Origin of the sequence: Pseudomonas sp. FP198 (genome assembly GCF_030687895.1) — a bacterium.
GTDB lineage: Bacteria > Pseudomonadota > Gammaproteobacteria > Pseudomonadales > Pseudomonadaceae > Aquipseudomonas.
The window spans coordinates 637,501-693,835 of the sequence record NZ_CP117452.1 but is presented as its reverse complement, the minus strand read 5'-3'; the positions used below and the strand labels follow the sequence as shown (position 1 = coordinate 693,835).

Below are 56,335 nucleotides of genomic sequence, written 5' to 3'. Positions count from 1 at the left end.
CCCAGCGGGAGCAAGCTCCCTCGCCACGGGTCCACTTCTTCCCCGCCGCCGGGCATTCCACCGAAACTTTCCAGCCCGCGCGGCGGTCATCAAAAGACACAGGCGGTACGAGGTCATTGGCACGGGAGGGATACATGACGGCGATCCACATTGGTATTTCCGGTTGGCGCTACACGCCTTGGCGGGGGGACTTCTACCCCAAGGGGCTGGCTCAGAAGCGGGAACTGCAATTCGCCTCTCGCGCGGTCAACAGCATCGAAATCAATGGATCGTTCTACGCCCTGCAACGTCCCGAACGATATGCCCAGTGGTACGCCGAGACGCCGGACGACTTCGTCTTCAGCGTCAAGGCGCCAAGGTTCATCACCCATATCAAGCGCCTGCGGGACATCCACAAGCCGCTGGCGAACTTCTTCGCCTCCGGGGTGCTGGAGCTCAAGGAAAAACTCGGGGCCATCCTCTGGCAGTTTCCGCCGAGCTTCAAATTCGACCCTGAGCTGTTCGAAGACTTTCTAAAGCAATTGCCCCACGACACCGAAGCCGCCGCCGCGCTGGCGCGCGAGCACGAACCGCGCCTGGACGGCCACGCCAGCACAACGACCGACAAGAAGCGTGCGCTGCGCCATGCCGTCGAAATCCGTCATGAAAGCTTCATCGATCCCCTCTTCGTTGCCCTGCTCAAACGTTACGACGTCGCCCTGGTGGTGGCGGATACCGCTGGAAAATGGCCGTATCGCGAGGATGTCACCAGCGATTTCGTCTACCTGCGCCTGCACGGCGCCGAAGAGTTGTACGCCAGCGGCTATACCGACGAGGCGCTGAAGCGCTGGGGCGACCGGATCGAAGCCTGGAGCCACGGCACTCAGCCGAGTGACGCGCACCTGATCGATCCGAAAAAGAAACCCCGGGCGCGCAAGAGCCGGGAAGTGTTCTGTTATTTCGACAACGACATCAAAGTCCGCGCGCCGTATGACGCGCGCCACCTGCTGGAGCGCTTCGACCTGGACAAGCATCTCGCCACCGCTCCCGGTGTGCGCCCGGCCGAAGGGGTATTGCCATGACTACGCCAGAATCCAGCGAAGCCACCCGTGACCCGACCCAGCAATCGTTGCGGGATTTCGAACGGGTCAGCCGCTTCACCGTCCTGACGGTCAATACACACAAGGGGTTCACCGCCCTGAACCGGCGTTTCATCCTGCCGGAACTGCGCGAAGCCGTGCGCAGCGTTTCCGCCGATGTGGTGTTCCTGCAAGAAGTGCATGGCACCCACGAGCACCATCCCCAGCGCTACAGCAACTGGCCGAGCATCCCGCAATACGAATTTCTCGCCGACACCCTCTGGCCGCAGTTCGCCTACGGGCGCAACGCGGTGTACCCGGCGGGGGACCATGGCAATGCGTTGCTGTCGAAATTCCAGATCATTCGCCACGAGAACCTCGACGTCTCCATCAGCGGCCACGAGAGCCGCGGCATGCTCCACAGCGTGCTGCGCCTGCCGGGTGGCGAAGGCCAGGACGTGCATGCGATCTGTGTGCACCTGGGGTTGCGCGAAGGGCATCGCGTCGAGCAGCTGAAACTGCTTTGCCAGCGCCTGAGCGAGTTGCCGCCTGAAGCGCCAGTGATTGTCGCCGGTGACTTCAACGATTGGCGCGGCAAGGCCAATGACCTGCTCGCCCCCTGCGGCCTGCGGGAAGTGTTCGCCGAACAATGGGGCAAGCCGGCCCGCAGTTTTCCGGCACGCCTGCCGATCCTGCGCCTGGACCGCATCTACGTGCGCAACCTCAAGGCCCATCACGCCAAAGTATTGAATGTACGTCCCTGGTCGCACCTTTCCGACCACGCACCGCTGTCGGTGGAGATCGAATTATGAGCGCGACGATGAACAAGGCGACGGTGGAAAAGATCGAGGTCCCGCCGACCGAGAGCAACCCGGCGCTGAACGATATCGAATACGGCTGGCACGGCAACAACCGTGTCACGCTGCTGGAAAATGGCGAGGAATATTTCCCGCGGGTTTTCGAGGCGATTCGCCGTGCCCAGGAAGAAATTCTCCTGGAGACTTTCATTCTGTTCGAGGACAAGGTCGGCTTTGAACTGCGCGACCTGCTGGTGGATGCGGCCAAGCGTGGAGTGCGGATTACCGTCAACCTCGACGGTTTCGGTTGCGGCGAACTGACCACCGGGTTTCTCGCATCGTTGAGCGATGCCGGGGTGCGCCTGCAGATGTTCGACCCGGCCCCCAGGCACTTGGGCATCCGCACCAACTGGTTCCGCCGCCTGCACCGCAAGATCGTGGTGGTGGATGGTGTGATCGCGTTTATCGGCGGGATCAATTTCTCCGCCGACCACCTGGGCGATTTCGGTCCCGAGGCCAAGCAGGATTACTCCGTGGAGATCAAAGGCCCGGCGGTGGTGGACATCCACCATTTTGCGCTGCTCCAGACCGGCCGGCCAGCTCGGGCCAAATACTGGTGGCAACGCCGCCGCAGCCGTCGTACCGAATTGGCGTTCAATGATCATGACGGCCAGGTGCGCCTGGTCTATCGCGACAACCACGAGCACCAGACCGACATCGAGGAGGTCTACCTGCAAGTGCTGCGCAGCGCCCAGCGGCGGGTAGTGATCGCCAATGCCTATTTCTTCCCCGGCTACCGGTTGCTGCGCGAGATCCGCAACGCCGCCCGGCGTGGCGTGGAGGTGCGGCTGATCCTGCAGGGGCAACCGGACATGATGATCGCCAAGCTCGCCGCGCGGATGCTCTACAACTATTTGCTCAAGGCCGGCGTGACGATCTATGAATATTGCGAGCGGCCGCTGCACGGCAAGGTCGCCCTGGTGGATGAGGACTGGAGTACCGTCGGTTCGAGCAACCTCGACCCGTTGAGCCTGTCCCTGAACCTGGAAGCCAATGTGCTGATCCGCGACCGTGCATTCAACCGCGAGCTGTTCGAGCGCCTCGATCACTTGAGCCGCACCCATTGCACCATCATGCCCGAGAACCACGCCCCGCGCGGGCTGCTGTGGCGCATGACCATCGGTTTCATGGTGTTCCACTTTCTGCGTCACTTCCCGGCCTGGGCCGGGTGGCTGCCGGCCCATAAACCGCGTCTGAAACCTTTTTCACCGCCGACGGCGGTCCGGAGCGAACCCCATGAACCACTCTGAAGCGCATACCGCGCCGGGAGACGCCCATGCGCCGGAACAGGCCAAGCCGAAGTCGCGCTGGAGCCGCTGGAAACGCCCGCTGACGCTGGCTTTTTTCCTGCTGCTGATTGTGCTGTTCACCGCGTTGGCGCGGCGCATCGACTGGTCCGAAGTATTCGCCACCCTGGCGGATTTCAAGCTGCGCACGCTGCTGATCGCCGCCGCGCTGACGATCACCAGTTTCATTACCTACGCCTGCTTCGACTTGATCGGTCGCACGTACATCCGGCAGAAACTCGGCTGGCGGCAGATCCTGCCGGTGGGAGTGATCAGTTACGCCTTCAACCTGAATCTCAGTGCCTGGGTCGGCGGCATCGCGATGCGCTATCGGCTGTACTCGCGCCTCGGCGTCAGCACCGGCAACATCGCCAAGATCCTCGGCTTGAGCCTGGCCACCAACTGGTTCGGCTACATGACCCTGGCCGGCGTGGTGTTCAGCAGCGGCCTGGTGACCATGCCGCCGGGTTGGAAACTGAGCAGCAACGCGCTGCAAGGCGTCGGCGTGCTGCTGTTGCTGGCCAGTGCCGGTTACCTGGCGGCCTGCCGTTTCTCCAGGCGGCGGGCCTGGACGATTCGCGGTATGGAAATCAATCTGCCGTCCCTGCGCATGGCCATCCTGCAATTGGCGTTGGGCGCGCTGAACTGGTCGCTGATGGCGGGGGTGATCTTTACCTTGCTGCCGAGCAAACTGGACTATCCCGTGGTGCTGGGGGTGTTGTTGATCAGCAGCATCGCCGGGGTGATTACCCATATCCCCGCCGGGCTCGGCGTGCTGGAAGCGGTATTCGTCGCGCTGCTGCAGCATGAAGTGTCGCGAGGCAGCCTGATCGCGGGACTGATTGCCTACCGGGCGATCTACTTCATCCTGCCATTGCTGATTACGGTGGTGATGTATCTGGTGATCGAGGCGAAGGCCAAGGCGTTGCGGGTCAAGCCTGGGGTCAAGTGATGCGGTGCCTGGCCTGGCCCTTCGCGAGCAGGCTCGCTCCCACAAGGATTTGCAGAAAGTCAGAACCAGGGTTCACACATATTTCTTGTGGGAGCGAGCCTGCTCCGGGCGGCGTTCCGACGAAGAGGCCGCCTGGACAACTCATGTCTACCGCTCCTGGATGATGCTCAACCGCTCGCCTACCACCATCTCCGTGATCCAGCTCACCAGGATCGAGGTGTAGGCCTGTTGTGACACGGGGTCACTCAGGGAATGATCGGCGCCATCGATGATTCGATGAGTCAACGAGTGAGTCTGCTGGCAGGCGGCCCGGTAGCTCATGATCGTCGCGTGGGGCACATGGTCATCCGTTTCCGATTCCACCAGCAACACATCACCGGTGAATTGCGAGCAGGCGTGCAAGGCCCGGTTGGTGTCGGCGTGCACCAGGGTGCTGCGGTAATCGAGCAGGTCAGCCTTGTCCAGGTCGCGCTTGGGCGTGTGCCACTGCTCGTCGCGGTACAGCGCCGGCACCCGCAGGGCCAGCCAGCGCACCGGTCGCAATGAGGTAAGGATCGAGGCCAGGTAACCACCGTAGCTGGTGCCGACCACGGCGATCGCCGAGGTGTCCAGGGCCGGGTGGGCGAGCAGCCTGTCGTAGGCCGCCAGCAAGTCCCGCAGGTTGTCCTCGCGCGTGACCCGCGACAGTGGAATCCCGGCCCCACCGGTGTGGCCGCGCAAGTCGAAGGTCAGGCACACGCAGCCCAGGCCGGCGATGCCTTTGGCCCGCTCGAGATCTCGCTCCTGGCTACCGCCCCAACCGTGCACGAACAACACACCGGGAACCTTCGACTTGGGGCTGAGGAAGGTCCCGTTCATGTGTTCATCATCAATCGCAATCTGGATGGTTTCGCTTCTAGCCGTCATAGGATTGAACCGTTACGTATTTGAGTAGGAAATCACCATTTTCCGCAGCGCCGCGGTAAACCTCCGTGGCGCCGGGCGGCAGCGGTTGGTCGGTGTAGGTTTCGACTGAGGACACCCGAACCGCGCGGATCGACGGGTCCTCGACGAACACCTGCAAGGCAGCCAGTTCCGCGCTGCTGGCGCCGCCCATTCGCCAGGATTGCTCCAGCACGCCACCGCGAGGCTGGCCCCCGGTATCCGTCCCTTGGGCGATGTCGTAGTTGCGCCGCGAAGCAAAGAACGTGGGGAAAGCCTGGTTGGCGGCATCATCGAATACCTGCGCAAGCCGGACCGCTTCGCGCACATCGTCCGGCAGTTCCAGGCCGAGAAGCTCGATGTAGCCCCCTTGCGCCACCAGCAGGTCAGAGCCGCCGTAGACCTCTTCCCCTTCGTTGTCGCGGGTCAGGTGCTGCACGCCGCAGTAGCTCAAGACCTTGCCGTTGATGAAGCTTTGGCCGACGCTCTGGGTCTTGACCTCACTGAGATTCTGTTCCAGCACGATTCCCTCGCTGAACAATGCCTGGGCGTCCGGAGCCGCGACGATTTCATCGAATTGCCCGATGCTCCGGATGACTTGCTGGCCACGTCCAGCGCAAGCATGGATTGGCTTGAGGCGAATCGGCCCGGCGTAGAGCAAGTGCTCAGCGGCCTGGCGCGCATCCTTGAGCGAAAACACGCTGATGCCGTCGAGCACAACGCCCCGGGTCAGCTTGGCGAACAGCGGTGACCAGCCCTTCGGCGCGACCGCATCCTTGTTCAACAGACCATGGGCAATCGCCTTGGTGCAGATGAAATCGTGGTCGACGTAACCGCCCCAAAGATCGTCCGGTCCCTTGACGCCCAGGCGCAACGCAGCCTCGGGACCGATCAGGGTTTGCGTAGGCAACAGGTACAGATCCCGCCCGGCGTGGTGCCGGCTGTCATAGCTGCCGCCGAACTCCAGGCCAAGGATATTCGCCAGCCAGCGCGCCAGCGCCCGATTGGTCTCGACTTCATGCAGCGGTGCCTGGGGGTTGACCGAGTGGGCCACTACACATTTGTCACGATGGATCTGGGTCATGCTTTGTCCTTTCAACTGCGCTCAATAGCCGTAGCTATAAGGATTGCAGAGATCAGGCCAACGGCACGGCGGGGGACGAACGGTCAAGGAAACGGGGGGATAGGCGGAAGATGTGGCACCGGGCCTGTTTCATTCTGCACGACTGGAAGCGGATGTCCGGCAATTTGCACGAAGCCTGAAGCCACGGAGCGCTGTGTCAGCCTTTGGGAGCGCCCTGCGGATTCACCCCAAACCTCGCCCGGTAATCACTCGGCGCCAGCCCGGTGATTTTCTTGAACGTCGCTCGAAAGGCAGAAGGATCCTGATAACCGACGGTCCAGGCAATGTGGTCGATGGTCCCGTTGGTATATTCCAGCATTTCCCGGGCCTTGCCGACCCGCAGGTGCTGGCAGTATTCGGTGGGCTTGAGGCCGGTAGCCGCGCGAAACCTGCGCAGGAACGTGCGCTCCTCCAGCCCGGCCTGTTCGGCCATCGCGCCAAGGGAAACATCCACCGCGCCGCTGCGCTGCAACCAATGTTGCACTTTCAGAATCGCTCCATCGCCATGCCCGAGGATCGGCGCGAAATTACTGCCGCACTGGCTCGCGCTGTCGCTGTGCTCGATCACCAGAAACTGCGCGGTGCGTGTGGCGATGCCGGGGCCGAGCAAGCGGTCCACCAGCCGCAGCCCGAGCTCCGACCAGGCCATGAGCCCGGCGGTGGTGATCAGGTCGCCGTCGTCGACAATGGGTTTATCGGCGTTTAGCTTGATCTTCGGATAACGTGCCGCAAAGCTCTTGGCCGAGGTCCAGTGGGTCGTGGCACTACGCCCATCCAGCAAACCGCTTTCGGCCAGCAGGATCGAGCCGACGCAAACCCCGCCCAATACCGTGCCGCTAGCGTGTTGCGCCCGGAGCCAATCCATCAGCGTCTGTGTTGCGACAGTTTCATTGAAGCCGGCAATGGACGGTGGGATCAACAAGGCGACCAATGGCGCGTGCGGACCGGCATCACTGGCAAACACTCGCAACGGCATTGCTCCGCCCGCCGTTTGCCAGTGGCTCACGCGTAGCCGCGGCAGCTGCACACTGGCATGCTCCGCCGCAATGCCATCCGCCACGGCAAACAGATCGGTCAAACCATGCACCGCGGCCATTTGCGCGCCGGGGTAGATCAGCACGCCGAGTTCGACGAATGCCCTTTCCTGCGCCATGTCAGTTTTCCCAGTCTGTTTTTTCAACCCATCGTTGCAAATCCCGGCTGCGCACCAGAGTTCCATCGATCAGCTTTCAAAGCCCAAATGAAAGTGTAATGATAATACCTATCATTAACACCTTCCCGACGAGCCCGTCATGTCAGCAACTTCCAATGGCAACGCTCAACTGCATGAACTCTACCGCGATCATCACGGCTGGCTGCACGCCTGGTTGCGTCGCAAGCTGGGCAACCATGACCACGCGGCGGACATCGCGCAAGACACATTTCTGCGCCTGCTGGTTTCCGGACGTATTCCCGGGGTAGTGGAGGGCCGCAGTTACCTGACCCAGATCGCCCGCAACCTGGTGATCGATCAGTGGCGTCGACAGCGAATCGAACGGGCCTACCTGGAAAGTATCGCTCATTTGCCCGAACCCCAGACGCCTTGCCTGGAGACCCGAGCAATCATTCTCGAAACGCTTCAGAAAATCGACGCGATGCTCGACCGCATGCCCGGCAATGTGCGGACGGCCTTCCTGCTGTCGCAATTCGAAGGCCTGGGCTATGCGCAAATTGCCGAACGCCTGCAAGTCACCGTCAGCTCCGTACAAAAATACATGACCCGCGCCATCCTGGCCTGCTACCAGACGGTCTACGAAGAATGAATCGCCGCGCCGAGCTTCCGGTTTCCCCGGCCGTCGTCGAACAGGCGAGCGAGTGGCTGATGCTGCATTGGGGCGGCGAGATGACTGACGCTCAACAGCGGGCGTTTGTCCTGTGGCAGCGCGCCGATGCCGAACACGCCAGGGCCTGGCAGCGCTTGCAGGACTTGCAGCAGACCTTGGGTCGCGTCCCGCGCGACTGCGCTCAGGCCGTGCTCAAGGATGCGCCGCAGCGCTCGCGGCGAGACATGCTCAAGTTGCTTTCGCTGATACTGGTCACTGGCGCAACCGGTTATTCGCTGCACAGCCAGAAACCCTGGCGCGGCGCATTGGCCGATCAGCACACGGCGGTCGGCGAAATCCGTCGGCTGACGCTGGAGGACGGCACGCGCCTGGACCTGGATACCGACAGCGCCGTGGACGTGCTTTTTTCTGCCAGTCATCGACGCATTCGCCTGATCAAGGGGGCTATCCTGCTGGAGACCGGGCACAACCCCGAGTACCTCCAGCGGCCGTTGATCGTGCAGACCGGGGCAGGCGAGATACAGGCGCTGGGCACGCGCTTCTGCGTGGCCGAGGCCCAGCAAGGCATCCGGGTCGACCTTTACACGGGAATGCTGGAAGTACGGCCTATCGCCGCTGCGGCCCAAAGGCTGGTGGAAGGCCAGAGCCTCTGGTTCGACCAGGACCGACTCGGTGTCGTCACCGCCACTGACCCAAACGCCGGCGCCTGGAGCGAGGGCCACCTGATCGCCGAGCGCCAGCCGCTGGGTCAGTTTCTGTCGCAACTGAGCCGCTACCGGCCCGGCATCCTGCGCTGCGATCCGGCCGCCGCACCGTTGCTGATCACCGGTGTATTTCCTCTGGCCGACACCGACGCCATCCTGGCGGCGCTGGCCCGCTCGCTGCCCGTGCGTGTCCAGCAGGCAACACGTTATTGGGTCACGGTAAAGCGTCTCACGTGATTTTTTCGCCGGGCGTTGTCGGTTTTTCCTGTTGATACGGGATAGCTCTGAAACCCTTCAATTGCTATCGCCAGGGAGTATCGCAGTGCCCGTCCAAGCCCCTCTCCATTTCTTGCGCAACGGTTTGTTCCTCGGTGCCCTGGCTGCAACGCCAATGTTCTGCGCCACAGCCCAGGCTGAGCCCGCCAACATCGATGATGTTCGCCAGTACGATATCGCCGCGGGCCAGCTCGACCAGGCGTTGAACCAATTCGCCAGGACAGCCGGTGTGTTGCTGTCGGTGGACGCGCAACTGACCACCGGCAAGAGCACGCCGGGGCTCCACGGGCAGTTCAATATTCCTGGGGCGCTGCAGCGTCTGTTGGCAGGCTCGGGCTTGCAGGCCGTCAACAGCGGCAACGCCTGGTCTCTGCAACCCGCACCCGACAGCGCAACCTTGCAACTGGACGCCACACTGATCGGTGCCCGCAACGTTGGCGAAAACCCCTGGGGCCCCGTCGATGGCATCGTCGCCACGCGCAGCGCCACGGGCAGCAAGACCGACAGCGCCCTGGTGGAGGTGCCGCAAACCATCAACGTGGTCACGGCTGACGAGATCAAGGCCCGAGGCGCCCAGACCGTTACCCAAGCATTGCGCTACACACCAGGTATCACGGGCGGCGGCTTCTCCGACCGGGTGAAGATTTTCGACGAGCCGACATCCCGCGGCATAACCCCAGTGCCTTTGTATCTGGACGGCCTGCACTTGCCATACGGCGGAGGCAGCACCGGCGGCGCGCTGCAGATCGAACCGTACTCGCTGGAGCGCATTGAAGTGCTCAAAGGGCCGGCCTCGGTGCTGTACGGGCAGAACCAGCCTGGCGGCATCATCAATATGGTCAGCAAGCGGCCAACCCCCGAACCCGTCCATGAAGTGGTGTTGAAGGCGGGCAGCTACGACCAGATGGGTGTCGGCGTGGATATCGGCGGGCCCCTGGATGAACAAGGCACGCTGCTGTATCGCTTGACCGGGCTGGTCAACGACAGCAATTCGAGCATTGACTATGCCCAGCAGAAACGTCAGTTCCTCGCGCCGAGCCTGACCTGGCTACCCAACGAAGACACCAGCCTGACCCTGTTCGCCCAGTACCAACGCGACGACGCGGTTCCGGAAGCCCAAGGCTTGCCCGCCCTGGGGACGGTATTCAACAACCCCAACGGCAAGATTTCGCGGGACCTTTTCCTGGGCGAGCCCGGCGTGAATGACTACAAGCGCAACCAATATGCCCTGGGCTATGAGCTGAGCCATCGCCTGAACGATGTCTGGACGTTGAAGCAGAACGCTCGTTATGCCGTGGTGGACGACCATTACACCGCCCCGCTGCATGGCTATCGCTTCGTCAACAACCCCGTCACCGGCGCCGACGACAAACGCTACATGACCCGCTACGGCGTCGACTGGTCGCAGACCAACAAGGTCTTCGGCGTGGACAATATCGCCCAGGCCGAATTTGACAGCGGCCCCCTCAAACACACGCTGATCACCGGCCTGGACTACTACCGGTTCAACTCGAAGTTCAAAGGGCTGTACGACTACAACCCGCCGATCATCGATATCTTCAACCCGGTCCATGGCCAACCTCTCAACTTCGGCAACCTGTACCGATGGGACAACACCATCACCCAGACCGGCCTGTACATGCAGGACCAGATCAAGCTCGACCAATGGGTGCTGGTGCTAGGTGGCCGCTATGACTGGACCGAAGTGGACAACAAGGAACCGGTCAGCGGCGCCCACAGCAACGTCCGCGACAGTGCCTTCACCGGGCGCGCCGGCCTGGTATACCTGTTCGACAACGGCCTGGCTCCGCTCATCAGCTATGCCGAGTCATTCCAGCCGGTGAGCGGCCGTGATGTGTCCGGCAAACCGTTCGAGGCCACCACCGGCAAGCAGTATGAAATAGGCCTCAAGTTCCAGCCGCCGGGGCAGCAGAGCTTTGTACAGTTATCCGTTTATCAACTGGACCAGGAGAACATGCTGACCACCGACCTGGACAACCCGGGCTTCAACGGCCAGACCGGTGCCGTGCGCTCGACGGGTGTCGAACTGGAAGGCAAGGCCAGCCTGAACAAGTCTCTGGACATCATCGCTTCCGTATCGCGCAACGATATTGAATACACCAAGGACAACGATGGGCGTCAAGGCAACCACCTGGCCGGCAGCTCACCGCTGACTGCCTCCGCCTGGGTCAACTACACGTTCCTGGGCGATACCCCGCTGGCCGGATTCGGTGCCGGGCTTGGTGTCCGTTATGTGCGCAGCAGTCCCGGAACCGAGTACCCGGGCACCGCCACTGCGCCCTCCTTCGATGTTCCGTCCTTTACCGTTTACGACGCGCGCCTCTCCTACGACCTCGGTCAATCACCACTGGGCCTCAAGGACGTGAAGGTCGACATGAATGTGGAAAACCTCGATGACAAGAAATACGTTGCGAACTGCACCAGCAATTGGGACTGCTACTACGGCGACGGCCGGACCATGACGACCAGCCTGACGTACAACTGGTGAACCGAGCCTGACAATGCAGCGCCATCGCCGCATTGTCAGTTTTCCCCCGCTTATTGTCGTTGCGGCCAATCCTCGAAACCCGGACAAACGCCAATACTGGCGCCACATCCTGACTTAACGAGGAAGCCTCCATGTCCAAGCAAGCGCTCATCGTCGTAGATATCCAGAACGACTACTTCCCCCAGGGAAAATGGCCTTTGGCCGGTGCAGAGAGCGCCGCCGATAACGCCGCCAGGTTGATCGAGGCATTTCGCCAGGGCGGAAACCAGGTGGTGCACATCCGTCACGAATTCACCTCCGACGAAGCGCCATTTTTTACGCCCGGCTCTGAAGGTGCGCAGTTGCATCCCAAGGTACTCAACCGTGCCGATGAACCGGTCGTGCTCAAGCATTTCGTCAATTCGTTTCGCGAAACCGAACTGCAAGCGATCCTCGAACAGCACGGCATCGAACGGTTGGTCGTGGTCGGCAGCATGAGCCACATGTGCATCGACGGCGTTACCCGCGCTGCCGCTGACATGGGTTATGAGGTCACGGTGGTGCATGATGCCTGTGCCAGCCGCGACCTGGAATTCAACGGCCTCGTCGTCCCTGCGACCCATGTCCACGCTGCGTTCATGTCGGCGCTGGGGTTTGCCTATGCGAATGTGGTGAGTACCGAGCAATTCCTGAGCGGCAGCCAGGCGTAGGCGCAGGCATCGACAGCAAGCGGAAAATGACTAGGCGGGTGTGAGCGGTTACGACGAGAATGGCCAGATATTTTTCCGAAGAGCCAGCCGCATGAAACGCAGACGCCCGCCGCGCCTGGTCGAATCCCCCTTCCCGAGCGCTACCTCAGCGCCACGGCACCCGCCCACGTGGGATTGCTCAAGCGACGTATCCAGGCCGGGATTCCTCGGGACCATGATCTACGTCGCGGGAATCTTGCTGGCCTTGCCCGTTTACTGGCTGGCTGTGTTGACCATGACCCTGTTCAAGGTCGAGGGCCTGTCGCCGATTCACCAGCAGATCATCATGGAACCGCTGATTATCGCGCTCATGTTCATCAGTGCGTTCGCGGCCGTCTGTACGATCAACTGGCTCGTCTCCGGGCCCAAGGTGCTGGGCTTCTGCTTTGACGAACGCCAGCAATGCCTCACCCTCACCCAACGCCGTCCTGCCCGGGAAACCACCGAAGAATGCGTGCCCTACAGCGACATCCATTACATCAAGCCCTACACCCTGAGCACTTTCGCTAACGTGAACCACTTTGATGTCGGCTACACCGGGGCCGATGGCAAGCCGATTTCGCTTCGGTTCGGGGTGGACATAACGGTAGAGGAAATGGCGTTTCATGCAACGTGGCTGAGCCAGTCGATTGGCGAGAGGATGCTGGAGTTGCTGGATCTGGATTTATGATCCTGATTGCGTTGGCTCTTCAAGCCACAACTGGCCGCTGCCAGAAAAACAAAAGCCCCAAAAGCAAAGTGCGCTTGGGGCTTTTTTGAAATTACCGGCTGAACAGGCTCAACCAGTAATCAGAACGGAATATCGTCATCAAAGCTGTCGAAATCCGGAGCCGGTTGCGGTGCGGCCTGTTGCGGAGCCGGGCGCTCGCGCTGTGGCTGTGGCGCCGATTGCGGACGAGGCGCTTGCTGGCGTGGAGCCGACTGCTGGTAGTTGTTGCCACCCTGCTGCTGGTCGCCTTGCGGACGGCCACCGAGCAATTGCATGGTGCCTTGCATGTCGACCACGATTTCGGTGGTGTAACGCTTGATGCCGTCTTTTTCCCACTCGCGGGTCTGCAGCTTGCCTTCGATGTAGACCTGCGAACCCTTGCGCAGGTATTCGCCGGCAATCTCAGCCACTTTGCCGAACATCGACACGCGGTGCCATTCGGTCTTCTCGACCTTCTGGCCGGTCTGCTTGTCGGTCCATTGTTCGCTGGTCGCCAGGCTCAGGTTGGTCACGGCGTTGCCGTTAGGCAGGTAGCGAACTTCTGGATCCTGGCCGCAAGTACCGACCAATATGACTTTGTTAACCCCACGGGCCATAACGTTCTCCTAGGCTTCGCACGCTGCCGGGGCCGGGTTGTTCACCAGGCGCTCAAGCGTCGCACGATCCAATAATTCGGTGTCCAGTTTGATATATACGGCCGCCTCGTCGGCGACCACCACTGCATCGGTTACTCCAACGACGGCCCTGAGGCGCTCGGCCAGGCCTGCTTCGCGGATGGCTTCGGGCGACAACGGCAAGCGCAGGCTCGTCACATACGGAGGTTCGCGCATGGTAACAGCAAAAACCAGCCAAAGTGCAGCCAGCGCGGCACATCCCAGGAACACAACCGACAAACCGCCATGCTGGAACAGCCAGCCGCCGAGGATCCCGCCCAATGCCGAACCGAGGAACTGGCTGGTGGAATAAACCCCCATCGCCGTGCCCTTGCCGCCCGCCGGTGACACCTTGCTGATCAGCGACGGCAGCGATGCTTCCAGCAGGTTGAACGCGGTGAAGAACACCACCGTGCCAATCACCAGGGCGCGCAGGCTGTCGCCGAACTGCCAGAAGAATAGCTCAGTGAGCATGAGCGTCACGACGGCGCCGAGCAAAACTCGTTTCATTTTGCGTCGCTTCTCGCCATAGATAATGAACGGAATCATGGCGAAGAACGAAATGACCAGTGCCGTCAGATAGACCCACCAGTGCTGCTCCTTGGGCAGGCCGGCCTTTTCCACCAGCGCCAGCGGCAAGGCCACGAAGCTGGACATCAACATGGCATGCAGCACGAAGATGCCCAGGTCCAGGCGCAGCAGGTCAGGATGCTTGAGCGTCGGCACCAGCGCCTGGCGGGCCACCCCGGACTCGCGGTGCTGCAACGGCCCGGTGGAGCGCGGCACGATCAACGCGACGATGAGGATGCCCACCAGCGCCATGGCACCGGTCGCCAGGAACAGCCCCGACAACCCAAAGGCACGGGTCAACAACGGTCCTACAACCATGGCAACGGCGAACGACAGACCAATCGTCATGCCGATCATCGCCATGGCTTTCGTGCGATGTTGCTCGCGGGTCAGGTCCGACAGCAACGCCATGACGGCAGCGGAAATGGCACCCGCTCCTTGTAGGATCCGTCCGGCGATCACGCCCCAGATCGAATCGGCATTCGCCGCCAGCACACTGCCGAGGGCGAACACGATGAGCCCCAGGTAAATCACCGGGCGCCGGCCGATCCGGTCGGAAATGATCCCGAAAGGAATCTGGAAAATCGCCTGGGTCAGGCCGTAGGCGCCGATGGCCAACCCGATGAGGGCCGGGGTCGCGCCCGCCAGGTCCATGCCATAGGTCGCCAGTACCGGCAACACCATGAACATGCCCAGCATGCGGAAGGCGAACACCAGGGCCAGACCGCCTGCCGCGCGGGTCTCGCCGCTACTCATGCGTTCGCTGTGGGGATCTTGCATGGAAAAACCTCGTGTGAACCGGCGGGGATTCTACCAGTCCCATCGATTGAGGGGGTATATGGCGACCGTTTGCCGCGCAGTCTTCATGTATGACTTGCAATAGTGTGCATCCATCCAGTATTTGCCCGTATACTCCTACGTTTTCGACGCCCGCCGAGCGAGGCCACTTTGGACAAGATCCTGATTCGTGGGGCCCGTACCCACAACCTGAAGAACATCGACCTGACCCTGCCAAGGGACAAGCTGATCGTCATCACCGGCCTGTCCGGATCCGGCAAATCATCCCTGGCCTTCGATACCTTGTACGCCGAAGGCCAGCGCCGCTATGTCGAATCGCTGTCGGCCTACGCCCGGCAGTTCCTGTCGATGATGGAAAAACCCGACGTCGATACCATCGAAGGCCTGTCGCCAGCGATCTCCATCGAACAGAAGTCGACGTCCCATAACCCGCGGTCGACAGTCGGCACCATTACCGAGATCTACGACTACCTGCGCTTGCTGTATGCGCGAGTCGGTATCCCGCGCTGCCCCGATCACGACACCCCGTTGGAAGCCCAGACCGTCAGCCAGATGGTCGACCTGGTGCTCGCCCAGCCGGAAGGCAGCAAACTGATGCTGCTCGCACCGGTGATTCGCGAGCGCAAGGGCGAACACCTGATGGTCTTCGAAGAATTGCGCGCCCAGGGCTTCGTACGCGCCCGGGTCAACGGCAAGCTGTGCGAGCTCGACGAACTGCCGAAGCTGGATAAACAGAAAAAACACTCGATCGATGTGGTGGTAGACCGCTTCAAGGTCCGCGCCGACCTGCAACAGCGCCTGGCCGAGTCCTTCGAGACCGCGCTGAAGCTGGCCGACGGCATCGCCCTGGTGGCGCCGATGGACGACGAACCCGGTGAAGAGATCATCTTCTCGGCACGCTTCGCCTGCCCGATCTGCGGCCACGCCATCAGCGAGCTGGAACCCAAGCTGTTTTCCTTCAACAACCCGGCCGGCGCCTGCCCGACCTGCGACGGCCTGGGGGTCAAGCAGTTCTTCGACACCAAGCGCCTGGTCAACGGCGAGCTGACCCTGGCCGAAGGCGCGATTCGTGGCTGGGACAGGCGCAACGTCTATTACTTCCAGATGCTCGGGTCGCTGGCGGCCCATTACAAGTTCAGCCTGGATAAACCATTCAACGAATTGCCCGCGGACCAGCAGAAATTCATCCTGCACGGCAGCGGCACGCAGAGCGTCGATTTCAAATACCTGAACGACCGTGGCGATATCGTCAAGCGCTCCCACCCGTTCGAAGGCATCGTGCCCAACCTGGAACGGCGCTACCGCGAGACCGAATCAGCCAGCGTGCGCGAAGAACTCGCCAAGTTCCTCAGCACCCAGCCCTGCCCGGACTGTCGCGGCACCCGTTTGCGCCGGGAGGCGCGGCACGTGTGGGTGGGTGAGAAAACCCTGCCGGCGGTGACCAGCCTGCCGATCGGCGATGCCACTGACTATTTCGGTGGCCTGAAGCTCACCGGCCGTCGTGGCGAAATCGCCGACAAGATCCTCAAGGATATCCGCGAGCGCTTGCAGTTCCTGGTGAACGTCGGCCTGGACTACCTGACTCTCGACCGCAGTGCGGATACCCTGTCCGGCGGTGAGGCCCAGCGTATTCGCCTGGCCAGCCAGATCGGTGCCGGGCTCGTGGGCGTCATGTACATCCTCGACGAACCGTCCATTGGCTTGCACCAGCGGGACAACGACCGGTTGCTCGGAACGCTGAAACACCTGCGCGATATCGGCAATACGGTGATCGTGGTCGAACACGATGAAGACGCGATTCGCCTCGCCGACTACGTCGTGGATATCGGCCCCGGCGCGGGCGTGCACGGCGGACACATCGTCGCCCAGGGCACCGCCGCCGAAGTCATGGCGCACCCCGACTCGCTGACCGGCAAATACTTGTCGGGCCGGGTGAAGATCAAGGTGCCGGCCAAGCGTACCCCACGCAATAAAAAGCTGTCGTTGACCCTCAAGGGCGCACGCGGCAACAACCTGCGCAACGTCGACCTGGAAATCCCGATCGGCCTGCTGACCTGTGTTACCGGTGTTTCCGGCTCCGGCAAGTCGACGCTGATCAACAACACGCTGTTTCCCCTCAGTGCCACCGCGCTGAACGGTGCCACCACCCTGGAAGCCGCCGCGCACGACAGCATCAAGGGCCTGGAGCATCTGGATAAAGTTGTCGACATCGACCAGAGCCCGATCGGCCGGACGCCGCGCTCCAACCCGGCGACCTACACCGGGTTGTTCACGCCGATCCGCGAACTGTTCGCCGGCGTACCGGAATCACGCTCGCGGGGCTACGGCCCGGGCCGCTTCTCGTTCAACGTCAAGGGCGGGCGCTGCGAAGCCTGCCAGGGCGATGGCCTGATCAAGGTGGAGATGCATTTCCTGCCCGACATCTATGTGCCGTGCGACGTGTGCAAGAGCAAGCGCTATAACCGTGAAACGCTGGAGATCAAGTACAAGGGCAAGAACATCCACGAAACCCTCGAAATGACGATCGAGGAGGCCCGAGCGTTCTTCGACGCAGTACCGGCACTGGCGCGCAAGCTCCAGACACTGATGGATGTGGGGCTTTCGTACATCAAGCTCGGGCAGTCGGCGACGACCTTGTCCGGCGGCGAGGCGCAGCGGGTCAAGCTGTCCCGTGAACTGTCCAAGCGCGATACCGGCAAGACCCTGTATATCCTCGACGAGCCGACCACAGGCCTGCACTTCGCCGATATCCAGCAATTGCTCGATGTATTGCATCGCCTTCGCGACCACGGCAACACCGTAGTGGTCATCGAGCACAACCTGGATGTGATCAAGACGGCTGACTGGCTGGTAGACCTCGGGCCGGAAGGCGGCTCCAAGGGCGGCCAGATCATTGCCGTCGGTACGCCGGAGCAAGTGGCGGAGATGAAGCAGTCTCACACCGGCTATTACCTCAAGCCGTTGCTGGAGCGTGACCGGGACTGAAGCACCGGGCATGAAAAAGCCCCTGTCCATCTCATCGATGGCAGGGGCTTTTTATCGCTCAATAACTACATTAGAACTGCGATTGCAGGTAATTCTCCAGCCCGATCAACTTGATCAGACCCAGCTGCTTTTCAAGCCAGTAAGTGTGGTCTTCTTCAGTATCGTTGAGCTGCACCCGCAGGATTTCGCGAGTGACGTAGTCGTTGTGCTGTTCGCACAGCTCGATGCCTTTGCACAGCGCCGCGCGGACTTTGTATTCCAGGCGCAGGTCCGCAGCGAGCATGTCAGGCACGGTGGTACCGATGTCCAGGTCGTCCGGGCGCATGCGTGGCGTGCCTTCGAGCATCAGGATCCGGCGCATCAGTGCGTCAGCGTGCTGCGCTTCTTCTTCCATCTCGTGGTTGATACGTTCGTAGAGCTCGGTAAAACCCCAATCCTCGTACATCCGCGAGTGGATGAAATATTGATCACGGGCTGCCAGTTCGCCTGTCAGCAACGTGTTGAGGTAATCGATTACGTCTGGGTGACCTTGCATCGCCCTACATCTCCACAAGCTTTGAAAGGCCCTAGTTTGAACCAAGCTGACTGCAAGGTCACTCGCCTATCGCAATAAAAGTGAAGAAAATCCGAGAAAAGCAGGGTAAATAACGCAAAAACCGCCCAAATGAGGGCGGTTCTGCTTCTCGTTTAGACTTAGTTAAGCTGTACGCCCAGCGCTTTTGCGATCCCTTCTCCATAAGCAGCGTCTGCCCTGAAGAAATGCTGCAACTGGCGATCAACAACATCCGCCGAGACCCCCGCCATCGCGCCGGCGATATTGCTGATCAACAGCGCTCTCTGCTCATCGCTCATCAAGCGGAACAGCGCACCGGCATGGCTGTAGTAATCGGTATCTTCGCGATGATCATACCGATCCGCCGCGCCGCTGAGAGGGGCAGTGCCGGCTCCGCATAACGCGGCGCCTGCTTCGGCGCCTCCACGAAGCTGTTTGGCTCATAGTTCGGAGCCGCGCCGCCATTGCTGCCGAACGCCATGGCGCCGTCGCGCTGGTAGGTATTGACCGGGCTGCGCGGCGCGTTCACCGGCAACTGCTGATGGTTGGTGCCTACGCGGTAGCGGTGTGCATCGGCATAGGCAAACACACGCCCCTGCAGCATGCGATCAGGCGAGAGACCCACACCCGGCACCATGTTGCTAGGCCCGAATGCCGCTTGCTCGACTTCGGCGAAGTAGTTCAGCGGGTTGCGGTTGAGCTCCAGCTCGCCGACTTCGATCAGCGGAAACTCTTTCTGCGACCAGGTCTTGGTCACATCGAACGGGTTTTCGTAATGGGCCGCGGCCTGTGCCTCGGTCATGATCTGGATGCAGACACTCCATTTCGGGAAATCACCGCGCTCGATCGCGTTGAACAGGTCGCGCTGGGCATAATCCGGATCGGTGCCCGCCAGGCGTGCAGCTTCGGCCGGCGCGAGGTTCTTGATGCCTTGCTTGGTCTTGTAGTGCCATTTAACCCAGTGACGCTCACCCTGGGCATTGATCAGGCTGTAGGTGTGGCTGCCGAATCCGTGCATGTGACGGTAGCCGTCAGGAATACCGCGATCAGAGAACAGAATGGTGACCTGATGCAACGCTTCGGGCGAGTGCGACCAGAAGTCCCACATCATCTGGGCACTTTTGAGGTTGCTTTGTGGCAGGCGCTTCTGGGTGTGAATGAAGTCTGGAAACTTCAGTGGGTCGCGGATGAAAAACACCGGTGTGTTGTTGCCGACGATGTCCCAGTTGCCTTCTTCGGTGTAGAACTTCAAGGCGAAACCGCGCGGATCGCGCTCGGTATCGGCGGAGCCCCGTTCGCCACCCACGGTAGAGAAGCGCAGGAAAGTCGGCGTCTGCTTGCCGACCGACTCGAACAACTTGGCGCTGGTGTATTGAGTGATGTCGCGAGTTACGGTGAAGGTGCCGTAAGCGCCCGAACCCTTGGCGTGTACGCGACGCTCGGGGATGTTTTCGCGGTTGAAATGAGCAAGCTTCTCGATCAGGTGAAAATCGTCGAGCAGCAGCGGACCACGTGGGCCGGCGGAGCGAGAGTTCTGGTTATCGGCGACAGGAGCGCCACTGGCGGTCGTAAGCGTTTTGGTATGGCTCATGCTCAAATCTTCCTAGGTCGGTCTTCGGACTGCCGGCTAATCGGCTGGGAGGAGTATTGATCATGTTAGTGACAGTATCCAAATTCATTAAATCATGGGCTTCGATAGTCATTATCTAATAAGGAAGATTACCAATAGCCAAGCCAGACGAAACGGCCAGGACACTTTTCCATCACGCACAAAAAACCGGGCGCTAGGCCCGGTTCTTCGTTGCAGACTGTCGTCTTACTCGGCGCTTACAGCTTCGCCGGCAGTAGCACGATCAACCAACTCGACGTACGCCATAGGCGCGTTGTCGCCAGCGCGGAAACCGCACTTGAGGATGCGCAGGTAGCCACCCTCACGGGTAGCGTAACGCTTGCCCAGGTCGTTGAAGAGCTTACCAACGATAGCTTTCGAACGGGTACGGTCGAAAGCCAAGCGGCGGTTAGCCAGGCTGTCTGTCTTGGCCAGAGTGATCAGCGGCTCGGCAACGCGGCGCAGTTCTTTGGCTTTCGGCAGTGTAGTTTTGATCAGCTCGTGCTCGAACAGCGACACCGCCATGTTCTGAAACATGGCCTTGCGGTGCGAGCTGGTGCGGCTCAGGTGACGACCACTTTTACGATGACGCATGGTTCATTCCTTACCAAACACAACGTTCGGTGATTACGACGATCAGGCAGTCGCCTTGTCGTCCTTCTTAAGACTTGCAGGCGGCCAGTTGTCGAGGCGCATGCCGAGGGACAGACCGCGGGAGGCCAGAACGTCCTTGATTTCAGTCAAGGATTTCTTGCCAAGGTTCGGAGTCTTCAACAGCTCTACTTCGGTACGCTGAATCAGGTCACCGATGTAGTAGATGTTTTCCGCCTTAAGGCAGTTAGCCGAACGTACAGTCAGTTCCAGATCGTCAACCGGGCGAAGCAGGATCGGATCGATCTCGTCTTCCTGCTCGACAACCACTGGCTCACTGTCACCTTTGAGGTCGACGAACGCAGCCAACTGCTGTTGCAGGATGGTTGCAGCACGGCGGATAGCCTCTTCAGGATCCAGGGTACCGTTGGTTTCCAGATCAATAACCAGCTTGTCCAGGTTGGTACGCTGTTCGACACGGGCGTTTTCCACCACGTATGCGATACGGCGAACCGGGCTGAACGAAGAGTCAAGCTGCAAGCGACCGATGCTGCGGCTTTCGTCTTCATCGCTCTGACGCGAGTCTGCCGGTTCATAACCACGACCACGAGCTACGGTGAGCTTCATGTTCAGGGCGCCGTTAGACGCCAGGTTAGCGATTACGTGATCGGGGTTAACGATCTCGACATCATGATCCAGCTGAATATCGGCAGCGGTAACCACCCCCGAACCCTTCTTCGACAAGGTCAGCGTAACTTCGTCACGACCGTGCAGCTTGATAGCCAGACCTTTAAGGTTCAACAGGATTTCAATTACGTCTTCCTGTACACCTTCGATGGCGCTGTACTCGTGGAGCACACCGTCAATCTCGGCCTCGACTACTGCACAGCCGGGCATTGAGGACAACAGGATGCGGCGCAGCGCGTTGCCCAGGGTGTGGCCGAAACCACGCTCGAGAGGCTCGAGTGTGATCTTGGCGCGGGTTGGACTGACAACCTGCACATCAATATGGCGGGGTGTCAGGAACTCATTTACCGAAATCTGCATGGATGCACCTATTTTCTAGCCCTTACTTGGAGTAGAGCTCGACAATCAGGCTTTCGTTGATGTCGGCGGACAGATCACTGCGAGCAGGAACGTTCTTGAAAACGCCCGACTTCTTCTCAGTGTCTACTTCTACCCATTCTACGCGGCCACGTTGGGCACACAGATCGAGAGCTTGGACAATGCGAAGTTGGTTTTTTGCTTTCTCGCGAACAGCAACCACGTCACCAGCACGAACCTGGTAGGACGGAACGTTCACGGTCTGGCCGTTAACGCTGATCGACTTGTGCGATACCAGCTGACGGGATTCGGCACGAGTAGAACCGAAACCCATACGGTATACAACGTTGTCCAGACGGCATTCGAGCAGCTGCAACAGGTTTTCGCCGGTTGCGCCTTTCTTACCAGCAGCTTCTTTGTAGTAGCCGCTGAATTGACGCTCGAGAACGCCGTAGATACGACGGACCTTCTGCTTTTCACGCAGTTGGGTGCCGTAATCGGACTGGCGACCGCGGCGTTGGCCGTGGATACCAGGTGCTGCTTCAATGTTGCACTTCGATTCGATCGCGCGCACGCCGCTCTTCAGGAAGAGATCGGTGCCTTCGCGACGAGCGAGTTTGCATTTTGGACCAATGTAACGAGCCATTCTTTACAATCTCCTGGATTACACGCGGCGCTTCTTCGGCGGACGGCACCCGTTGTGCGGGATTGGCGTCACGTCGGTGATGCTGGCGATCTTGTAGCCACAGCCGTTCAAAGCGCGGACTGCGGATTCACGACCTGGACCTGGACCTTTGACGTTGACGTCGAGGTTTTTCAGGCCGTATTCCAGCGCAGCTTGACCAGCACGCTCAGCAGCTACTTGAGCAGCGAACGGGGTGGACTTGCGGGAACCGCGGAAACCCGAACCACCGGAGGTAGCCCAGGAAAGAGCGTTACCTTGACGGTCGGTAATGGTCACGATGGTGTTGTTAAAAGATGCATGGATGTGGGCGATGCCATCAACCACTGTCTTTTTAACTTTTTTACGAGGACGAGCAGCAGGTTTTGCCATGATTAAATTCCTGTCGATTCGCTGGGGCGATTACTTGCGGATCGGCTTACGCGGACCTTTACGGGTACGCGCGTTGGTCTTGGTACGCTGACCGCGTACTGGCAGACCACGACGATGACGCAGACCGCGATAGCAACCGAGGTCCATCAAGCGCTTGATTTTCATGTTGATTTCGCGACGCAGGTCACCTTCAGTGGTGAACTTCGCCACTTCGCCACGCAGCTGTTCAATTTGCTCGTCGCTCAGATCCTTGATCTTTGCCGCTGGGTTGACCCCAGTCTCTGCACAAATTTTCTGTGCAGTAGTGCGACCAACACCATAGATGTAGGTCAGCGAGATAACAGTATGCTTGTTATCTGGAATGTTGACGCCTGCAATACGGGCCATTCAGTGGGACTCCAATTGACAGCTACCTACGCCCCGGAAGCCAAGAAATAGGGCGCGAGATAATATCGCTGTAATAACAAATAATCAACCCGGCAGCGCACTAGCTGCCGGGCTTAAAGCACAATCACACTCAGCCTTGGCGCTGTTTGTGACGCGGTTCCGCGCTGCAAATTACCCGAACAACACCTTCGCGGCGAATAATCTTGCAGTTACGGCACAGCTTTTTCACCGATGCACGAACTTTCATCACCAACTCCTCGAACCTTATGGACGCTACTCAGCGCAACATGCCGCTGCCGTAGCCCTTCAGGTTGGCTTTCTTCATCAGGGATTCGTACTGGTGCGAAACGAGGTGCGATTGTACTTGGGACATGAAGTCCATCACAACCACGACCACGATCAGCAACGAGGTCCCGCCAAGGTAGAACGGAACGTTTGCCGCAACCACCAGGAACTGGGGGAGCAAGCACACGGCCGTCATGTAAAGAGCACCGAACAAGGTCAAACGCGTCAGAACGCCATCAATGTAGCGCGCCGACTGCTCGCCCGGACGGATACCCGGAATAAAGGCACCGGACTTCTTCAGGTTTTCCGCTACGTCTTTCGGATTGAACATCAACGCCGTATAGAAGAAGCAGAAGAAAATAATCCCTGCACTAAACAGCAGAATATTCAACGGCTGACCAGGAGCGATCGACTGCGAGATGTCCTGCAACCAGCCCATACCTTCAGACTGGCCGAACCAGGCACCCAACGAAGCCGGAAACAGCAAGATGCTGCTCGCGAAAATGGCCGGGATAACGCCGGCCATGTTCACCTTCAACGGCAAGTGGCTGGTCTGCGCAGCAAATACCTTGCGGCCCTGCTGACGCTTGGCGTAGTGAACAGCGATACGACGCTGGCCACGCTCAATGAACACCACGAAACCGATAATCGCTACTGCCAGCAAACCGATGGCAACCAGGGCAAAGATGTTGATATCACCCTGACGCGCAGACTCGAAAGACTGCCCGATCGCTCTCGGAAGACCGGCGACGATACCTGCGAAGATCAACATCGAGATACCGTTGCCAACACCACGCTCAGTAATCTGCTCACCCAGCCACATCATGAACATCGCACCCGCCACAAAAGTGGTTACCGCGACGAAATGGAAGCCAAAGTCACCAGTGAACGCTACGCCCTGCCCCGCCAGACCGATGGACATGCCAACAGCCTGGACGAGAGCGAGGACGACAGTGAGGTAGCGGGTGTACTGGCTGATCTTGCGACGGCCAGCTTCACCTTCCTTCTTCAACTGCTCCAGCTGCGGGCTCACAGCGGACATCAGCTGCATGATGATCGATGCCGAAATGTACGGCATGATCCCCAGCGCAAAGATGCTCATCCGCTCCAGCGCGCCGCCGGAAAACATGTTGAACAAGCTAAGAATGGTCCCCTCATTCTGTCGAAACAGGTCCGCGAGTCGGTCCGGGTTGATACCTGGAACCGGGATGTGTGCGCCTATTCGGTAGACGATAATCGCCAGGAACAGAAAACGCAGACGAGCCCAGAGTTCAGACATACCGCCTTTGCCGAGCGCAGAGAGAGCACCTTGCTTAGCCATTTATTCCTCGAACTTGCCGCCAGCTGCTTCGATAGCCGCACGCGCACCTTTGGTGGCGCCGATTCCCTTTCCGATGGTGACAGCACGAGCAACTTCGCCCGACAGCATGATTTTCACACGCTGTACGTTCTGGTTGATCACGTTGGCATCCTTCAGGGACTGCACGGTGACGATGTCGCCATCCACTTTGGCCAGCTCGGACAGACGCACTTCTGCGCGGTCCATGGCTTTCAGGGAAACGAAACCGAACTTCGGCAGACGACGATGCAGCGGCTGTTGACCGCCTTCAAAGCCTGGAGCAATGGTGCCACCGGAGCGGGAGGTCTGACCTTTGTGGCCACGGCCACCGGTCTTGCCCAAACCACTACCGATACCACGGCCCGGACGATGCTTTTCGCGACGGGAACCCGGCGCTGGACTCAGATCATTGAGTTTCATCGATTAACCCTCGACACGCAGCATGTAGTAAGCCTTGTTGATCATCCCGCGATTCTCGGGAGTATCCTGGACTTCTACAGTGTGACCGATGCGACGCAGACCCAGACCCTTAACGCACAGTTTGTGGTTAGGGATGCGGCCGGTCATGCTTTTGATCAGCGTAACTTTTACGGTAGCCATGATCAGAAGATCTCCTTGACGCTTTTGCCACGCTTGGCGGCAATGGATTCAGGAGATTGCATTGCTTTCAAACCCTTGAAGGTGGCGTGAACCACGTTTACCGGGTTAGTCGAGCCGTAGCACTTGGCCAGAACGTTCTGAACGCCAGCAACTTCGAGGACAGCACGCATAGCGCCGCCAGCGATGATACCGGTACCTTCAGAAGCAGGCTGCATGTACACCTTCGAAGCGCCATGGGCAGACTTCATTGCGTACTGCAGGGTGGTGCCGTTCAGATCAACCTGGATCATGTTGCGGCGAGCAGCTTCCATTGCCTTCTGGATCGCAGCAGGCACTTCACGCGACTTGCCACGGCCGAAGCCAACACGCCCTTTACCATCACCTACCACGGTCAACGCGGTGAAAGTGAAGATACGGCCGCCTTTAACGGTTTTGGCTACGCGGTTAACTTGAACCAGCTTCTCGATGTAGCCTTCGTCGCGCTTTTGGTCGTTATTTGACATAACTTAGAACTCCAGCCCAGCTTCACGAGCAGCATCAGCCAGCGCCTTGACGCGGCCATGGTACTTGAAGCCAGAGCGGTCGAAAGCCACCTGCGAGACGCCAGCGGCTTTAGCACGCGTAGCGACCAGCTGGCCAACCTTAGTGGCCGCGTCGATGTTGCCAGTGGCGCCATCACGCAGTTCTTTATCCAAAGTCGAGGCACTTGCCAGGACTTTGTTGCCGTCGGCCGAAATGACCTGGGCGTAGATGTGCTGCGACGAGCGGAACACGCAGAGACGCACGACTTCGAGTTCGTGCATTTTCAGGCGTGCTTTGCGAGCGCGACGCAGTCGAGTAACTTTTTTGTCGGTCATTTGCTATGCCCTACTTCTTCTTGGCTTCTTTACGACGGACGACTTCGTCCGCGTAGCGCACACCTTTGCCTTTGTACGGCTCTGGTGGACGGAAGTCGCGGATCTCGGCGGCCACTTGACCTACCAGCTGCTTGTCGATGCCCTTGATCAGGATATCGGTCTGGCTAGGAGTCTCAGCGGTGATGCCTTCCGGCAGTTCATAATCCACTGGGTGCGAGAAGCCAAGAGCCAGGTTCAGCACTGTGCCTTTTGCTTGCGCTTTGTAACCAACACCGACCAGCTGGAGCTTGCGCTCGAAGCCTTGGCTTACGCCTTGGACCATGTTGTTTACCAACGCACGAGTGGTACCAGCCATTGCGCGAGTCTGTTGATCGCCATTGCGAGCAGCGAAACGCAGCTCACCAGCTTCTTCAACGATCTCAACGGACGAATGGATGTTCAGTTGCAGAGTGCCCTTGGCACCCTTCACCGAAAGCTGTTGGCCTGCGAATTTGACTTCGACACCGGCTGGCAGCTTAACGGGGTTCTTAGCGACGCGTGACATGCTTATCCCCCCTTAGAACACAGTGCAAAGAACTTCGCCGCCGACACCGGCAGCGCGCGCAGCACGATCCGTCATCACACCTTTGTTGGTGGAGACGATAGACACACCGAGACCGCCACGAACTTTTGGCAGATCATCGACGGACTTGTACTGACGCAGGCCTGGACGGCTAACGCGCTTCACTTCCTCGATGACCGGACGGCCTTCGAAGTACTTAAGCTCGATGGACAGCAGAGGCTTGATTTCGCTGCTGATCTGATAACCCGCAATGTAACCTTCGTCCTTCAGGACTTTGGCAACAGCTACCTTCAACGTAGAAGATGGCATGCTTACGACGGACTTTTCAGCCATCTGGGCATTACGGATACGAGTTAGCATGTCCGCTAACGGGTCCTGCATACTCATGGGCTAGACGCTCCTAATACACAAAAAATTAGCCTTTCGGCTAGTACGTGTCGCCGAGCGCATCCGCGCAATAAAAACACGGGCTCAGGCGAGCCGGGTATTCTAGACACACCCCACAAATGAATCAAGCCCCAAAAGGGGCTTGATTCAAGTTCAAGGTCACCGGCGGTCAGGATCTTGCGATACCGACCGCCGCGACTTTGACAGTGCTTACCAGCTGGCTTTGACCAGACCTGGAACGTCACCACGCATTGCGGCTTGACGCAGCATGTTACGGCCGAGGCCGAACTTGCGGTACACGCCGTGCGGACGACCAGTCAGGCGGCAGCGGTTACGCATGCGCGAAGCGCTGGCGTCACGTGGCTGCTTCTGCAGTGCTACGGTAGCTTCCCAACGCGCTTCTGGACTTGCGTTCAGATCAACGATGATAGCTTTCAGCGCTGCACGCTTGGTGGCGTACTTGGCAACGGTGAGCTGACGCTTCAGCTCACGGTTCTTCATGCTCTTCTTGGCCATTGTCCTACTCCAATCAGTTGCGGAACGGGAATTTGAAAGCACGCAGCAGTGCGCGACCTTCTTCATCCGTCCGAGCAGTGGTGGTCAGGGTAATGTCCAGACCGCGGAGAGCGTCGATCTTGTCGTAATCGATTTCCGGGAAGATGATCTGCTCTTTCACGCCCATGCTGTAGTTGCCACGACCATCGAAGGACTTGGCATTCAGGCCGCGGAAGTCGCGAACCCGAGGCAGGGAGATCGACAGCAGACGATCCAGGAACTCGTACATACGCTCACGGCGCAGGGTCACTTTGACGCCGATCGGCCAACCTTCACGGACTTTGAAGCCAGCGATGGATTTCCGAGCGTAAGTCACAACGACTTTCTGACCGGTGATCTTTTCCAGGTCGGCTACAGCGTGCTCGATGACTTTTTTGTCGCCGATCGCTTCGCCCAGACCCATGTTCAGGGTGATTTTGGTAACGCGCGGAACTTCCATCACGTTCGAAAGCTTAAGTTCTTCCTTAAGTTTCGGTGCGATTTCCTTCCGGTAAATCTCTTTTAGTCGTGCCATGGTCTTCTACCTAGCAGTGTTCAAGCATCAACCGCTTTTTGGGTCGACTTGAAGACACGAATTTTCTTACCGTCTTCTACTTTGAAACCAACGCGGTCAGCCTTGTTGGTTTCGCCGTTGAAAATGGCGACGTTGGAAGCGTGCAGTGGCGCTTCTTTCTCGACGATACCGCCCTGTACGCCCGACATCGGGTTAGGCTTGGTATGACGCTTGACCAGGTTCAGACCACCAACAACCAGACGGTTGTCAGCAAGAACCTTCAGCACCTTACCGCGCTTACCCTTGTCTTTGCCGGCGATCACGATGATCTCGTCGTCACGACGAATCTTTTGCATGTCGGATCTCCTTACAGCACTTCTGGGGCGAGCGAGACGATCTTCATGAACTTCTCAGTACGAAGTTCACGGGTCACTGGCCCAAAGATACGGGTGCCGATTGGCTCTTGCTTGTTGTTCAACAGAACAGCAGCGTTGCCATCAAAGCGGATGATGGAGCCGTCAGCACGACGAACACCGTGGCGAGTGCGGACTACAACAGCAGTCATCACTTGGCCTTTCTTCACCTTACCGCGAGGAATTGCTTCCTTGACGGTAACTTTGATGATGTCACCGATACCAGCGTAACGACGATGGGAGCCACCCAGCACCTTGATGCACATAACACGGCGAGCGCCGCTGTTATCGGCCACATCGAGCATGGATTGAGTCTGAATCATATAATTTCTCCGACCCCTAGCCCTTAGACTTCCACAGCGCGTTCGAGAACATCAACCAGCGCCCAAGACTTGGTCTTGGCCATCGGACGAGTTTCACGAATAGTGACTTTGTCGCCGATGTGGCACTGATTGGTTTCGTCGTGCGCGTGCAGCTTAGTCGAACGCTTAACGTATTTACCGTAGATCGGGTGCTTAACGCGACGCTCGATCAGAACGGTGATGGTTTTGTCCATCTTGTCGCTGACAACACGGCCAGTCAGCGTACGGACAGTTTTTTCGGCTTCAGCCATGATTACTTACCTGCCTGCTGGTTGAGCACAGTTTTCACGCGAGCGATGTCACGCTTAACTTGCGAGAGCAGATGAGACTGCCCCAACTGGCCAGTTGCCTTCTGCATACGCAGATTGAACTGGTCGCGCAGCAGGCCGAGCAGTTGCTCGTTCAGCTGCTGTGCTGATTTTTCACGAAGTTCATTCGCTTTCATCACATCACCGTCCGTTTAACAAAGGAGGTGGCGAGCGGCAGCTTTGCAGCAGCCAGGGCGAAAGCCTCACGCGCCAGCTCTTCAGAAACACCCTCGATTTCATACAGGACTTTGCCTGGCTGAATCTGGGCAACCCAGTACTCCACGTTACCCTTACCTTTACCCATCCGAACTTCGAGTGGCTTCTTGGTGACAGGCTTGTCCGGGAATACACGGATCCAGATCTTGCCGCCACGTTTTACGTGACGGGTCAGAGCACGACGCGCTGACTCGATCTGACGAGCGGTGAGACGACCACGAGCAACAGACTTCAGCGCGAACTCGCCGAAGCTGACTTTGCTACCGCGCAATGCCAGGCCACGGTTGTGGCCGGTCATCTGCTTGCGGAACTTCGTACGCTTTGGTTGCAACATTTGGCGTACCCCTTACTTAGCAGCTTTTTTACGAGGCGCTGGTGCTTGTGGTTTCAGTTCTTCTTGGCGACCACCAATTACTTCGCCTTTGAAGATCCAAACCTTTACACCGATCACACCGTAAGTGGTGTGAGCTTCGTAGTTGGCATAGTCGATGTCGGCACGCAGGGTGTGCAGTGGCACACGACCTTCGCGATACCATTCAGTACGTGCGATTTCAGCACCGCCGAGACGACCGCTCACTTGGATTTTGATGCCTTTGGCACCAATGCGCATGGCGTTCTGTACAGCGCGCTTCATAGCGCGACGGAACATTACGCGACGCTCCAGCTGCTGAGCTACGCTCTGCGCAACCAGCATACCGTCGAGCTCCGGCTTGCGGATCTCTTCGATATTGATGTGCACAGGCACACCCATTTGCTTGGTCAGGTCCTGACGCAGTTTCTCAACATCTTCACCTTTCTTCCCGATAACGATACCTGGACGAGCGGTGTGGATGGTGATACGTGCAGTCTGAGCCGGACGATGGATATCGATACGGCTGACGGACGCGCTTTTTAGTTTGTCTTGGAGATACTCACGCACCTTCAGATCAGCGAACAAATAGTCCGCATAAGTCCGACCGTCTGCGTACCAGACGGAGGTGTGCTCCTTGACGATTCCCAGGCGAATGCCAATGGGATGTACTTTCTGACCCATCTCTTCGACTCCGTTACTTGTCAGCAACCTTGACAGTGATATGGCAAGACCGCTTGACGATGCGATCAGCACGGCCTTTGGCACGTGGCATGATGCGCTTCAGCGAACGCCCTTCGTTGACGAAAACGGTGCTGACCTTCAGGTCATCAACGTCTGCGCCTTCGTTATGCTCGGCGTTGGCTACGGCCGACTCCAGCACTTTTTTCATGATCTCGGCGGCTTTCTTACTGCTGAAAGCCAACAGGTTGAGCGCTTCGCCCACCTTCTTCCCGCGGATCTGGTCGGCGACCAAGCGGGCTTTCTGGGCGGAGATTCGAGCGCCCGACAACTTAGCGGCTACTTCCATTTCCTAACCCCTTAACGCTTGGCTTTCTTGTCTGCCACGTGCCCACGATAAGTGCGGGTACCGGCGAACTCGCCCAGTTTGTGGCCGACCATGTCTTCGTTAACGAGAACTGGGACGTGTTGACGACCGTTGTGTACTGCGATGGTCAGACCGACCATTTGTGGCAGGATCATCGAACGACGCGACCAGGTCTTAACTGGTTTGCGATCGTTCTTTTCCGCCGCCACTTCGATCTTCTTCAGTAGGTGAAGATCAATAAAAGGACCTTTTTTCAGAGAACGTGGCACTGTCGTATCCCTCTATTTACTTGCGACGACGGACGATCATTTTGTCGGTACGCTTATTACCACGAGTCTTCGCGCCCTTAGTCGGGAAGCCCCATGGCGATACCGGATGACGACCACCAGAGGTACGACCTTCACCACCACCATGTGGGTGGTCAACCGGGTTCATGGCAACACCACGAACGGTTGGGCGAACGCCACGCCAGCGCTTGGCACCAGCTTTACCCAACGAACGCAGGCTGTGCTCGGAGTTCGAGACTTCGCCCAGGGTCGCACGGCATTCAGCCAGGACTTTACGCATCTCACCAGAACGCAGACGCAGGGTCACGTAGACACCTTCACGAGCGATCAGCTGAGCCGAAGCACCAGCGGAACGAGCGATTTGCGCGCCTTTACCTGGCTTCAATTCGATGCCGTGTACGGTGCTACCAACTGGAATGTTGCGCAGTTGCAGAGCGTTGCCCGGCTTGATCGGCGCCAGAGCACCTGCGATCAGCTGGTCGCCAGCGCTCACGCCTTTAGGGGCGATGATGTAGCGACGCTCGCCATCTGCGTACAGCAGCAGAGCGATGTGAGCAGTACGGTTTGGATCGTATTCGATACGCTCGACGGTGGCAGCGATGCCATCCTTGTCGTTGCGACGGAAGTCGACCAGACGATAATGCTGCTTATGACCACCACCAATGTGACGAGTGGTAATACGGCCATTGTTGTTACGACCACCAGACTTCGATTTTTTCTCGAGCAGCGGTGCGTGAGGAGCGCCTTTATGCAGCTCCTGGTTGACCACCTTGACCACAAAACGGCGGCCAGGGGAAGTCGGTTTGCATTTAACGATTGCCATGATGCACCCCTTCCTTACTCAGCACTGCTGCTGAAATCGAGATCTTGGCCTGGCTGAAGGGAGATAACTGCCTTCTTCCAGTCATTACGCTTGCCCAGACCGCGAGCAGTGCGCTTGCTCTTACCCAGAACGTTCAGGGTAGTAACGCGCTCTACTTTCACGCTGAACAGGCTTTCGACGGCCTTCTTGATTTCCAGCTTGGTTGCATCGGTTGCAACCTTGAAAACGAACTGGCCTTTCTTGTCTGCCAGAACCGTAGCCTTCTCGGAAACGTGCGGGCCAAGCAGAACTTTAAATACGCGTTCCTGGTTCATCCCAGCAGCTCCTCGAATTTCTTCACGGCCGACACGGTGATCAACACCTTGTCGTATGCGATCAGACTGACCGGATCGGAACCCTGCACGTCACGAACATCGACGTGTGGCAGGTTGCGAGCAGCCAGGTACAGGTTCTGATCAACAGCGTCAGACACGATCAGGACGTCAGTCAGGCCCATGCCATTCAGCTTGTTCAGCAGATCTTTGGTTTTCGGTGCTTCAACAGCGAAGTCCTGAACCACGACCAGACGATCAGTACGCACCAGCTCAGCAAGGATGGAACGCATTGCTGCGCGATACATCTTCTTGTTCAGCTTCTGGGAGTGATCCTGAGGACGAGCTGCGAAAGTGGTACCGCCGCCACGCCAGATTGGGCTACGGATAGTACCGGCACGAGCACGGCCAGTACCTTTCTGACGCCATGGGCGCTTACCGCCACCAGAAACGTCGGAACGGGTCTTTTGCTGCTTGCTACCTTGACGGCCGCCGGCCATGTAGGCCACGACTGCTTGGTGAACCAGCGTCTCGTTGAATTCGCCGCCAAATGTCAGTTCGGAAACTTCGATCGCTTGAGCGTCATTTACATTTAATTGCATGTCAGCTTCCCCTTAACCGCGAGCCTTGGCTGCTGGACGTACAACCAAGTTGCCGCCAGTAGCGCCAGGAACAGCGCCCTTGACCAACAACAGATTGCGTTCAGCGTCCACGCGCACTACTTCGAGGGACTGCACGGTCACGCGCTCGGCGCCCATATGACCGGACATTTTTTTGCCCTTGAATACACGACCAGGAGTCTGGCACTGGCCGATAGAGCCTGGAACGCGGTGGGATACGGAGTTACCGTGGGTGTTATCTTGCCCGCGGAAGTTCCAACGCTTGATCGTACCCTGGAAGCCTTTACCCTTGGACTGACCGGTTACATCAACCAGTTGACCAGCAGCGAAGATTTCAGCGTTGATCAGATCGCCGGCCTGGTACTCGCCTTCTTCAAGGCGGAATTCCATTACGGTACGACCAGCGGCAACGTTCGCCTTGGCGAAGTGGCCAGCTTGAGCAGCTGTTACACGCGAAGCACGACGCTCGCCGACAGTGACTTGCACTGCACGATAGCCATCGGTCTCTTCAGTTTTGAACTGGGTGACGCGATTCGGCTCGATCTCAATGACCGTGACCGGAATGGAGACACCTTCTTCGGTGAAAATACGGGTCATACCGCATTTACGACCGACTACACCAATAGTCATGTTGTAAACCTCATGAGTGTACGGGGCTTTCACCCGCTATGGCCGCCCATTTCAGAGCGTTACACGACTAAGACCGAGTCTTAGCCGAGGCTGATCTGCACTTCCACACCGGCCGCAAGATCGAGCTTCATAAGAGCATCAACGGTTTTATCCGTTGGCTGGACGATGTCCAGAACGCGCTTATGAGTACGGATCTCGTACTGGTCACGCGCGTCTTTGTTGACGTGCGGGGAGACCAGAACGGTGAACCGCTCTTTACGGGTAGGCAGTGGAATTGGACCACGCACTTGAGCACCAGTACGTTTCGCGGTTTCCACGATTTCCTGGGTGGATTGGTCGATCAGGCGATGGTCAAAAGCCTTCAACCTGATACGGATTTGCTGATTTTGCATTGGATTTCAGACTCCGGCTGCTATTCCCACCGGGCGCAATACGCCCGTTAAAAGGAGGCGCAATTCTATAGACGCCCCCGATAGGTGTCAACCCAATAAAAAAGCCCCCGCTAAGCGGGGGCTTTTCAACTCACCGAGTCAACTCTACAAGAGAGTCTTACTCGATGATTTTGGCTACGACGCCAGCGCCGACGGTACGACCGCCTTCACGGATAGCGAAACGCAGACCGTCTTCCATTGCGATGGTCTTGATCAGGGTGACAACCATTTTGATGTTGTCGCCTGGCATTACCATTTCAACGCCTTCCGGCAGTTCGCAGTTACCGGTCACGTCAGTGGTCCGGAAGTAGAACTGTGGACGGTAGCCTTTGAAGAACGGAGTGTGGCGACCGCCTTCTTCTTTGCTCAGAACGTACACTTCAGCTTCGAACTTGGTGTGCGGCTTGACCGAACCCGGCTTAACCAGAACCTGGCCACGCTCGACGTCGTCACGCTTGGTACCACGCAGCAGAACACCGCAGTTCTCGCCAGCACGACCTTCGTCGAGCAGCTTACGGAACATTTCAACACCGGTGCAGGTGGTGACGGTGGTGTCACGCAGACCTACGATTTCCAGCGGATCCTGAACCTTGACGATACCGCGCTCGATACGACCAGTCACAACAGTACCGCGACCGGAGATCGAGAATACGTCTTCGATTGGCATCAGGAACGGCTTGTCGATAACACGAACCGGCTCTGGGATGTAGCTGTCCAGAGTTTCTACCAGACGCTTGACAGCGGTGGTACCCATTTCGTTGTCGTCCTGGCCGTTCAGAGCCATCAGAGCCGAACCAATGATGATTGGAGTGTCATCACCTGGGAAGTCGTAAGTGCTCAGCAGATCGCGCACTTCCATCTCAACCAGTTCCAGCAGCTCAGCGTCGTCAACCATGTCAGCCTTGTTCAGGAAGACAACGATGTACGGAACGCCTACCTGACGGGACAGCAGGATGTGCTCACGGGTTTGTGGCATCGGACCATCGGCGGCCGAGCAAACCAGGATCGCGCCGTCCATCTGGGCAGCACCGGTGATCATGTTCTTCACATAGTCAGCGTGACCTGGGCAGTCAACGTGAGCGTAGTGACGAATCGAAGAGTTGTACTCAACGTGCGCGGTGTTGATGGTGATACCACGAGCCTTTTCTTCCGGAGCGCTGTCGATTTTGTCGAAAGCAACAACGGCCGAACCGAAAACTTCGGAGCAGACGCGAGTCAGAGCAGCGGTCAGAGTGGTTTTACCGTGGTCAACGTGACCAATGGTGCCAACGTTGACGTGCGGTAGGGAACGATCAAATTTTTCTTTAGCCACGACAATTAACTCCTTGCCTAAAGGGCTGAATCAGCCTTGCTTTTTGGTAACAGTCTCGACGATATGCGACGGAGCTGTATTGTATTTTTTGAATTCCATAGAGTAGCTTGCGCGACCCTGAGACATGGAACGAACGTCGGTCGCGTAACCGAACATTTCACCCAACGGAACCTCGGCGCGGATAACCTTGCCGGAAACCGTATCTTCCATACCCAGAATCATGCCACGACGACGGTTAAGGTCGCCCATGACATCACCCATGTAGTCTTCAGGCGTAACGACTTCTACTGCCATGATCGGCTCGAGCAACTCACCACCGCCCTTCTGGGCCAGTTGCTTGGTTGCCATGGAAGCAGCCACCTTGAACGCCATCTCGTTGGAGTCGACGTCGTGGTAAGAACCATCAAACACTGTTGCCTTCAGGCCGATCAGCGGATAGCCGGCAACAACGCCGTTCTTCATCTGCTCTTCGATACCCTTCTGGATCGCCGGGATGTATTCCTTAGGAACCACACCACCTACGACTTCGTTCACGAATTGCAGACCTTCCTGACCTTCGTCAGCAGGAGCAAAACGGATCCAGCAGTGACCGAACTGGCCACGACCGCCGGATTGGCGAACGAACTTGCCTTCGATTTCACAGTTCTTCGTGATGCGCTCACGATAGGAAACCTGAGGCTTACCGATGTTGGCTTCGACGTTGAACTCACGGCGCATCCGGTCAACCAGGATGTCCAGGTGCAGCTCGCCCATGCCGGAGATGATCGTCTGACCAGTCTCTTCATCAGTCTTGACACGGAAAGACGGGTCTTCCTGAGCAAGTTTGCCCAGAGCGATACCCATTTTTTCCTGGTCATCCTTGGTCTTGGGCTCAACCGCTACCGAAATAACCGGCTCCGGGAAGTCCATGCGAACCAGGATGATTGGCTTGTCAGCGTTGCACAAGGTTTCGCCAGTGGTGACGTCCTTCATGCCGATCAAGGCCGCGATGTCACCAGCGCGTACTTCCTTGATTTCTTCACGGGCGTTTGCGTGCATCTGCACCATACGACCCACACGCTCTTTCTTGCCTTTTACCGAGTTGATCACGCCGTCGCCGGAGGCCAACACGCCCGAGTAAACCCGGACAAAGGTCAAAGTACCCACGAATGGGTCGGTAGCGATCTTGAATGCCAAGGCCGCGAACGGCTCGTCATCACTTGCGTGACGCTCCATTTCCTCTTCCTCGTTATCAGGGTTGGAACCCTTGATAGCAGGAATGTCGGTTGGAGCAGGCAGGAAGTCGATCACGGCGTCGAGAACCAGGGGAACACCCTTGTTCTTGAAGGAAGAACCACAAACAGCCAGAACGATCTCACCAGCGATAGTACGCTGACGCAGAGCGGCCTTGATTTCCTCGTTGGTGAGTTCTTCACCCTCGAGGTACTTGTTCATCAGTTCTTCGTTGGCTTCGGCCGCAGCCTCGACCATGTTGCCGCGCCACTTCTCGGCTTCTTCCAGCAATTCAGCAGGAATGTCCTTGCGAACGGGAACCATGCCCTTGTCGGAATCGTTCCAGTAGACAGCTTGCATGTTGATCAGGTCGATCTGGCCCTGGAAGTTGTCTTCCGAACCGATAGCGAGCTGGATAGGCACCGGAGTGTGGCCCAGACGCTGCTTGATCTGACCGATCACGCGCAGGAAGTTGGCACCAGCACGGTCCATCTTGTTTACGTAAACAAGACGTGGAACGCCGTATTTGTTGGCCTGACGCCATACGGTTTCCGACTGAGGCTCAACACCCGAAGTACCGCAGAACACAACGACCGCGCCGTCGAGTACACGCAGGGAACGCTCAACTTCAATGGTGAAGTCTACGTGGCCCGGGGTATCGATAACGTTGAAGCGATGCTCGTGCGGGTACTGCTTCTCGGAACCTTTCCAGAAGGCGGTGATAGCAGCAGAAGTAATGGTAATACCACGCTCCTGCTCCTGCACCATCCAGTCTGTGGTCGCGGCGCCGTCATGCACCTCGCCCATTTTGTGACTTTTGCCGGTGTAAAAAAGGACGCGCTCGGTGGTGGTGGTCTTACCAGCATCCACGTGAGCAACGATACCGATGTTACGGTAGCGATTAATCGGTGTAGTACGAGCCATAAAGCCCTCGCAAATTGAGTGACGCTAAAATTAGAAGCGGTAGTGCGAGAAAGCCTTGTTGGCTTCAGCCATACGGTGCACGTCTTCACGCTTCTTAACTGCAGCACCTTTACCTTCAGCAGCGTCCAACAGTTCACCAGCCAAACGCAGAGCCATGGACTTCTCGCCGCGCTTGCGGGCGAAGTCTACCAGCCAGCGCATTGCCAGGGCGTTACGACGGGAAGGACGAACTTCGACCGGAACCTGGTAAGTAGCACCGCCTACACGGCGCGACTTCACTTCGACCAGCGGAGCGATGGCGTCGAGAGCTTTCTCGAAGATTTCCAGGGGATCGCTGTTCTTGCGTTCCTTAACTTTGTCCAGTGCGCCATAAACAATACGCTCGGCAACGGCTTTCTTGCCGCTCTCCATAACGTGGTTCATGAACTTTGCGAGAATCTGGCTTCCGTATTTCGGATCGTCCAGAATCTCACGTTTGGCTGCTACGCGACGTCTTGGCATGATAAGCCCTCAAGCGGTCTTCAGGTTAGCCCGGGACAGCTCACGCTTGCCCGACCTTACTCTTATCGACTCAATAAAAATGAAAAACTGCAAAACGACCGATTACTTCGGACGCTTGGTACCGTACTTCGAACGACCCTGGTTACGACCCTTGACGCCGGAAGTATCCAAAGAACCGCGGACGGTGTGGTAACGAACACCTGGCAAGTCTTTTACACGACCGCCGCGGATCAGTACCACGCTGTGCTCTTGCAGGTTGTGGCCTTCACCGCCGATGTACGAGGAAACCTCGAAACCGTTGGTCAGACGCACACGGCATACTTTACGCAGTGCCGAGTTAGGTTTTTTCGGCGTGGTGGTATACACACGGGTGCATACGCCACGACGTTGCGGGCAGTTCTGCAGCGCAGGCACGTCGGATTTCTCGACGATACGCTTACGCGGCTGACGTACCAGCTGGTTGATAGTTGCCATCTACTAGCTCCACTGTTGTCTTGCGACGCTATTGTCTTACAAGAAAAGCAAAATGGCAGGAACGAATTCCCGCCAAATTTAGGGGATCAAGAGTCTAAAGAGGATCTTGTCCCCAGTCAAGGCAAGGCCCCGACCTCCCCACCCGCCGGATCTCGACAATTTGTCTCGATCCGCCGAACGGGGCGACCAGGGCCAGGCACTCAATCAGCGCAGAACTCAGTTACCGCTCGAGTTCAGTGCTTCGGTCAGTGCAGCTTCCACTTCACTGGCGCTTACGCGCAACGGCTTGTCTGCTTCACGGCGGCGCTTGCGCTCGCTGTGGTAGGCCAAACCGGTACCGGCCGGGATCAGACGACCCACGACCACGTTTTCTTTCAGGCCGCGCAGGTAGTCGCGCTTGCCGGTTACCGCCGCTTCGGTCAGTACCCGCGTGGTTTCCTGGAAGGAAGCCGCCGAGATGAACGATTCGGTGGACAACGACGCCTTGGTGATACCCAGCAGTACGCGAGTGAACTTGGCCAGGAACTTGTCCTCGTTTGCCAGGCGCTCGTTCTCCACCAGTACGTGAGTCAGTTCCATCTGGTCGCCCTTGATGAAGCTGGAATCGCCGGACTCGGAGATCTCAACTTTACGCAGCATCTGACGCAGGATGGTCTCGATGTGCTTGTCGTTGATCTTCACGCCTTGCAGACGATAAACGTCCTGGATCTCGTTCACGATGTACTTGGCCAGCGCACTCACACCCAGCAGACGCAGGATGTCGTGTGGATCGCTCGGACCGTCGGAGATAACTTCGCCGCGGTTTACCTGTTCGCCTTCAAAGACGTTCAGGTGACGCCACTTCGGAATCAGCTCTTCGTACGGATCGCTACCGTCGTTCGGGGTGATGACCAGACGACGCTTGCCCTTGGTCTCTTTACCGAACGCGATGGTGCCGCTGACTTCAGCCAGAATCGAGGCTTCTTTCGGACGACGGGCTTCGAACAGGTCGGCAACACGCGGCAGACCACCGGTGATGTCACGGGTTTTCGAAGTTTCTTGCGGGATACGAGCGATAACATCACCGATCGCGATCCGCGCGCCGTCCGCCACACCGACCAGGGCGTTGGCTGGCAGGAAGTACTGAGCGATTACGTCAGTGCCTGGCAGCAACAGATCCTTGCCGTTGTCGTCGACCATCTTCACGGCTGGACGGATGTCCTTGCCGGCAGCTGGACGATCTTTGGCGTCGAGTACTTCAATGTTGGTCATACCGGTCAATTCGTCAGTCTGACGCTTGATCGTGATGCCTTCTTCCATGCCCACGTAGGTCACGGTACCTTTCATTTCGGTAACGATCGGGTGAGTGTGCGGATCCCACTTGGCCACGATAGCGCCAGCGTCGACCTTGTCGCCTTCCTTCACCGAAATCACCGCACCGTACGGCAGCTTGTAGCGCTCGCGCTCACGACCGAAGTCGTCGGCAATCGCCAGCTCACCGGAACGCGACACAGCCACCAGGTGACCGTCGACACGCTCAACGTGCTTCAGGTTGTGGAGACGGACAGTACCGCCATTCTTCACCTGGACGCTGTCGGCCGCGGAGGTCCGGCTTGCCGCACCACCGATGTGGAACGTACGCATGGTCAGCTGGGTACCCGGCTCACCGATGGACTGGGCAGCGATAACGCCGACCGCTTCACCGATGTTCACCTGGTGACCACGAGCCAGATCGCGGCCGTAGCACTTGGCGCAGATGCCGTAGCGGGTTTCGCAGCTGATCGGCGAACGTACGATCACTTCGTCGATGCTGTTGAGCTCGATGAACTCGACCCACTTCTCGTCAACCAGGGTGCCCGCAGGAACGATGACGTCCTCGGTACCCGGCTTGAATACGTCACGGGCAATGACACGACCCAATACGCGCTCACCCAGCGGCTCGACAACGTCACCGCCTTCAATGTGCGGTGTCATGACCAGGCCGTGTTCGGTGCCGCAATCGATCTCGGTCACAACCAGATCCTGCGCCACGTCTACCAGACGACGGGTCAGGTAGCCGGAGTTCGCGGTTTTCAACGCGGTATCCGCAAGACCCTTACGAGCACCGTGAGTGGAGATAAAGTACTGAAGTACGCTCAAACCTTCACGGAAGTTCGCGGTAATCGGCGTCTCGATGATGGAGCCGTCCGGCTTGGCCATCAGGCCACGCATACCGGCGAGCTGACGGATCTGCGCAGCAGAACCCCGCGCACCCGAGTCGGCCATCATGTACATCGAGTTGAACGATTCCTGGTCGACTTCGTTGCCGTGGCGGTCGATGACTTTCTCTTTCGAGAGGTTGGCCATCATCGCCTTGGAAACTTCGTCGTTCGCCTTGGACCAGAGGTCGATCACCTTGTTGTACTTCTCGCCCTGGGTTACCAGGCCGGACGCGTACTGGCTCTCGATCTCTTTCACTTCCTCGGTGGCAGCACCGATGATGCGGGCTTTTTCATCAGGGATAACGAAGTCGTTAACACCGATGGAAACACCGGAGATGGTCGAATAGGCAAAACCGGTGTACATCAGCTGGTCGGCGAAGATCACGGTCTCTTTCAGACCAACCACGCGGTAGCACTGGTTGATCAGCTTGGAGATCGCCTTTTTCTTCATCGGCAGGTTGACCACGTCAAACGACAAGCCAGGTGGAACAACCTGGAACAACAGCGCACGACCGACAGTGGTGTCGACGATGCGAGTGTTCTTGACGCTGCCACCATCACGATCGTTAACGGTTTCGTTGATCCGCACCTTGACCTTGGCGTGCAGTGCGGCTTCGCCGGCACGGAACACACGGTCAACTTCCTGCAGATCCGCGAACACACGACCTTCGCCCTTGGCGTTGATCGCTTCACGAGTCATGTAGTACAGACCCAATACAACGTCCTGCGACGGAACGATGATTGGCTCACCGTTGGCTGGCGACAGGATGTTGTTGGTCGACATCATCAGCGCACGCGCTTCGAGCTGGGCTTCCAGCGTCAGCGGTACGTGCACGGCCATCTGGTCGCCGTCGAAGTCGGCGTTGTACGCAGCACAGACCAGAGGGTGCAGCTGGATAGCCTTGCCTTCGATCAGTACCGGTTCAAACGCCTGGATACCCAGACGGTGAAGGGTCGGTGCACGGTTGAGCAGCACCGGGTGTTCGCGAATCACTTCGGCAAGAACGTCCCAGACCTCTGGCAGCTCGCGCTCGACCATCTTCTTGGCAGCTTTGATGGTGGTAGCGAGACCACGCATTTCCAGCTTGCCGAAAATGAACGGCTTAAACAGTTCCAGTGCCATTTTCTTAGGCAGACCGCACTGGTGCAGACGCAGGGTCGGACCTACGGTAATTACCGAACGACCCGAGTAGTCAACACGCTTACCGAGCAAGTTCTGACGGAAACGACCTTGCTTACCCTTGATCATGTCAGCCAGGGATTTCAGAGGACGCTTGTTCGAACCGGTGATAGCGCGGCCACGGCGACCGTTGTCGAGCAGTGCGTCGACCGCTTCCTGCAACATCCGCTTTTCGTTGCGCACGATGATGTCCGGAGCGGACAGATCGAGCAGGCGCTTCAAGCGGTTGTTACGGTTGATCACCCGACGATACAGATCGTTGAGGTCGGAAGTCGCGAAACGACCGCCATCCAGTGGAACCAGTGGACGCAGGTCTGGCGGCAGAACCGGCAGAACGGTCAGCACCATCCACTCTGGCAGGTTGCCGGAACCCTGGAAGGCCTCCATCAACTTCAGACGCTTGGACAGCTTCTTGATCTTGGTTTCGGAGTTGGTTTGCGGAATCTCTTCGCGCAGACGGCCAATCTCGTGCTCCAGGTCGATAGCGTGCAGCAGCTCGCGGACAGCTTCGGCACCCATGCGGGCATCGAAATCGTCGCCGAACTCTTCCAGCGCTTCGAAGTATTGCTCGTCGTTGAGCAGCTGACCTTTTTCAAGGGTGGTCATGCCTGGATCGATAACGACATAGCTCTCGAAGTAGAGAACGCGCTCGATATCACGCAGGGTCATGTCCATCAGCAAGCCGATACGGGACGGCAGCGATTTCAGGAACCAGATGTGGGCAACCGGCGAAGCCAGCTCGATGTGCGCCATGCGCTCACGACGAACTTTTGCCAGCGCGACTTCAACGCCGCACTTCTCGCAGATCACGCCGCGATGCTTCAAGCGCTTGTACTTACCGCACAGGCACTCGTAATCCTTTACCGGGCCAAAGATCTTGGCGCAGAACAGGCCGTCACGTTCGGGTTTGAACGTACGGTAGTTGATGGTTTCCGGCTTTTTAACTTCACCGAACGACCACGAACGGATCATCTCAGGCGAGGCCAATCCAATACGGATGGCGTCGAACTCTTCGACTTGACCCTGGTTTTTCAGCAAATTCAGTAGGTCTTTCAAGGCCTTTCCTCCTGGCGGAGCAGAGAGCGGGCAAGACAGCCCCGCTCTCGATTCGCGTCACGTGTTATTCGGTTTCCAGATCGATATCGATGCCGAGGGAACGAATTTCCTTGATCAACACGTTGAAAGACTCGGGCATGCCCGGCTCCATACGGTGATCGCCGTCCACGATGTTCTTGTACATCTTGGTCCGGCCGTTCACATCGTCCGACTTCACTGTGAGCATTTCTTGCAGAGTGTAAGCAGCACCGTACGCTTCCAGTGCCCAGACCTCCATCTCCCCGAAACGCTGACCACCGAACTGCGCCTTACCACCCAGCGGCTGCTGGGTAACCAGGCTGTAAGAACCGGTAGAACGAGCGTGCATCTTGTCGTCTACCAAGTGGTTCAGCTTCAGCATGTACATGTAGCCAACGGTAACCGGACGCTCGAACTTGTTGCCGGTACGACCATCGAACAGCTGCATCTGGCCGCTTTCCGGCAGGTCTGCCAGTTTCAGCATGGCCTTGATTTCGCTTTCCTTGGCACCGTCGAACACCGGGGTAGCCATTGGAACGCCGCCGCGCAGGTTCTTCGCCAGGTCCAGGATTTCCTGGTCGGAGAAGGTGTCCAGCTCTTCGTTGCGCCCGCCGATCTCGTTGTAGATCTCGTGCAGGAACTTACGCAGGTCGGCGACCTTGCGCTGCTCTTCGATCATGCGGTTGATCTTCTCGCCCAGACCTTTGGCCGCGAGGCCCAGGTGGGTTTCGAGGATCTGACCGACGTTCATACGCGAAGGTACGCCCAGCGGGTTGAGGACCACATCGACCGGGGTGCCATTGGCATCGTGCGGCATGTCTTCAACCGGCATGATCACGGAGACCACACCTTTGTTACCGTGACGACCGGCCATCTTGTCGCCCGGCTGGATGCGACGACGGATTGCCAGGTAAACCTTGACGATCTTCAGCACGCCTGGAGCCAGGTCATCGCCCTGCTGCAGTTTGCGCTTCTTGTCTTCGAACTTGTCGTCCAGCAGACGGCGGCGATCAACGATGTAGGCCTGGGCCTTCTCGAGCTGCTCGTTCAGAGCATCTTCAGCCATGCGCAGCTTGAACCACTGACCATGCTCAAGACCGTCGAGAACTTCGTCGGTGATTTCCTGACCTTTCTTCAGGCCTGCGCCGCCTTCGGCCTTGTGGCCTACCAGAGCGGAACGCAGACGTTCGAAAGTTGCGCCCTCAACGATACGGAACTCTTCGTTCAGATCCTTGCGGATCTCGTCGAGCTGGGTCTTCTCGATGGACAATGCACGAGCATCACGCTCGACACCGTCACGGGTGAAGACCTGTACGTCGATGACGGTACCCTTGGTGCCGGTAGGCACACGCAGGGAGGTGTCTTTCACGTCGCTGGCTTTTTCACCGAAGATGGCACGCAGCAGTTTCTCTTCCGGAGTCAGTTGGGTCTCGCCTTTCGGAGTGACCTTGCCGACCAGGATGTCGCCTGCGCCTACTTCGGCACCTACGTAAACGATACCGGCTTCGTCCAGCTTGTTCAGTGCAGCCTCACCCACGTTCGGGATGTCTGCAGTGATTTCTTCCGGGCCAAGCTTGGTGTCACGGGCCACACAGGTCAGTTCCTGGATGTGGATCGTGGTGAAGCGGTCTTCCTGAACCACACGCTCGGACAGGCAGATGGAGTCTTCGAAGTTGAAGCCGTTCCATGCCATGAACGCGATGCGCATGTTCTGACCCAGTGCCAGTTCACCCATGTCGGTGGACGGGCCGTCGGCCATGATGTCGCTGCGCTGAACCCGATCACCCTTGCTCACCAGCGGACGCTGGTTGATGCAGGTGTTCTGGTTGGAGCGGGTGTACTTGGTCAGGTTGTAGATGTCGACACCGGCTTCGCCCGGTTCAACTTCGTCATCGGCAACACGTACCACGATACGGCTGGCATCGACGGAATCGATCACACCGCCACGACGAGCCACGACGCAAACGCCGGAGTCACGGGCAACGTTGCGCTCCATGCCGGTACCTACCAGCGGCTTGTCGGCACGCAGGGTCGGTACAGCTTGACGCTGCATGTTCGAACCCATCAACGCACGGTTGGCGTCGTCGTGCTCGAGGAACGGAATCAGCGACGCAGCAACCGAAACTACCTGCTTGGGCGATACGTCCATCAGGGTGACGTCTTCCGGCGCCTTGACGGTAAACTCGTTCAAGTGACGAACAGCTACCAGCTCGTCGGTCAGGACTTTCTTGTCGTTCATCGTGGCCGAAGCCTGGGCGATCACATGATCAGCTTCTTCGATGGCGGACAGGAAAACGATCTCGTCGGTAACCAGGGCGTCTTTCACCACACGGTACGGGCTCTCGAGGAAACCGTACTGGTTGGTGCGCGCATAGGCGGCCAGGGAGTTGATCAGACCGATGTTCGGACCTTCCGGCGTTTCGATCGGGCATACGCGACCGTAGTGAGTCGGGTGTACGTCACGAACTTCGAAGCCTGCACGCTCACGAGTCAGACCGCCTGGGCCGAGTGCGGAGACACGACGCTTGTGGGTGATCTCGGACAGCGGGTTGTTCTGGTCCATGAACTGCGACAGCTGGCTCGAACCGAAGAACTCCTTCACCGCCGCAGCCACTGGCTTGGCGTTGATCAGGTCTTGCGGCATCAGGCCTTCGCTTTCAGCCATCGACAGACGTTCCTTGACCGCGCGCTCGACACGCACCAGGCCAACACGGAACTGGTTCTCGGCCATCTCGCCTACGCAGCGGACACGACGGTTGCCCAGGTGGTCGATGTCATCGACGATGCCTTTGCCGTTACGGATATCGACCAGGGTCTTGAGCACCGCAACGATGTCGTCCTTGTTCAGCACGCCCGAACCTTCGATCTCGGTACGACCGATACGACGGTTGAACTTCATCCGGCCGACCGCAGACAGGTCATAGCGCTCAGGGCTGAAGAACAGGTTGTTGAACAGGGTCTCGGCAGCATCCTTGGTTGGCGGCTCGCCAGGACGCATCATGCGATAGATCTCTACCAGGGCCTCCAGCTGGTTGCCGGTGGAGTCGATCTTCAGCGTATCGGAGATGAACGGACCGCAGTCGATATCGTTGGTGTACAGAGTCTCGATGCGAACAACCTGAGCCTTGGCGATTTTCGCCAGGATCTCGGTGGTCAGCTCGGTGTTGCACTCGGCAATGATCTCGCCAGTGGCCGGATGCACGATGACCTTGGCGGTGGTGCGACCCAGGACGTAGTCCATCGGCACCTGCAGCTCTTTGATCCCGGCTTTTTCCAGCTGGTTGATGTGGCGAGCGGTGATACGACGACCTTGCTCGACAATAACCTTGCCCTTGTCATCCTGGATATCCAGGACGGCGATTTCACCGCGCAGGCGCTGAGGCACCAACTCCAGGCTCAGGTTTTCACCCTGCACATGGAAGACGTTGGTGGTGTAGAACGCGTCCAGCACTTCCTCGGTGGTATAGCCGAGCGCGCGCAGCAGTACCGATGCAGGCAGCTTGCGACGACGGTCGATACGCACGAATACGCAGTCTTTCGGGTCGAACTCGAAGTCCAGCCACGAACCGCGGTAAGGAATGATGCGCGCGGAGTAGAGCAGTTTGCCGGAGCTGTGCGTCTTGCCACGGTCGTGGTCGAAGAACACGCCCGGAGAACGGTGCAGCTGGGAAACGATTACACGCTCGGTACCGTTGATTACGAAGGTACCGTTTTCAGTCATCAGGGGGATTTCACCCATGTAGACTTCTTGCTCTTTGATGTCCTTGATCGCTTTGTTCGACGATTCTTTGTCGAAAATGATCAGGCGCACTTTTACCCGCAAAGGTACGGCGTAAGTCACACCGCGCAATACGCATTCTTTGACATCAAATGCCGGTTCGCCCAGGCGATAACCGACGTACTCCAGCGCAGCATTGCCGGAGTAGCTGATGATCGGGAAAACGGATTTGAAGGCCGCATGCAGGCCCACGTCGCGGAACTGATCTTTAGTCGCTCCCGCTTGCAAGAATTCACGATACGAATCCAGCTGGATGGCCAGGAGGTACGGCACATCCATGACGTCCGGCAACTTGCTAAAGTCCTTGCGGATACGTTTTTTCTCAGTATATGAGTAAGCCATCAGCGTTCCCCAGCTTGGTCACCTGCTTGTTTGGCCCCTCCCGACGGGAGCAGCCAGAAAATCGTGCAAACCCCTTGGTTTGCGCCACCACATCGGGTGGTTACAGCGCGTGATCAGCACCGACCCAGTCGGCTGCCAATAACGGAAAAAGGCCGGTGGCAAGAGCCACCAGCCATCAGCCTGTCGCTTAACGCTCGGGCTGGAGACGCAAAGTCGATGCTTACTTCAGCTCGACTTTAGCGCCTGCTTCTTCCAGTACTGCTTTGGCTTTGTCAGCTGCGTCTTTGGCAACAGCTTCCAGAACCATGGCAGGAGCGCCGTCAACTACAGCCTTGGCTTCTTTCAGGCCCAGACCGGTCAGTTCACGTACTGCCTTGATCACGTTAACTTTCTTCTCGCCAGCTTCGGTCAGCATGACGTTGAATTCGGTTTGCTCTTCAGCAACGGCAGCAGCAACAGCTGGACCAGCGGAAGCAGCAGCAGCGGTAACACCGAATTTTTCTTCGAAAGCTTTGATCAGCTCAACAACTTCCATTACGGACATGTTGCCAACGGCTTCGAGGATATCGTTTTGAGAGATAGACATGACTCTAAATTCCTGGATTGGGGGACGGCCTACGCGACCATCGAAATAAACAAAAAACGCGAAAAGGAGTGTCGAGCCTTAGGCTGCGGCAGCTTCTTTCTGGTCGCGCAGTGCCGCCAGAGTACGAGCCAATTTGCTGGTTGCGCCTTGAATCACGCTCATCAGCTGAGAAATTGCTTCGTCACGGGTCGGCAGAGTTGCCAGTACGTCGATCTGGTTAGCTGCGAGGAACTTGCCCTCGAACGCAGCTGCCTTAATCTCGAACTTGTCCTGACCTTTGGCGAATTCCTTGAACAAACGGGCAGCAGCGCCTGGATGTTGGGTGGAGAACGCGATCAAGGTCGGGCCGGTGAACACGTCGTTGAGAACACTGTATTCAGTGTCAGCAACAGCGCGCTTGAGCAGGGTGTTACGTACAACACGTACGTAAACGCCAGCTTCACGAGCCTCTTTACGGAGTCCGGTCATAGCGCCTACTGTTACGCCACGGGCATCAGCCACGACAGCGGACAGAGCAGCTTTGGCAGCCTCGTTGACTTCAGCGACGATGGCCTTCTTGTCTTCGAGTTTAATTGCCACGGGTTTAACTCCTGCTTGTTACCGTTTCATCCGATCGAAACCGAATGTCGTTTTGGTGTCTGATTCGGTAAGGAACCGGGAGCACCATCTGCGTAGGCTTGTGGTTTAAGACTTGCGTCGCCTACGGTCTTGGACAGCCCCCGCCAGGCAGGGACCCCAATATGTGATTGGCGCAATCGCTTGCGCCAACCTGAGTCTTACGCGTCGAGCGAGCTCTGATCGATGATCAGACCTGGGCCCATAGTGGTGCTCAGGGTAACGCGCTTGACGTAGATACCTTTCGAAGAAGCTGGCTTGATACGCTTCAGATCAGCGATCAGGGCTTCAACGTTTTCCTTCAGCTTGACGGCGTCGAAGCCGATCTTGCCAACGGAAGTGTGGATGATGCCGTTTTTGTCGGTGCGATAACGTACCTGACCAGCCTTAGCGTTTTTAACCGCGGTGGCTACGTCTGGAGTCACGGTACCAACCTTAGGGTTAGGCATCAGGCCACGTGGACCGAGGATCTGACCCAACTGGCCTACAACACGCATGGCATCCGGGGATGCGATCACGACGTCATAGTTCAGGTCGCCGCCTTTCATTTCGGCAGCCAGGTCGTCCATGCCTACGCGATCAGCACCAGCAGCCAGAGCAGCTTCAGCTGCCGGGCCCTGGGTGAACACGGCAACACGTACGGTCTTGCCAGTGCCGTGCGGCAGCACGGTAGCGCTACGAACGACCTGGTCGGATTTACGTGGGTCAACGCCCAGGTTTACAGCAACGTCAAACGACTCGCTGAACTTGACAGTCGACAGCTCGGCCAGCAGAGCGGCGGCGTCTACAAAGTTGTAGGCCTTGCCTGCTTCGATTTTGCCGGCGATAGCCTTTTGACGCTTGGTCAGCTTAGCCATTACACACCCTCCACGTTAAGGCCCATGCTACGAGCAGAACCGGCGATAGTACGCACGGCTGCATCCATATCAGCTGCAGTCAGATCCGCGTTTTTGGTTTTCGCGATTTCTTCCAGCTGAGCACGGGTAACGGTGCCAACCTTAACGGTGTTTGGACGAGCGGAACCGCTGGTCAAACCTGCAGCCTTCTTCAGCAGAACCGAAGCAGGGGTGCTTTTTGTTTCGAAAGTGAAGCTACGGTCGCTGTAGACAGTGATGATCACTGGAGTCGGCAGACCTGGCTCAAGACCCTGGGTACGGGCGTTGAAAGCCTTGCAGAATTCCATGATGTTCACGCCGTGTTGACCCAGTGCAGGACCAACGGGTGGGCTTGGGTTAGCCTGAGCGGCCTTCACTTGCAGCTTGATGTAAGCGGTAATCTTCTTGGCCATGAGGCACTCCAATTACGGGTTCGAACGCCTCGAAAGGCTCCCCGGTTGCTTGCGCGTTTATCCCAGTGACGACAAAACCCCACAGCCTTGGGCTGCGGGGTTGGGATGCCTGCTCAATCAGACCTTTTCGACCTGACTGAACTCCAACTCTACCGGAGTAGAGCGACCGAAAATGAGCACTGCCACTTGGATCCGGCTCTTTTCGTAGTTAACTTCTTCGACCGTACCATTGAAGTCGGCGAATGGACCATCAGTGACCCGTACAACTTCACCTGGTTCAAACAACGTCTTCGGCTTCGGCTTGTCGCTACCATCAGCGACGCGACGCAGAATTGCTTCTGCCTCTTTGTCAGTGATCGGCGCAGGCTTGTCGGCGGTTCCGCCGATGAAGCCCATCACCCGAGGGGTATCCTTGACCAAATGCCAAGTCCCTTCGTTCATATCCATCTGTACCAGCACATAGCCTGGGAAGAACTTGCGTTCACTTTTGCGCTTCTGGCCGTTACGCATCTCCACCACTTCTTCAGTGGGGACCAGAATCTCGCCAAAGCCATCTTCCATGCCAGCCAGCTTTACGCGCTCTACCAGCGAGCGCATGACATGCTTCTCGTAACCCGAGTAAGCATGCACAACGTACCAACGCTTAGCCACGGGACACCCTTAGCCAACAATCAAGGAAACAAGCCAGCCGAGCAGGGAATCAAGCCCCCACAACAGCAACGCCATTACCAGAACAACAGCCACAACGATCAACGTGGTCTGCGTGGTTTCTTGGCGAGTCGGCCATACGACTTTACGAATCTCGGTGCGAGCTTCCTTAGCGAGTACAAAGAAAGACTTGCCCTTGGCTGTTTGCAGGCCTACAAAGGCAGCAACAGCAGCAATAGCAAGCAATGCAAGTACGCGGTACAGGATCGGCGAAGCAGAAAAATACTGATTGCCAACAACGCCAACAACCACCAAAGCGACTACCACTAGCCACTTGAGCAGATCGAAGCGAGAGCCTTGAGCTTCAGCTTTAGGAGTCATCTATGAAGATCCTGTGAAAAGAAAGCCAGACACACCGAGTGAATCTGGCAGGTCAGGAGGGAATCGAACCCCCAACCTACGGTTTTGGAGACCGTCGCTCTGCCAATTGAGCTACTGACCTAAAACAAAATCAGGCCGACCATTATGCCGGCCCGAAAAAGACATTACAACTGTTTACTCGATGACTTTGGCTACGACGCCGGCGCCGACGGTACGACCGCCTTCACGGATAGCGAAACGCAGACCGTCTTCCATCGCGATGGTCTTGATCAGAGTGACAGTCATCTGGATGTTGTCACCTGGCATTACCATTTCAACGCCTTCTGGCAGCTCGCAGTTACCAGTCACGTCAGTTGTACGGAAGTAGAACTGTGGACGGTAGCCTTTGAAGAACGGAGTATGACGGCCGCCTTCTTCCTTGCTCAGAACATAAACTTCTGCGGTGAACTTGGTGTGCGGCTTGACGGTGCCTGGCTTGACCAGCACCTGGCCACGCTCAACATCGTCACGCTTGGTGCCACGCAGCAGCACGCCGCAGTTCTCGCCAGCACGACCTTCGTCGAGCAGCTTGCGGAACATTTCAACGCCGGTGCAGGTAGTTTTCTGAGTGTCGCGCAGACCGACGATCTCAACCTCTTCCTGGATACGGACGATGCCACGCTCAACACGACCAGTCACAACAGTACCGCGACCGGAGATCGAGAATACGTCTTCGATTGGCATCAGGAACGGCTTATCGATAGCGCGCTCAGGCTCTGGGATGTAGCTGTCCAGAGTCTCAACCAGCTTCTTCACCGCCGTGGTGCCCATTTCGTTGTCATCTTGGCCGTTCAGAGCCATCAGAGCCGAACCGATGATGATTGGAGTGTCATCACCTGGGAAGTCGTAAGTGCTCAGCAGGTCGCGCACTTCCATCTCAACCAGTTCCAGCAGCTCAGCGTCGTCAACCATGTCAGCCTTGTTCAGGAAGACAACGATGTACGGAACGCCTACCTGACGGGACAGCAGGATGTGCTCACGGGTTTGCGGCATCGGACCATCAGCAGCCGAGCAAACCAGGATCGCACCGTCCATCTGGGCAGCACCAGTAATCATGTTTTTTACGTAGTCGGCGTGACCTGGGCAGTCAACGTGTGCGTAGTGACGCACGGCCGAATCGTATTCAACGTGAGCGGTGTTGATGGTGATACCGCGAGCTTTTTCTTCCGGGGCGCTGTCGATCTTGTCGAAGTCAACCTTGGCCGAACCGAAAACTTCGGAGCAGACACGGGTCAGAGCAGCGGTCAGCGTGGTTTTACCGTGGTCGACGTGACCAATGGTACCGACGTTGACGTGCGGCTTATTACGTTCGAACTTTTCCTTAGCCATCGAAATCACCCCTAGGAGAAGAATTTAGCGAGTCACACAAGCCATTAAAACAAAGGCAGATATTTTCATATCTGCCTTGTAATATGGAGCTCTTGAGCGGATTTGAACCGCTGACCTCACCCTTACCAAGGGTGTGCTCTACCAACTGAGCTACAAGAGCAAAACCCTTTGCACAACCTGCAAACTTGGAGCGGGTAGCGGGAATCGAACCCGCATCATCAGCTTGGAAGGCTGAGGTTCTACCACTAAACTATACCCGCGGAGCTTGCAGCTCACGCTAAAAATGGTGGAGGGGGAAGGATTCGAACCTTCGAAGTCGTAGACGTCAGATTTACAGTCTGATCCCTTTGGCCGCTCGGGAACCCCTCCTAAGCGAGCCGGCATTCTATATCATGCCAGCCTTCTGTCAAGCATTTTCTCATAAAAAACCTGAGGTTAGCTGCGTTGACATCGCTTCGTACCGATGACCGTTAAAGGTCTTCACTGCGAAGCGGGCGCCATTCTATGCAAACTACCCAGCAGGCGCAACCCCTTCGCAAGGCATTATTTTATGTTTTAACTCATTGAATTCTTTGGAAAGGTTTTGAAGCAGCGCCTCATTCATCTTCGCCGCGCTATCCGGTGGAACCTGGACCCAGAATCCACCAGACTCGGGCGACGCTGGCGAGCTAAACGTAACGGTACGGCCCGCAACCCCCGAAGAAACCAGTCGCTGCTCCAGCTGCCTGGCCAGCTCCGGGCGAACGAAGCCACCCAGATAGTTGCAGTTCTTTTGTCCTTCACTCGATTTACCCGGCTCACGCCTGACTAGCGCATCCGCCGTCTCGCTCAGGAGATGGATGTCTTGCTGCGAACCCCGATAAAGACTCAGCGGAGTGACATCCTTGGCGCGAAGCGGGACCTCCTGCTGATGCCAGATGTAGTAGAAGCCATTTAAAACCAGCAACAACAAAAACAGCCACCGCATAAAAAACCTCAAGACAAAGGACAAGCCATGGCCAAACCAACAAAAACCAGATCAGGCACGACCTTGGCATCCGGAACAACCCCGGAAACCAGATTGGCATCCCCTCCCGTTAGAAACACCTCGAAATCCTCTCCCCAATATTGCCGCGCCAATTCGAGCTGAGTCAGCACGAAGCCTCTCAACATCAGCATACAACCACGCTCCACCGCCTCGACCGTTGCCCTGCCAGGAGCAAGACTCTCGTGAGCCCGTTCTGCAGCAGTATCGTCATAGCGGATTCGCCGGGTATGGGTACGCAGCTGGTTACGCATCAAAGGCATACCCGGACATATGAACCCTCCCAAGTGCTGCCCGTCAGGAGCTACGAAATCTGCTGTGATTGCCGTGCCAAAATCCAGAACCAGGCATGCGCCCGAAGCCAGGTGATACCCACCGAGCAAAGCCAGCCATCGATCAAGCCCCAAGCGCTCATAGTCTTCATAGCCGTTTTTCACGCCCGCCATCTCTTGGGTAGGAGTTGCGCGAGCCACGGAGACGCCAAATGTCTCTACCAGGGAGGCGACCAACAAATCGGTCTCCTCAGGAGTCCTGACACTGACAAGACGGCATTTCTTCAGCTGAAATTTATCTGAGCCTGTCAGGCTCGCAAGCAAATCGCTATCCGAGCCGACTACACCACCGCCAACCGGGGTGACGCCATCTGCACGAACAACACGCCACTTGATAAAGCTATTGCCGCAATCGAGCTCAAGAATCATCACGCAACCTCAAGCTGAGCTCGCCACCACTGAATATCTTTTCCACACCATCCACCTTCAAACGCAGCGCACCTTGGCGATCAATACCCATCACCACGCCGTCGATACGATTGATACCGGCAATCAGCGACACAGCCCGCCCCTGCCACAAATGGTACTGCTCCCACTCCGACTGGATCGCTGCAAATCCCGACGCATGATGCAGCTTCAGATACCCCTGAAGCTTTCCACTCATTCGCGCCACGAGCTCGTTCCGGTCAAAATCACGACCCGCTTCAAGGCTCATGGACGTCCACTGCTGATCAACTTCATCAGTCGATTGCATATTCACGTTTACCCCGACACCCAGGACAACGTGACAAACATCCGCAGGGTCCCCTACCAACTCAAGCAGTATGCCGGCGATTTTCTTTTCACCTACCAACACATCGTTAGGCCACTTCAACCCCGCCTCAACGACTCCCATGTCACGCAACGAATGCATGACAGCGAGCCCGACGACAAGACTGAGCCCCTCAATCTGCCGCATGCCACCTTCAATGCGCAGCACCAGGCTGTAATAGAGGTTTTCGGCGAATGGACTGACCCATTTGCGGCCGCGACGCCCCCGACCGGCTATTTGCCGTTCGGCCAGGACAAGGAATGGCGCTTCCACGCCACGCCCGATGGACCGCAGCGCTTCGGCATTAGTTGAATCAATGGAATCTAATAGGTGAACAGGCCACTCACAGCCTTCTGCCGCGCGGATTTCGGCCGCATCCAAAAGCAACAGCGGCTTCGCCAGGCGATACCCCTTGCCCCGGACCTTATGCACAGACAAGCCTAATTCCGCCTCCAGATGCTGCAATTGTTTCCATACCGCACTACGACTGATACCTAACCCAGCACCCAGCGCCTGGCCCGAATGGAAACGGCCGTCCTTCAGAAGTTTTAGCAACGTGAGCATACGAACTGCGCCTGATAACGAGGCCCGCATGATAGCCATGCACAAGACGGTTGCATAGAAACACCCAAGCGCTTTCCTGCGGGCAAAACAAAACCCCTACCTGCGTCAGCAGATAGGGGTTTCGGAATTTAATCTTGACGATGACCTACTCTCACATGGGGAAACCCCACACTACCATCGGCGATGCATCGTTTCACTTCTGAGTTCGGGATGGGATCAGGTGGTTCCAATGCTCTATGGTCGTCAAGAAATTCGGTAGCCAGCGCGTGCCTTGCGGTCACGTTCCAGCGAATGGGTATGCGATAGTTTGTGGGTTTTGACTCGAACTTTCGGTTCATTTCGTCTTCACACACCGCAATCTGGCCTCTTTCGAGTCTACAGATTGCTTGGGTGTTATATGGTCAAGCCTCACGGGCAATTAGTACAGGTTAGCTCAACGCCTCACAGCGCTTACACACCCTGCCTATCAACGTCGTAGTCTTCGACTTCAGGGGACTCAAGGTCCCAGTGAGATCTCATCTTGAGGCAAGTTTCCCGCTTAGATGCTTTCAGCGGTTATCTTTTCCGAACATAGCTACCCGGCAATGCCACTGGCGTGACAACCGGAACACCAGAGGTTCGTCCACTCCGGTCCTCTCGTACTAGGAGCAGCCCCTCTCAAATCTCAAACGTCCACGGCAGATAGGGACCGAACTGTCTCACGACGTTCTAAACCCAGCTCGCGTACCACTTTAAATGGCGAACAGCCATACCCTTGGGACCGGCTTCAGCCCCAGGATGTGATGAGCCGACATCGAGGTGCCAAACACCGCCGTCGATATGAACTCTTGGGCGGTATCAGCCTGTTATCCCCGGAGTACCTTTTATCCGTTGAGCGATGGCCCTTCCATACAGAACCACCGGATCACTAAGACCTACTTTCGTACCTGCTCGACGTGTCTGTCTCGCAGTCAAGCGCGCTTTTGCCTTTATACTCTACGACCGATTTCCGACCGGTCTGAGCGCACCTTCGTACTCCTCCGTTACTCTTTAGGAGGAGACCGCCCCAGTCAAACTACCCACCATACACTGTCCTCGATCCGGATAACGGACCTGAGTTAGAACCTCAAAGTTGCCAGGGTGGTATTTCAAGGATGGCTCCACGCAGACTGGCGTCCACGCTTCAAAGCCTCCCACCTATCCTACACAAGCAAATTCAAAGTCCAGTGCAAAGCTATAGTAAAGGTTCACGGGGTCTTTCCGTCTAGCCGCGGATACACTGCATCTTCACAGCGATTTCAATTTCACTGAGTCTCGGGTGGAGACAGCGCCGCCATCGTTACGCCATTCGTGCAGGTCGGAACTTACCCGACAAGGAATTTCGCTACCTTAGGACCGTTATAGTTACGGCCGCCGTTTACCGGGGCTTCGATCAAGAGCTTCGCGTTAGCTAACCCCATCAATTAACCTTCCGGCACCGGGCAGGCGTCACACCCTATACGTCCACTTTCGTGTTTGCAGAGTGCTGTGTTTTTAATAAACAGTCGCAGCGGCCTGGTATCTTCGACCGGCGTGGGCTTACGCAGCAAGTGCTTCACCCTCACCGGCGCACCTTCTCCCGAAGTTACGGTGCCATTTTGCCTAGTTCCTTCACCCGAGTTCTCTCAAGCGCCTTGGTATTCTCTACCCAACCACCTGTGTCGGTTTGGGGTACGGTTCCTGGTTACCTGAAGCTTAGAAGCTTTTCTTGGAAGCA

60 protein-coding genes, 4 tRNA genes, 2 rRNA genes and 1 pseudogene (1 of these 67 cut by a window edge) are annotated in these 56,335 nt (G+C 57.6%); 10 read left to right on the top strand and 57 right to left on the bottom strand.

Features of this window, described 5'->3' with window-relative positions:
* Positions 1-134: 134 nt before the first annotated feature.
* Genes PSH78_RS03300 through PSH78_RS03285 form a run of 4 tightly spaced genes read left to right on the top strand, consistent with a single transcriptional unit; the run spans position 135 to position 4,153 of the window.
* Positions 135-1,061, top strand: a complete 927-nt coding sequence (locus PSH78_RS03300) for a DUF72 domain-containing protein (protein WP_305498462.1) — start codon at positions 135-137, stop codon at positions 1,059-1,061.
* A complete protein-coding gene (locus PSH78_RS03295) occupies positions 1,058-1,870 on the top strand; it encodes an endonuclease/exonuclease/phosphatase family protein (RefSeq protein WP_305498461.1) in 813 nt (270 codons plus the stop codon). The genes PSH78_RS03300 and PSH78_RS03295 overlap by 4 nt, the downstream gene beginning before the upstream one ends.
* Positions 1,867-3,165 (top strand): cardiolipin synthase ClsB, encoded by a 1,299-nt coding sequence (gene clsB, locus PSH78_RS03290; RefSeq protein ID WP_305498460.1) that lies wholly within the window; start codon positions 1,867-1,869, stop codon positions 3,163-3,165. Before PSH78_RS03295 ends, clsB begins: the two co-directional genes overlap by 4 nt.
* Entirely contained in the window at positions 3,152-4,153 is a 1,002-nt protein-coding gene (locus PSH78_RS03285; protein WP_305498459.1) for a lysylphosphatidylglycerol synthase domain-containing protein, read from the top strand. Before clsB ends, PSH78_RS03285 begins: the two co-directional genes overlap by 14 nt.
* A 147-nt stretch (positions 4,154-4,300) precedes the next feature.
* On the opposite strand, the gene PSH78_RS03280 is transcribed toward PSH78_RS03285, so the two are convergent.
* The 3 genes from PSH78_RS03280 to PSH78_RS03270 form a co-directional block, all read right to left on the bottom strand.
* On the bottom strand, positions 4,301-5,059 hold the full coding sequence (locus PSH78_RS03280) for a S9 family peptidase (protein ID WP_305498458.1): 759 nt from the start codon (positions 5,057-5,059) through the stop codon (positions 4,301-4,303).
* A complete protein-coding gene (locus PSH78_RS03275; RefSeq protein WP_305498457.1) occupies positions 5,049-6,158 on the bottom strand; it encodes a DUF3182 family protein in 1,110 nt (369 codons plus the stop codon). The genes PSH78_RS03280 and PSH78_RS03275 overlap by 11 nt, the downstream gene beginning before the upstream one ends.
* A gap of 196 nt (positions 6,159-6,354) precedes the next feature.
* Positions 6,355-7,350, bottom strand: coding sequence for a GlxA family transcriptional regulator (locus PSH78_RS03270; RefSeq protein ID WP_305498456.1), 996 nt, complete (start codon positions 7,348-7,350; stop codon positions 6,355-6,357).
* A 139-nt stretch (positions 7,351-7,489) separates the two neighbouring features.
* Between PSH78_RS03270 and PSH78_RS03265 the strand changes: the two genes are divergently transcribed.
* From PSH78_RS03265 to PSH78_RS03245, 5 genes are all read left to right on the top strand, one after another.
* The gene (locus PSH78_RS03265) at positions 7,490-7,999 is read left to right on the top strand and encodes a sigma-70 family RNA polymerase sigma factor (protein ID WP_305498455.1); all 510 of its coding nucleotides are present in this window, start codon (positions 7,490-7,492) and stop codon (positions 7,997-7,999) included.
* Entirely contained in the window at positions 7,996-8,961 is a 966-nt protein-coding gene (locus tag PSH78_RS03260; RefSeq protein ID WP_305498454.1) for a FecR domain-containing protein, read from the top strand. Before PSH78_RS03265 ends, PSH78_RS03260 begins: the two co-directional genes overlap by 4 nt.
* Positions 8,962-9,115: 154 nt before the next feature.
* The gene (locus PSH78_RS03255; protein ID WP_305501170.1) at positions 9,116-11,509 is read left to right on the top strand and encodes a TonB-dependent siderophore receptor; all 2,394 of its coding nucleotides are present in this window, start codon (positions 9,116-9,118) and stop codon (positions 11,507-11,509) included.
* 131 nt (positions 11,510-11,640) lie between these two features.
* Positions 11,641-12,198: a cysteine hydrolase family protein gene (locus tag PSH78_RS03250; protein WP_305498453.1), complete on the top strand. Its 558-nt coding sequence runs from the start codon at positions 11,641-11,643 to the stop codon at positions 12,196-12,198.
* A gap of 214 nt (positions 12,199-12,412) precedes the next feature.
* Positions 12,413-12,907 (top strand): hypothetical protein, encoded by a 495-nt coding sequence (locus tag PSH78_RS03245; RefSeq protein ID WP_305498451.1) that lies wholly within the window; start codon positions 12,413-12,415, stop codon positions 12,905-12,907.
* Between the two features lie 119 nt (positions 12,908-13,026).
* On the opposite strand, the gene PSH78_RS03240 is transcribed toward PSH78_RS03245, so the two are convergent.
* Both PSH78_RS03240 and PSH78_RS03235 read right to left on the bottom strand, forming a co-directional pair.
* Positions 13,027-13,542, bottom strand: coding sequence for a single-stranded DNA-binding protein (locus tag PSH78_RS03240; protein ID WP_024778338.1), 516 nt, complete (start codon positions 13,540-13,542; stop codon positions 13,027-13,029).
* 9 nt (positions 13,543-13,551) lie between these two features.
* Positions 13,552-14,949: an MFS transporter gene (locus PSH78_RS03235; RefSeq protein WP_305498449.1), complete on the bottom strand. Its 1,398-nt coding sequence runs from the start codon at positions 14,947-14,949 to the stop codon at positions 13,552-13,554.
* A 168-nt stretch (positions 14,950-15,117) separates the two neighbouring features.
* On the opposite strand from PSH78_RS03235, the gene uvrA reads away from it, so the two are divergent.
* Complete coding sequence (uvrA, locus tag PSH78_RS03230) at positions 15,118-17,952, top strand: excinuclease ABC subunit UvrA (protein ID WP_305498448.1); 2,835 nt, start codon at positions 15,118-15,120, stop codon at positions 17,950-17,952.
* Between the two features lie 70 nt (positions 17,953-18,022).
* On the opposite strand, the gene bfr is transcribed toward uvrA, so the two are convergent.
* The 52 genes and pseudogenes from bfr to PSH78_RS02970 form a co-directional block, all read right to left on the bottom strand.
* On the bottom strand, positions 18,023-18,487 hold the full coding sequence (gene bfr / locus PSH78_RS03225) for a bacterioferritin (RefSeq protein WP_024778335.1): 465 nt from the start codon (positions 18,485-18,487) through the stop codon (positions 18,023-18,025).
* 158 nt (positions 18,488-18,645) lie between these two features.
* A pseudogene (locus PSH78_RS03220) lies at positions 18,646-20,096 on the bottom strand (catalase).
* 225 nt (positions 20,097-20,321) lie between these two features.
* Positions 20,322-20,708 (bottom strand): 50S ribosomal protein L17, encoded by a 387-nt coding sequence (rplQ, locus tag PSH78_RS03215; protein WP_003176402.1) that lies wholly within the window; start codon positions 20,706-20,708, stop codon positions 20,322-20,324.
* Between the two features lie 42 nt (positions 20,709-20,750).
* Positions 20,751-21,752: a DNA-directed RNA polymerase subunit alpha gene (gene rpoA / locus PSH78_RS03210; protein WP_003186012.1), complete on the bottom strand. Its 1,002-nt coding sequence runs from the start codon at positions 21,750-21,752 to the stop codon at positions 20,751-20,753.
* A 22-nt stretch (positions 21,753-21,774) separates the two neighbouring features.
* Complete coding sequence (gene rpsD / locus PSH78_RS03205) at positions 21,775-22,395, bottom strand: 30S ribosomal protein S4 (RefSeq protein ID WP_003176404.1); 621 nt, start codon at positions 22,393-22,395, stop codon at positions 21,775-21,777.
* 18 nt (positions 22,396-22,413) lie between these two features.
* On the bottom strand, positions 22,414-22,803 hold the full coding sequence (gene rpsK / locus PSH78_RS03200) for a 30S ribosomal protein S11 (RefSeq protein ID WP_002555466.1): 390 nt from the start codon (positions 22,801-22,803) through the stop codon (positions 22,414-22,416).
* Between the two features lie 30 nt (positions 22,804-22,833).
* The gene (rpsM, locus tag PSH78_RS03195) at positions 22,834-23,190 is read right to left on the bottom strand and encodes a 30S ribosomal protein S13 (protein WP_009045849.1); all 357 of its coding nucleotides are present in this window, start codon (positions 23,188-23,190) and stop codon (positions 22,834-22,836) included.
* A 130-nt stretch (positions 23,191-23,320) separates the two neighbouring features.
* Positions 23,321-23,437, bottom strand: coding sequence for a 50S ribosomal protein L36 (rpmJ, locus tag PSH78_RS03190; protein WP_002555468.1), 117 nt, complete (start codon positions 23,435-23,437; stop codon positions 23,321-23,323).
* Between the two features lie 30 nt (positions 23,438-23,467).
* On the bottom strand, positions 23,468-24,796 hold the full coding sequence (secY, locus tag PSH78_RS03185; protein WP_018612224.1) for a preprotein translocase subunit SecY: 1,329 nt from the start codon (positions 24,794-24,796) through the stop codon (positions 23,468-23,470).
* Complete coding sequence (gene rplO / locus PSH78_RS03180; protein ID WP_003186032.1) at positions 24,797-25,234, bottom strand: 50S ribosomal protein L15; 438 nt, start codon at positions 25,232-25,234, stop codon at positions 24,797-24,799.
* Between the two features lie 3 nt (positions 25,235-25,237).
* On the bottom strand, positions 25,238-25,414 hold the full coding sequence (rpmD, locus tag PSH78_RS03175; RefSeq protein WP_003176408.1) for a 50S ribosomal protein L30: 177 nt from the start codon (positions 25,412-25,414) through the stop codon (positions 25,238-25,240).
* Positions 25,415-25,416: 2 nt separating this feature from the next.
* On the bottom strand, positions 25,417-25,917 hold the full coding sequence (gene rpsE, locus PSH78_RS03170; protein ID WP_003186035.1) for a 30S ribosomal protein S5: 501 nt from the start codon (positions 25,915-25,917) through the stop codon (positions 25,417-25,419).
* 3 nt (positions 25,918-25,920) lie between these two features.
* A complete protein-coding gene (gene rplR / locus PSH78_RS03165) occupies positions 25,921-26,271 on the bottom strand; it encodes a 50S ribosomal protein L18 (RefSeq protein ID WP_003186037.1) in 351 nt (116 codons plus the stop codon).
* Between the two features lie 10 nt (positions 26,272-26,281).
* Complete coding sequence (gene rplF, locus PSH78_RS03160; RefSeq protein WP_003186039.1) at positions 26,282-26,815, bottom strand: 50S ribosomal protein L6; 534 nt, start codon at positions 26,813-26,815, stop codon at positions 26,282-26,284.
* 12 nt (positions 26,816-26,827) lie between these two features.
* Positions 26,828-27,220: a 30S ribosomal protein S8 gene (gene rpsH, locus PSH78_RS03155; protein ID WP_003186040.1), complete on the bottom strand. Its 393-nt coding sequence runs from the start codon at positions 27,218-27,220 to the stop codon at positions 26,828-26,830.
* Positions 27,221-27,430: 210 nt separating this feature from the next.
* A complete protein-coding gene (rpsN, locus tag PSH78_RS03150; RefSeq protein ID WP_003186042.1) occupies positions 27,431-27,736 on the bottom strand; it encodes a 30S ribosomal protein S14 in 306 nt (101 codons plus the stop codon).
* Between the two features lie 13 nt (positions 27,737-27,749).
* Positions 27,750-28,289, bottom strand: coding sequence for a 50S ribosomal protein L5 (gene rplE / locus PSH78_RS03145; RefSeq protein ID WP_030140492.1), 540 nt, complete (start codon positions 28,287-28,289; stop codon positions 27,750-27,752).
* Positions 28,290-28,309: 20 nt separating this feature from the next.
* Positions 28,310-28,624, bottom strand: a complete 315-nt coding sequence (gene rplX / locus PSH78_RS03140) for a 50S ribosomal protein L24 (protein ID WP_003186046.1) — start codon at positions 28,622-28,624, stop codon at positions 28,310-28,312.
* An 11-nt stretch (positions 28,625-28,635) separates the two neighbouring features.
* The gene (rplN, locus tag PSH78_RS03135; protein ID WP_002555479.1) at positions 28,636-29,004 is read right to left on the bottom strand and encodes a 50S ribosomal protein L14; all 369 of its coding nucleotides are present in this window, start codon (positions 29,002-29,004) and stop codon (positions 28,636-28,638) included.
* A 23-nt stretch (positions 29,005-29,027) separates the two neighbouring features.
* Entirely contained in the window at positions 29,028-29,294 is a 267-nt protein-coding gene (gene rpsQ, locus PSH78_RS03130) for a 30S ribosomal protein S17 (protein WP_003194644.1), read from the bottom strand.
* Between the two features lie 2 nt (positions 29,295-29,296).
* Positions 29,297-29,488 (bottom strand): 50S ribosomal protein L29, encoded by a 192-nt coding sequence (gene rpmC / locus PSH78_RS03125; RefSeq protein WP_002555481.1) that lies wholly within the window; start codon positions 29,486-29,488, stop codon positions 29,297-29,299.
* On the bottom strand, positions 29,488-29,901 hold the full coding sequence (gene rplP, locus PSH78_RS03120; RefSeq protein WP_003186052.1) for a 50S ribosomal protein L16: 414 nt from the start codon (positions 29,899-29,901) through the stop codon (positions 29,488-29,490). The genes rpmC and rplP overlap by 1 nt, the downstream gene beginning before the upstream one ends.
* A gap of 12 nt (positions 29,902-29,913) precedes the next feature.
* The gene (gene rpsC, locus PSH78_RS03115) at positions 29,914-30,600 is read right to left on the bottom strand and encodes a 30S ribosomal protein S3 (RefSeq protein ID WP_003176422.1); all 687 of its coding nucleotides are present in this window, start codon (positions 30,598-30,600) and stop codon (positions 29,914-29,916) included.
* Positions 30,601-30,613: 13 nt separating this feature from the next.
* Entirely contained in the window at positions 30,614-30,946 is a 333-nt protein-coding gene (rplV, locus tag PSH78_RS03110; protein WP_003103908.1) for a 50S ribosomal protein L22, read from the bottom strand.
* Between the two features lie 11 nt (positions 30,947-30,957).
* The gene (gene rpsS / locus PSH78_RS03105) at positions 30,958-31,233 is read right to left on the bottom strand and encodes a 30S ribosomal protein S19 (RefSeq protein WP_002555486.1); all 276 of its coding nucleotides are present in this window, start codon (positions 31,231-31,233) and stop codon (positions 30,958-30,960) included.
* A 16-nt stretch (positions 31,234-31,249) separates the two neighbouring features.
* Positions 31,250-32,074 (bottom strand): 50S ribosomal protein L2, encoded by an 825-nt coding sequence (rplB, locus tag PSH78_RS03100; RefSeq protein WP_003186055.1) that lies wholly within the window; start codon positions 32,072-32,074, stop codon positions 31,250-31,252.
* 14 nt (positions 32,075-32,088) lie between these two features.
* Positions 32,089-32,388, bottom strand: a complete 300-nt coding sequence (gene rplW / locus PSH78_RS03095) for a 50S ribosomal protein L23 (protein ID WP_002555488.1) — start codon at positions 32,386-32,388, stop codon at positions 32,089-32,091.
* Positions 32,385-32,987 carry a 50S ribosomal protein L4 gene (gene rplD / locus PSH78_RS03090; RefSeq protein WP_003186057.1) on the bottom strand — a complete coding sequence of 201 codons (603 nt, stop codon included), beginning with the start codon at positions 32,985-32,987 and terminating at the stop codon, positions 32,385-32,387. Before rplD ends, rplW begins: the two co-directional genes overlap by 4 nt.
* 12 nt (positions 32,988-32,999) lie before the next feature.
* Positions 33,000-33,635, bottom strand: a complete 636-nt coding sequence (gene rplC / locus PSH78_RS03085; RefSeq protein ID WP_003186059.1) for a 50S ribosomal protein L3 — start codon at positions 33,633-33,635, stop codon at positions 33,000-33,002.
* Between the two features lie 80 nt (positions 33,636-33,715).
* Positions 33,716-34,027, bottom strand: a complete 312-nt coding sequence (rpsJ, locus tag PSH78_RS03080) for a 30S ribosomal protein S10 (protein WP_003186070.1) — start codon at positions 34,025-34,027, stop codon at positions 33,716-33,718.
* A gap of 157 nt (positions 34,028-34,184) precedes the next feature.
* Positions 34,185-35,378 carry an elongation factor Tu gene (tuf, locus tag PSH78_RS03075; RefSeq protein ID WP_003186071.1) on the bottom strand — a complete coding sequence of 398 codons (1,194 nt, stop codon included), beginning with the start codon at positions 35,376-35,378 and terminating at the stop codon, positions 34,185-34,187.
* A 30-nt stretch (positions 35,379-35,408) separates the two neighbouring features.
* Positions 35,409-37,514, bottom strand: coding sequence for an elongation factor G (gene fusA, locus PSH78_RS03070; RefSeq protein ID WP_305498444.1), 2,106 nt, complete (start codon positions 37,512-37,514; stop codon positions 35,409-35,411).
* Positions 37,515-37,544: 30 nt separating this feature from the next.
* Positions 37,545-38,015: a 30S ribosomal protein S7 gene (rpsG, locus tag PSH78_RS03065; protein WP_003186074.1), complete on the bottom strand. Its 471-nt coding sequence runs from the start codon at positions 38,013-38,015 to the stop codon at positions 37,545-37,547.
* A gap of 102 nt (positions 38,016-38,117) precedes the next feature.
* Positions 38,118-38,489: a 30S ribosomal protein S12 gene (gene rpsL / locus PSH78_RS03060; protein WP_003186084.1), complete on the bottom strand. Its 372-nt coding sequence runs from the start codon at positions 38,487-38,489 to the stop codon at positions 38,118-38,120.
* 216 nt (positions 38,490-38,705) lie between these two features.
* Positions 38,706-42,905, bottom strand: a complete 4,200-nt coding sequence (gene rpoC, locus PSH78_RS03055; RefSeq protein WP_305498443.1) for a DNA-directed RNA polymerase subunit beta' — start codon at positions 42,903-42,905, stop codon at positions 38,706-38,708.
* 64 nt (positions 42,906-42,969) lie between these two features.
* Positions 42,970-47,043: a DNA-directed RNA polymerase subunit beta gene (gene rpoB, locus PSH78_RS03050; RefSeq protein WP_305498442.1), complete on the bottom strand. Its 4,074-nt coding sequence runs from the start codon at positions 47,041-47,043 to the stop codon at positions 42,970-42,972.
* A 220-nt stretch (positions 47,044-47,263) separates the two neighbouring features.
* Positions 47,264-47,629 (bottom strand): 50S ribosomal protein L7/L12, encoded by a 366-nt coding sequence (rplL, locus tag PSH78_RS03045; RefSeq protein WP_003206098.1) that lies wholly within the window; start codon positions 47,627-47,629, stop codon positions 47,264-47,266.
* Between the two features lie 78 nt (positions 47,630-47,707).
* Entirely contained in the window at positions 47,708-48,208 is a 501-nt protein-coding gene (rplJ, locus tag PSH78_RS03040; RefSeq protein WP_003206099.1) for a 50S ribosomal protein L10, read from the bottom strand.
* Positions 48,209-48,405: 197 nt separating this feature from the next.
* Positions 48,406-49,101: a 50S ribosomal protein L1 gene (gene rplA / locus PSH78_RS03035; protein ID WP_030138521.1), complete on the bottom strand. Its 696-nt coding sequence runs from the start codon at positions 49,099-49,101 to the stop codon at positions 48,406-48,408.
* A complete protein-coding gene (rplK, locus tag PSH78_RS03030; RefSeq protein WP_003176435.1) occupies positions 49,101-49,532 on the bottom strand; it encodes a 50S ribosomal protein L11 in 432 nt (143 codons plus the stop codon). Before rplK ends, rplA begins: the two co-directional genes overlap by 1 nt.
* A 117-nt stretch (positions 49,533-49,649) precedes the next feature.
* On the bottom strand, positions 49,650-50,183 hold the full coding sequence (gene nusG / locus PSH78_RS03025; RefSeq protein ID WP_003186097.1) for a transcription termination/antitermination protein NusG: 534 nt from the start codon (positions 50,181-50,183) through the stop codon (positions 49,650-49,652).
* A gap of 9 nt (positions 50,184-50,192) precedes the next feature.
* The gene (gene secE / locus PSH78_RS03020) at positions 50,193-50,561 is read right to left on the bottom strand and encodes a preprotein translocase subunit SecE (RefSeq protein WP_024776457.1); all 369 of its coding nucleotides are present in this window, start codon (positions 50,559-50,561) and stop codon (positions 50,193-50,195) included.
* A gap of 45 nt (positions 50,562-50,606) precedes the next feature.
* Positions 50,607-50,682 (bottom strand) — tRNA-Trp (locus tag PSH78_RS03015).
* Positions 50,683-50,735: 53 nt separating this feature from the next.
* The gene (tuf, locus tag PSH78_RS03010; RefSeq protein ID WP_003186103.1) at positions 50,736-51,929 is read right to left on the bottom strand and encodes an elongation factor Tu; all 1,194 of its coding nucleotides are present in this window, start codon (positions 51,927-51,929) and stop codon (positions 50,736-50,738) included.
* Between the two features lie 84 nt (positions 51,930-52,013).
* Positions 52,014-52,089 (bottom strand) — tRNA-Thr (locus PSH78_RS03005).
* A 26-nt stretch (positions 52,090-52,115) separates the two neighbouring features.
* Positions 52,116-52,189 (bottom strand) — tRNA-Gly (locus PSH78_RS03000).
* Between the two features lie 24 nt (positions 52,190-52,213).
* Positions 52,214-52,298 (bottom strand) — tRNA-Tyr (locus PSH78_RS02995).
* Between the two features lie 142 nt (positions 52,299-52,440).
* Complete coding sequence (locus PSH78_RS02990) at positions 52,441-52,896, bottom strand: hypothetical protein (protein WP_305498441.1); 456 nt, start codon at positions 52,894-52,896, stop codon at positions 52,441-52,443.
* A gap of 8 nt (positions 52,897-52,904) precedes the next feature.
* Positions 52,905-53,654, bottom strand: coding sequence for a pantothenate kinase (locus PSH78_RS02985; RefSeq protein WP_305498440.1), 750 nt, complete (start codon positions 53,652-53,654; stop codon positions 52,905-52,907).
* A complete protein-coding gene (gene birA / locus PSH78_RS02980) occupies positions 53,644-54,600 on the bottom strand; it encodes a bifunctional biotin--[acetyl-CoA-carboxylase] ligase/biotin operon repressor BirA (protein WP_305498439.1) in 957 nt (318 codons plus the stop codon). Before birA ends, PSH78_RS02985 begins: the two co-directional genes overlap by 11 nt.
* A 132-nt stretch (positions 54,601-54,732) precedes the next feature.
* Positions 54,733-54,848, bottom strand: a 5S ribosomal RNA gene (rrf, locus tag PSH78_RS02975).
* Positions 54,849-54,997: 149 nt separating this feature from the next.
* A 23S ribosomal RNA gene (locus PSH78_RS02970) occupies positions 54,998-56,335 on the bottom strand (it continues 1,548 nt past the right edge of the window).

Coding starts and splice junctions, on each gene's coding strand:
- PSH78_RS03300 (WP_305498462.1), top strand. CDS start 135: ATGACGGCGATCCACATTGGTATTTCCGGTTGGCGCTACACGCCTTGG.
- PSH78_RS03295 (WP_305498461.1), top strand. CDS start 1,058: ATGACTACGCCAGAATCCAGCGAAGCCACCCGTGACCCGACCCAGCAA.
- clsB (WP_305498460.1), top strand. CDS start 1,867: ATGAGCGCGACGATGAACAAGGCGACGGTGGAAAAGATCGAGGTCCCG.
- PSH78_RS03285 (WP_305498459.1), top strand. CDS start 3,152: ATGAACCACTCTGAAGCGCATACCGCGCCGGGAGACGCCCATGCGCCG.
- PSH78_RS03280 (WP_305498458.1), bottom strand. CDS start 5,059: ATGACGGCTAGAAGCGAAACCATCCAGATTGCGATTGATGATGAACAC.
- PSH78_RS03275 (WP_305498457.1), bottom strand. CDS start 6,158: ATGACCCAGATCCATCGTGACAAATGTGTAGTGGCCCACTCGGTCAAC.
- PSH78_RS03270 (WP_305498456.1), bottom strand. CDS start 7,350: ATGGCGCAGGAAAGGGCATTCGTCGAACTCGGCGTGCTGATCTACCCC.
- PSH78_RS03265 (WP_305498455.1), top strand. CDS start 7,490: ATGTCAGCAACTTCCAATGGCAACGCTCAACTGCATGAACTCTACCGC.
- PSH78_RS03260 (WP_305498454.1), top strand. CDS start 7,996: ATGAATCGCCGCGCCGAGCTTCCGGTTTCCCCGGCCGTCGTCGAACAG.
- PSH78_RS03255 (WP_305501170.1), top strand. CDS start 9,116: ATGTTCTGCGCCACAGCCCAGGCTGAGCCCGCCAACATCGATGATGTT.
- PSH78_RS03250 (WP_305498453.1), top strand. CDS start 11,641: ATGTCCAAGCAAGCGCTCATCGTCGTAGATATCCAGAACGACTACTTC.
- PSH78_RS03245 (WP_305498451.1), top strand. CDS start 12,413: ATGATCTACGTCGCGGGAATCTTGCTGGCCTTGCCCGTTTACTGGCTG.
- PSH78_RS03240 (WP_024778338.1), bottom strand. CDS start 13,542: ATGGCCCGTGGGGTTAACAAAGTCATATTGGTCGGTACTTGCGGCCAG.
- PSH78_RS03235 (WP_305498449.1), bottom strand. CDS start 14,949: ATGCAAGATCCCCACAGCGAACGCATGAGTAGCGGCGAGACCCGCGCG.
- bfr (WP_024778335.1), bottom strand. CDS start 18,487: ATGCAAGGTCACCCAGACGTAATCGATTACCTCAACACGTTGCTGACA.
- rplQ (WP_003176402.1), bottom strand. CDS start 20,708: ATGCGTCATCGTAAAAGTGGTCGTCACCTGAGCCGCACCAGCTCGCAC.
- rpoA (WP_003186012.1), bottom strand. CDS start 21,752: ATGCAGATTTCGGTAAATGAGTTCCTGACACCCCGCCATATTGATGTG.
- rpsD (WP_003176404.1), bottom strand. CDS start 22,395: ATGGCTCGTTACATTGGTCCAAAATGCAAACTCGCTCGTCGCGAAGGC.
- rpsK (WP_002555466.1), bottom strand. CDS start 22,803: ATGGCAAAACCTGCTGCTCGTCCTCGTAAAAAAGTTAAAAAGACAGTG.
- rpsM (WP_009045849.1), bottom strand. CDS start 23,190: ATGGCCCGTATTGCAGGCGTCAACATTCCAGATAACAAGCATACTGTT.
- rpmJ (WP_002555468.1), bottom strand. CDS start 23,437: ATGAAAGTTCGTGCATCGGTGAAAAAGCTGTGCCGTAACTGCAAGATT.
- secY (WP_018612224.1), bottom strand. CDS start 24,796: ATGGCTAAGCAAGGTGCTCTCTCTGCGCTCGGCAAAGGCGGTATGTCT.
- rplO (WP_003186032.1), bottom strand. CDS start 25,234: ATGAAACTCAATGATCTGAGTCCAGCGCCGGGTTCCCGTCGCGAAAAG.
- rpmD (WP_003176408.1), bottom strand. CDS start 25,414: ATGGCTACCGTAAAAGTTACGCTGATCAAAAGCATGACCGGCCGCATC.
- rpsE (WP_003186035.1), bottom strand. CDS start 25,917: ATGTCAAATAACGACCAAAAGCGCGACGAAGGCTACATCGAGAAGCTG.
- rplR (WP_003186037.1), bottom strand. CDS start 26,271: ATGACCGACAAAAAAGTTACTCGACTGCGTCGCGCTCGCAAAGCACGC.
- rplF (WP_003186039.1), bottom strand. CDS start 26,815: ATGTCACGCGTCGCTAAGAACCCCGTTAAGCTGCCAGCCGGTGTCGAA.
- rpsH (WP_003186040.1), bottom strand. CDS start 27,220: ATGAGTATGCAGGACCCGTTAGCGGACATGCTAACTCGTATCCGTAAT.
- rpsN (WP_003186042.1), bottom strand. CDS start 27,736: ATGGCCAAGAAGAGCATGAAGAACCGTGAGCTGAAGCGTCAGCTCACC.
- rplE (WP_030140492.1), bottom strand. CDS start 28,289: ATGGCACGACTAAAAGAGATTTACCGGAAGGAAATCGCACCGAAACTT.
- rplX (WP_003186046.1), bottom strand. CDS start 28,624: ATGCAAAAGATTCGTCGTGACGACGAGATCATCGTGATCGCCGGCAAA.
- rplN (WP_002555479.1), bottom strand. CDS start 29,004: ATGATTCAGACTCAATCCATGCTCGATGTGGCCGATAACAGCGGCGCT.
- rpsQ (WP_003194644.1), bottom strand. CDS start 29,294: ATGGCTGAAGCCGAAAAAACTGTCCGTACGCTGACTGGCCGTGTTGTC.
- rpmC (WP_002555481.1), bottom strand. CDS start 29,488: ATGAAAGCGAATGAACTTCGTGAAAAATCAGCACAGCAGCTGAACGAG.
- rplP (WP_003186052.1), bottom strand. CDS start 29,901: ATGTTGCAACCAAAGCGTACGAAGTTCCGCAAGCAGATGACCGGCCAC.
- rpsC (WP_003176422.1), bottom strand. CDS start 30,600: ATGGGTCAGAAAGTACATCCCATTGGCATTCGCCTGGGAATCGTCAAG.
- rplV (WP_003103908.1), bottom strand. CDS start 30,946: ATGGAAGTAGCCGCTAAGTTGTCGGGCGCTCGAATCTCCGCCCAGAAA.
- rplB (WP_003186055.1), bottom strand. CDS start 32,074: ATGGCAATCGTTAAATGCAAACCGACTTCCCCTGGCCGCCGTTTTGTG.
- rplW (WP_002555488.1), bottom strand. CDS start 32,388: ATGAACCAGGAACGCGTATTTAAAGTTCTGCTTGGCCCGCACGTTTCC.
- rplD (WP_003186057.1), bottom strand. CDS start 32,987: ATGCAATTAAATGTAAATGACGCTCAAGCGATCGAAGTTTCCGAACTG.
- rplC (WP_003186059.1), bottom strand. CDS start 33,635: ATGACTATTGGTGTAGTCGGTCGTAAATGCGGTATGACCCGTATTTTC.
- rpsJ (WP_003186070.1), bottom strand. CDS start 34,027: ATGCAAAATCAGCAAATCCGTATCAGGTTGAAGGCTTTTGACCATCGC.
- fusA (WP_305498444.1), bottom strand. CDS start 37,514: ATGGCTCGTACTACACCGATTAATCGCTACCGTAACATCGGTATCGTT.
- rpsG (WP_003186074.1), bottom strand. CDS start 38,015: ATGCCAAGACGTCGCGTAGCAGCCAAACGTGAGATTCTGGACGATCCG.
- rpsL (WP_003186084.1), bottom strand. CDS start 38,489: ATGGCAACTATCAACCAGCTGGTACGTCAGCCGCGTAAGCGTATCGTC.
- rpoB (WP_305498442.1), bottom strand. CDS start 47,043: ATGGCTTACTCATATACTGAGAAAAAACGTATCCGCAAGGACTTTAGC.
- rplL (WP_003206098.1), bottom strand. CDS start 47,629: ATGTCTATCTCTCAAAACGATATCCTCGAAGCCGTTGGCAACATGTCC.
- rplA (WP_030138521.1), bottom strand. CDS start 49,101: ATGGCTAAGCTGACCAAGCGTCAAAAGGCTATCGCCGGCAAAATCGAA.
- rplK (WP_003176435.1), bottom strand. CDS start 49,532: ATGGCCAAGAAGATTACCGCTTACATCAAGCTGCAAGTGAAGGCCGCT.
- secE (WP_024776457.1), bottom strand. CDS start 50,561: ATGACTCCTAAAGCTGAAGCTCAAGGCTCTCGCTTCGATCTGCTCAAG.
- tuf (WP_003186103.1), bottom strand. CDS start 51,929: ATGGCTAAGGAAAAGTTCGAACGTAATAAGCCGCACGTCAACGTCGGT.
- PSH78_RS02990 (WP_305498441.1), bottom strand. CDS start 52,896: ATGCGGTGGCTGTTTTTGTTGTTGCTGGTTTTAAATGGCTTCTACTAC.
- PSH78_RS02985 (WP_305498440.1), bottom strand. CDS start 53,654: ATGATTCTTGAGCTCGATTGCGGCAATAGCTTTATCAAGTGGCGTGTT.
- birA (WP_305498439.1), bottom strand. CDS start 54,600: ATGCTCACGTTGCTAAAACTTCTGAAGGACGGCCGTTTCCATTCGGGC.